The sequence below is a fragment of the Micromonospora sp. NPDC052213 genome (assembly GCF_040679695.1).
Classification (GTDB): Bacteria; Actinomycetota; Actinomycetes; order Mycobacteriales; family Micromonosporaceae; genus Micromonospora.
Genome location: NZ_JBFAVI010000018.1, coordinates 1 through 42,815 on the forward strand (window position 1 = coordinate 1; position 42,815 = coordinate 42,815).

39 protein-coding genes and 1 riboswitch are annotated in these 42,815 nt (G+C 73.5%); of the genes, 11 read left to right on the forward strand and 28 right to left on the reverse strand.

Going from position 1 to position 42,815, the window contains the following annotated elements:
- The 8 genes from AB0L34_RS07215 to AB0L34_RS07250 all read right to left on the reverse strand — a co-directional run.
- Positions 1-207, reverse strand: a 207-nt coding sequence (locus AB0L34_RS07215; protein WP_363702669.1) for a 3-keto-5-aminohexanoate cleavage protein, incomplete at its 3' end; no start/stop codon positions are given.
- Positions 208-255: 48 nt separating this feature from the next.
- Complete coding sequence (locus AB0L34_RS07220) at positions 256-954, reverse strand: regulatory protein RecX (protein ID WP_363702671.1); 699 nt, start codon at positions 952-954, stop codon at positions 256-258.
- A gap of 14 nt (positions 955-968) precedes the next feature.
- Positions 969-2,015 (reverse strand): recombinase RecA, encoded by a 1,047-nt coding sequence (gene recA / locus AB0L34_RS07225; RefSeq protein ID WP_088995380.1) that lies wholly within the window; start codon positions 2,013-2,015, stop codon positions 969-971.
- Positions 2,016-2,199: 184 nt separating this feature from the next.
- Positions 2,200-2,400, reverse strand: a complete 201-nt coding sequence (locus AB0L34_RS07230) for a DUF3046 domain-containing protein (RefSeq protein ID WP_350705093.1) — start codon at positions 2,398-2,400, stop codon at positions 2,200-2,202.
- 4 nt (positions 2,401-2,404) lie between these two features.
- Entirely contained in the window at positions 2,405-3,787 is a 1,383-nt protein-coding gene (locus AB0L34_RS07235) for an MFS transporter (RefSeq protein ID WP_363702674.1), read from the reverse strand.
- Positions 3,788-3,894: 107 nt separating this feature from the next.
- A complete protein-coding gene (locus AB0L34_RS07240; protein ID WP_363702676.1) occupies positions 3,895-5,037 on the reverse strand; it encodes an acyl-CoA dehydrogenase family protein in 1,143 nt (380 codons plus the stop codon).
- A 63-nt stretch (positions 5,038-5,100) separates the two neighbouring features.
- Entirely contained in the window at positions 5,101-5,805 is a 705-nt protein-coding gene (locus tag AB0L34_RS07245) for a UdgX family uracil-DNA binding protein (protein WP_363702678.1), read from the reverse strand.
- 286 nt (positions 5,806-6,091) lie between these two features.
- The gene (locus tag AB0L34_RS07250; protein WP_363702680.1) at positions 6,092-7,432 is read right to left on the reverse strand and encodes an aminotransferase class I/II-fold pyridoxal phosphate-dependent enzyme; all 1,341 of its coding nucleotides are present in this window, start codon (positions 7,430-7,432) and stop codon (positions 6,092-6,094) included.
- A gap of 34 nt (positions 7,433-7,466) precedes the next feature.
- Between AB0L34_RS07250 and AB0L34_RS07255 the strand changes: the two genes are divergently transcribed.
- Positions 7,467-8,708: a bifunctional pyridoxamine 5'-phosphate oxidase family protein/GNAT family N-acetyltransferase gene (locus AB0L34_RS07255; RefSeq protein WP_363702682.1), complete on the forward strand. Its 1,242-nt coding sequence runs from the start codon at positions 7,467-7,469 to the stop codon at positions 8,706-8,708.
- On the forward strand, positions 8,708-9,376 hold the full coding sequence (gene leuE / locus AB0L34_RS07260; RefSeq protein ID WP_350705081.1) for a leucine efflux protein LeuE: 669 nt from the start codon (positions 8,708-8,710) through the stop codon (positions 9,374-9,376). The genes AB0L34_RS07255 and leuE overlap by 1 nt, the downstream gene beginning before the upstream one ends.
- Positions 9,377-9,526: 150 nt before the next feature.
- On the opposite strand, the gene AB0L34_RS07265 is transcribed toward leuE, so the two are convergent.
- From AB0L34_RS07265 to AB0L34_RS07275, 3 genes are all read right to left on the reverse strand, one after another.
- The gene (locus AB0L34_RS07265) at positions 9,527-10,447 is read right to left on the reverse strand and encodes a sporulation protein (protein ID WP_363702684.1); all 921 of its coding nucleotides are present in this window, start codon (positions 10,445-10,447) and stop codon (positions 9,527-9,529) included.
- 326 nt (positions 10,448-10,773) lie between these two features.
- Positions 10,774-11,709: an ABC transporter substrate-binding protein gene (locus AB0L34_RS07270; RefSeq protein ID WP_363702686.1), complete on the reverse strand. Its 936-nt coding sequence runs from the start codon at positions 11,707-11,709 to the stop codon at positions 10,774-10,776.
- Between the two features lie 111 nt (positions 11,710-11,820).
- Positions 11,821-11,903, reverse strand: a riboswitch (cobalamin riboswitch).
- 166 nt (positions 11,904-12,069) lie between these two features.
- The gene (locus AB0L34_RS07275; protein WP_363702688.1) at positions 12,070-13,947 is read right to left on the reverse strand and encodes a M14 family zinc carboxypeptidase; all 1,878 of its coding nucleotides are present in this window, start codon (positions 13,945-13,947) and stop codon (positions 12,070-12,072) included.
- Between the two features lie 212 nt (positions 13,948-14,159).
- Between AB0L34_RS07275 and AB0L34_RS07280 the strand changes: the two genes are divergently transcribed.
- Positions 14,160-15,491: a peptidase C39 family protein gene (locus tag AB0L34_RS07280; protein ID WP_363702690.1), complete on the forward strand. Its 1,332-nt coding sequence runs from the start codon at positions 14,160-14,162 to the stop codon at positions 15,489-15,491.
- A gap of 70 nt (positions 15,492-15,561) precedes the next feature.
- Here the strand turns inward: AB0L34_RS07280 and AB0L34_RS07285 are convergent, their stop codons facing one another.
- Genes AB0L34_RS07285 through mqnE form a run of 3 tightly spaced genes read right to left on the reverse strand, consistent with a single transcriptional unit; the run spans position 15,562 to position 17,499 of the window.
- Positions 15,562-15,837, reverse strand: coding sequence for a DUF4229 domain-containing protein (locus AB0L34_RS07285; protein ID WP_363702692.1), 276 nt, complete (start codon positions 15,835-15,837; stop codon positions 15,562-15,564).
- A 46-nt stretch (positions 15,838-15,883) separates the two neighbouring features.
- Positions 15,884-16,306, reverse strand: a complete 423-nt coding sequence (locus AB0L34_RS07290; RefSeq protein WP_363702694.1) for a hypothetical protein — start codon at positions 16,304-16,306, stop codon at positions 15,884-15,886.
- Between the two features lie 23 nt (positions 16,307-16,329).
- The gene (gene mqnE, locus AB0L34_RS07295; protein WP_357464494.1) at positions 16,330-17,499 is read right to left on the reverse strand and encodes an aminofutalosine synthase MqnE; all 1,170 of its coding nucleotides are present in this window, start codon (positions 17,497-17,499) and stop codon (positions 16,330-16,332) included.
- A 243-nt stretch (positions 17,500-17,742) separates the two neighbouring features.
- Between mqnE and AB0L34_RS07300 the strand changes: the two genes are divergently transcribed.
- The 4 genes from AB0L34_RS07300 to AB0L34_RS07315 all read left to right on the forward strand — a co-directional run bounded on the left by AB0L34_RS07300 (position 17,743) and on the right by AB0L34_RS07315 (position 23,756).
- Positions 17,743-19,302, forward strand: a complete 1,560-nt coding sequence (locus AB0L34_RS07300) for an NlpC/P60 family protein (RefSeq protein WP_363702696.1) — start codon at positions 17,743-17,745, stop codon at positions 19,300-19,302.
- A 166-nt stretch (positions 19,303-19,468) separates the two neighbouring features.
- A complete protein-coding gene (locus tag AB0L34_RS07305) occupies positions 19,469-20,911 on the forward strand; it encodes a hypothetical protein (protein WP_363702698.1) in 1,443 nt (480 codons plus the stop codon).
- Positions 20,912-21,029: 118 nt separating this feature from the next.
- Positions 21,030-23,027: a DEAD/DEAH box helicase gene (locus AB0L34_RS07310; protein ID WP_363702700.1), complete on the forward strand. Its 1,998-nt coding sequence runs from the start codon at positions 21,030-21,032 to the stop codon at positions 23,025-23,027.
- A gap of 108 nt (positions 23,028-23,135) precedes the next feature.
- Positions 23,136-23,756 carry a putative glycolipid-binding domain-containing protein gene (locus AB0L34_RS07315; RefSeq protein WP_363702766.1) on the forward strand — a complete coding sequence of 207 codons (621 nt, stop codon included), beginning with the start codon at positions 23,136-23,138 and terminating at the stop codon, positions 23,754-23,756.
- A 48-nt stretch (positions 23,757-23,804) separates the two neighbouring features.
- Here AB0L34_RS07315 and AB0L34_RS07320 read toward each other — a convergent pair whose 3' ends face one another.
- The 3 genes from AB0L34_RS07320 to AB0L34_RS07330 form a co-directional block, all read right to left on the reverse strand.
- Positions 23,805-24,896 (reverse strand): PLP-dependent cysteine synthase family protein, encoded by a 1,092-nt coding sequence (locus AB0L34_RS07320; protein WP_357464486.1) that lies wholly within the window; start codon positions 24,894-24,896, stop codon positions 23,805-23,807.
- Between the two features lie 22 nt (positions 24,897-24,918).
- Positions 24,919-25,746, reverse strand: coding sequence for an SDR family oxidoreductase (locus tag AB0L34_RS07325; RefSeq protein ID WP_363702702.1), 828 nt, complete (start codon positions 25,744-25,746; stop codon positions 24,919-24,921).
- A gap of 84 nt (positions 25,747-25,830) precedes the next feature.
- A complete protein-coding gene (locus tag AB0L34_RS07330) occupies positions 25,831-26,289 on the reverse strand; it encodes an Lrp/AsnC family transcriptional regulator (protein ID WP_363702704.1) in 459 nt (152 codons plus the stop codon).
- 269 nt (positions 26,290-26,558) lie between these two features.
- Between AB0L34_RS07330 and AB0L34_RS07335 the strand changes: the two genes are divergently transcribed.
- A complete protein-coding gene (locus AB0L34_RS07335; RefSeq protein ID WP_357464480.1) occupies positions 26,559-26,825 on the forward strand; it encodes a BldC family transcriptional regulator in 267 nt (88 codons plus the stop codon).
- Positions 26,826-26,891: 66 nt separating this feature from the next.
- On the opposite strand, the gene AB0L34_RS07340 is transcribed toward AB0L34_RS07335, so the two are convergent.
- The gene (locus AB0L34_RS07340) at positions 26,892-27,521 is read right to left on the reverse strand and encodes a UbiX family flavin prenyltransferase (protein ID WP_363702706.1); all 630 of its coding nucleotides are present in this window, start codon (positions 27,519-27,521) and stop codon (positions 26,892-26,894) included.
- A 192-nt stretch (positions 27,522-27,713) separates the two neighbouring features.
- On the opposite strand from AB0L34_RS07340, the gene AB0L34_RS07345 reads away from it, so the two are divergent.
- On the forward strand, positions 27,714-28,697 hold the full coding sequence (locus AB0L34_RS07345; RefSeq protein ID WP_363702708.1) for a terpene synthase: 984 nt from the start codon (positions 27,714-27,716) through the stop codon (positions 28,695-28,697).
- 68 nt (positions 28,698-28,765) lie between these two features.
- On the opposite strand, the gene mqnP is transcribed toward AB0L34_RS07345, so the two are convergent.
- Positions 28,766-29,680, reverse strand: coding sequence for a menaquinone biosynthesis prenyltransferase MqnP (gene mqnP / locus AB0L34_RS07350; RefSeq protein ID WP_363702710.1), 915 nt, complete (start codon positions 29,678-29,680; stop codon positions 28,766-28,768).
- On the reverse strand, positions 29,680-31,140 hold the full coding sequence (locus tag AB0L34_RS07355; protein WP_363702712.1) for a menaquinone biosynthesis decarboxylase: 1,461 nt from the start codon (positions 31,138-31,140) through the stop codon (positions 29,680-29,682). Before AB0L34_RS07355 ends, mqnP begins: the two co-directional genes overlap by 1 nt.
- A gap of 247 nt (positions 31,141-31,387) precedes the next feature.
- On the opposite strand from AB0L34_RS07355, the gene AB0L34_RS07360 reads away from it, so the two are divergent.
- Complete coding sequence (locus tag AB0L34_RS07360) at positions 31,388-32,737, forward strand: hypothetical protein (RefSeq protein WP_363702714.1); 1,350 nt, start codon at positions 31,388-31,390, stop codon at positions 32,735-32,737.
- Between the two features lie 361 nt (positions 32,738-33,098).
- Here the strand turns inward: AB0L34_RS07360 and ccsB are convergent, their stop codons facing one another.
- From ccsB to hemL, 6 genes are all read right to left on the reverse strand, one after another.
- Positions 33,099-34,073 carry a c-type cytochrome biogenesis protein CcsB gene (ccsB, locus tag AB0L34_RS07365; RefSeq protein ID WP_363702716.1) on the reverse strand — a complete coding sequence of 325 codons (975 nt, stop codon included), beginning with the start codon at positions 34,071-34,073 and terminating at the stop codon, positions 33,099-33,101.
- Entirely contained in the window at positions 34,073-35,728 is a 1,656-nt protein-coding gene (locus AB0L34_RS07370) for a cytochrome c biogenesis protein ResB (RefSeq protein ID WP_363702718.1), read from the reverse strand. Before AB0L34_RS07370 ends, ccsB begins: the two co-directional genes overlap by 1 nt.
- The gene (locus AB0L34_RS07375) at positions 35,728-36,552 is read right to left on the reverse strand and encodes a cytochrome c biogenesis protein CcdA (protein WP_363702720.1); all 825 of its coding nucleotides are present in this window, start codon (positions 36,550-36,552) and stop codon (positions 35,728-35,730) included. The genes AB0L34_RS07370 and AB0L34_RS07375 overlap by 1 nt, the downstream gene beginning before the upstream one ends.
- On the reverse strand, positions 36,552-37,130 hold the full coding sequence (locus tag AB0L34_RS07380; RefSeq protein ID WP_363702722.1) for a TlpA disulfide reductase family protein: 579 nt from the start codon (positions 37,128-37,130) through the stop codon (positions 36,552-36,554). The genes AB0L34_RS07375 and AB0L34_RS07380 overlap by 1 nt, the downstream gene beginning before the upstream one ends.
- Positions 37,130-37,777, reverse strand: a complete 648-nt coding sequence (locus tag AB0L34_RS07385) for a histidine phosphatase family protein (RefSeq protein WP_357449452.1) — start codon at positions 37,775-37,777, stop codon at positions 37,130-37,132. Before AB0L34_RS07385 ends, AB0L34_RS07380 begins: the two co-directional genes overlap by 1 nt.
- Positions 37,778-37,961: 184 nt before the next feature.
- The gene (hemL, locus tag AB0L34_RS07390; protein WP_363702724.1) at positions 37,962-39,299 is read right to left on the reverse strand and encodes a glutamate-1-semialdehyde 2,1-aminomutase; all 1,338 of its coding nucleotides are present in this window, start codon (positions 39,297-39,299) and stop codon (positions 37,962-37,964) included.
- Between the two features lie 195 nt (positions 39,300-39,494).
- Between hemL and AB0L34_RS07395 the strand changes: the two genes are divergently transcribed.
- Positions 39,495-39,830: an STAS domain-containing protein gene (locus AB0L34_RS07395; RefSeq protein WP_350679152.1), complete on the forward strand. Its 336-nt coding sequence runs from the start codon at positions 39,495-39,497 to the stop codon at positions 39,828-39,830.
- 119 nt (positions 39,831-39,949) lie between these two features.
- On the opposite strand, the gene AB0L34_RS07400 is transcribed toward AB0L34_RS07395, so the two are convergent.
- Both AB0L34_RS07400 and AB0L34_RS07405 read right to left on the reverse strand, forming a co-directional pair.
- Entirely contained in the window at positions 39,950-40,504 is a 555-nt protein-coding gene (locus AB0L34_RS07400; protein WP_363702726.1) for a response regulator, read from the reverse strand.
- Positions 40,501-42,815: ATP-binding protein (locus tag AB0L34_RS07405; RefSeq protein WP_363702728.1), on the reverse strand; the 2,315-nt coding region annotated here is incomplete at its 5' end. The genes AB0L34_RS07405 and AB0L34_RS07400, both read right to left, overlap by 4 nt.

Genomic DNA, 42,815 nt, shown 5'->3' on the forward strand with positions numbered 1-42,815 from the left:
GCTGCCCGCCCGGAACGCGACCCGCGCGGCGGAGAACACCGCCGGGAGCAGGCACACCCGCCCGTCGGCGCCGGGGGGGTGCTCGTGCACCCCCCCGGCGCCGAGCCGGGCGCAGCGGGCCGCGTCGGCGGCCAGGTCGGCCGGGGTGACCGGCACCGACGGATGCTCGTCGCGCCCACGGGCGCCGTTGAGGCACGCCTTGAGCACGGCCCCTCCCCTCCGGCCGCCACTCCGCTCACTCGACGGAGCGGCTGTTCAGTCGACTGGGCGGCTGTCGCGGTCGAGCTCGCCCTCGGCGTCGGCGAGCGCGTCGGCGTCGATCTGCTCGGCGAACTCGGCCGCCTCGGCGCTCTGCGCGGCGAGCGCGTCCTTCACCGCCCGGATCGCCACGCGGGGCGGGTAGCCCTTGCGGGCCAGCATCGCCACCAGCCGCCGGAAGACCGCGTCCGGCTCGCCGCGGGCGGACCGCAGCTTCCGCTCCACCAGGGCGCGGGCGGTCTCGGCCTCGGTCTCCTCGTCCAGCTCGCCGAGGGCTTCGCTGGCGACCTCGCCGTCGACACCGCGCTGACGCAGCTCGTTGGCGAGCGCCCGGCGGGCCAGGCCCCGGCCGGCGTGCCGGCTGGACACCCAGGCCCGCGCGAAGGCGGCGTCGTCGATGATGCCGACCTCGTCGTAGCGGTCGAGCACCGCCGCGGAGACCTCCTCGGAGATCCCCCGCTTCGCCAGTGCCCCGGCCAGCTCGGCCCGGGTGCGCGGCCGGACGGCGAGCTGGCGCAGGCAGATCTCCCGCGCCACCTCCGACTCGTCGCGCGGCGGGGCGGGGGGCGCCTCGGGGTCGGTCTCCTCGGCACGGCCACGGCGACCCCGCCGGGGTCGGGGCGTCGTGATGCCGTCACCCGCGCGGGGCGGACTGGCATCCCAGCCCCGCCCCGTGCGGGCGCGTCGTCCTGCCACGGGTCAGCGACCGGTCAGAAGTCGACCGGCGGCAGCTCCGGGCCACCGGCGGCGTCGCCCGCGCCGACCCCGACGCCGAGCTTCTCCAGGATCTTCTTCTCGATCTCGGCGGCCACGTCCGGGTTCTCCCGGAGGAACTCGCGGGCCTTCTCCTTGCCCTGGCCCAGCTGGTCGCCGTCGTAGGTGTACCAGGCGCCGGACTTGCGGATGATCGCCTGCTCGACGCCGACGTCGATCAGCGAGCCCTCGCGGGAGATGCCCTTGCCGTACATGATGTCGAACTCGGCCTGCTTGAACGGCGCGGCGACCTTGTTCTTCACGACCTTGACCCGGGTGCGGTTACCGACCACGTCGGTGCCGTCCTTGAGGCTCTCGATGCGGCGCACGTCGAGCCGGACCGAGGCGTAGAACTTCAGCGCCCGGCCACCCGTGGTGGTCTCGGGGCTGCCGAACATCACGCCGATCTTCTCGCGGAGCTGGTTGATGAAGATCGCGGTGGTGCCGGTGTTGTTGAGCACACCGGTGATCTTCCGCAGCGCCTGGCTCATCAGCCGGGCCTGCAGACCCACGTGGCTGTCGCCCATCTCACCCTCGATCTCGGCGCGCGGCACCAGCGCGGCCACCGAGTCGATCACGATGATGTCGAGCGCGCCGGAGCGGACCAGCATGTCCGCGATCTCCAGCGCCTGCTCACCGGTGTCGGGCTGGGAGACCAGCAGGGCGTCGGTGTCGACGCCGAGGGCCTTCGCGTATTCCGGGTCGAGCGCGTGCTCGGCGTCGACGAAGGCGGCGATGCCGCCGGCCCGCTGGGCGTTGGCCACGGCGTGCAGCGCGACGGTGGTCTTACCGCTGGACTCCGGACCGTAGATCTCGACGACCCGGCCGCGGGGCAGGCCGCCCACGCCGAGCGCCACGTCGAGGGCGATCGACCCGGTGGGGATGACCGCGGTCTGGATGACCGGCCGCTCCCCGAGCCGCATCACCGAGCCCTTGCCGAACTGCTTGTCGATCTGAGCGAGAGCAAGGTCGAGTGCCTTCTCCCGGTCAGGCCCTGCTGCCATCGTTGCCACCCCTGCCTTCGCCGGCGTCTTTCCTGAGCTTCGCGTCACGCGGACACGCTAGGCGCTGGGTCCGACAGAAAACCAGCCGACGGGCCGTGAGCTGTGGACGAGCACCCCGCTGTGGACAATAGCCGAACAGGTGTACGAGTCGGCAAGCGACACGCGGAAGCGACGAAATGGCTGCTCAGCGTAGCCGCGCGGGCACCCGGTCGGGATAGGCGGCGCAGACCGCCCGCCACACGACGTGCGCCTGCTCACCCGATGCCAGCGCCTGCTCGACGGTCCGGCCGCCGAGCTGGGAGAGCACCTGGTCGCGGGCGATGCTGGCCGCGTAGGCGGGGCCGAACGCCTCCTCCAACCGCGACCAGAAGTCGGTCAGCCGCACGTGATCAGTCCTCCTCGTCCGGTGCGCCCGCCGGCACCGGACGCAACGCTAGCGCCACCAGGGGCACCGCCGCGACCGCCGCGAGCAGGGCGAGCACCGGATAACCCGCCACCTCCATGACAAACCCGCTGACCGCCCCGGCGGCGGCGCCGGCCAGTCCCATGGTCAGGTCGGAGAGCCCCTGGACGCTCGGCCGGATCCCCACCGGCACCGACTCCGACAGCAGGGTGGAACCGGCCACCATGGTCCCCGACCAGCCCAGGCCGAGCAGGAACAGCCCGATCGAGAGCCGGGCCGTGTGGTGCCCGGCGGTGCCGGCGACCGCGCACGCCACGAGCAGCAGCCCGACGCCGCCGAGGATCACCGCCCGGCGGCCGAGGCGGTCCGTGAGCCAGCCGGCCACCGGGGCGAGGGCGTACATGCCGGCGATGTGCAGACTCAGCACGAGACCGACCACCCGCAGCACGTCGGCGTCGGCGTGCCACTCGTGCAGGCGCACCGGGGTCATCACCATCACCGCGACCATGACCAGGTGCCCGACCGCCACTGCGGCGATGCCGAGCCGGGCGGCCGGACGCGCGCGTACGACCGACCAGGCGGCCCGCATGCCCACGCCGCGCCGGCCGGTCGGTGCCGGCGCGACGACGGCGTCCGGCGGCGGGGTCACGGCGGGAACGGCGTCCGGCGACGGGGCGGCCGGGACGACGGCGTCCGGCGGCGGGGTGACCGGCGGGACGGCGACCGCCGCCAGCCGGCGCGCGGTCAGCAGCGGGTCGGGGCGCAGCAGCGCCAGGATCACGCCGGCGGCCAGCGCCAGCGCGACGGCGCTGAACGCGAACGGACCGGCCAGCGCCGGCAGCCCCCAGCCGCTGGTGGTGCGGTCCGCGAACGCGGCGAAGTTCGGCGCGGCGACCGCGCCGATGGTGGTGGCCCAGACGATCAGGGCGAGCTGGCGGCCCCGCCGCGCCGGCTCGGCCAGGTCCACCGCGGCGTAGCGGGCCTGGAGGTTGGCCGCGCTGCCGCCGCCGAAGAGGAGCATGCCGAGGAAGAGCAGCGGGACCCAGCGGGTGACGGCGGCGAACACCACCAGGGTGCCGCCGGCCGCGCCGGCGAGATAGGCCACGACCAGGCCGGGCCGCCGGCCGTGGCCGTTCATGATCCGGGTGACCGGCACCGCGAGCAGGGCCCCGCCCACCACGGCGGCGCTGCTCACCAGCCCGGCGACGGCGGTGCCGGCGATGTCCGCGGCGAGCAGCGCCCCGACGGCGACGCCGACCGTCACCCCGATCCCGCCGACGATCTGCGTGACGAAGAGCAGCCGCAGGGTACGCCGCTGGATCGGCGTGACGTCGGGCGCGGCGAGTGGCGCGGCGAGGTCGGTGGCCATCGGCGGCTCCTTCGACGGTAAGGGGCGGGATGCCCGTCTCATCCTTGCGCAACCGGCACGCCGCCCCGCAGCCGGTCCGCCCCGGCCGCGCCCCTCCTCCGCCTGTTCTACAGGCCCAGGCCGCGGCCGATGATCTCCTTCATGATCTCGGTGGTGCCGCCGTAGATCGTCTGCACCCGCCCGTCCAGCCACGCCTTCGCCACCGGGTACTCCAGCATGTAGCCGTAGCCGCCGTGCAGTTGCACGCAGCGGTCGGCGACCTTGTTCTGCAGCTCGGTGGTCCACCACTTCGCCTTGGCCGCGTCGGTGACCGAGAGCCGGCCGGCGTTGTACTCCGCGACGCAGTGGTTGACGAAGGTGCGCGCGATGGTGACCTCGGTGTCCAGCTCGGCCAGGAGGAAGCGGTTGTGCTGGAACGCGCCGATCGGCCGGCCGAACGCCTGCCGGGAGCGGGCGTAGTCGAGGGTGACGGCGAGCAGCCGCTCGGCGGCGGCCACCGCGGCGACCGCGATGCTGAGCCGCTCCCGGGGCAGGTTGGCCATCAGGTGGTAGAAGCCGTGGTTCTCGGTGCCGATCAGGTTCTCCGCCGGCACCCGGCAGTCCGCGAAGAACAGCTCGGCGGTGTCGTTGGCCTTCAGCCCGACCTTGGCCAGCCGTCGGCCGCGGGAGAAGCCGGGGGTGCCGTCCTCCACGGCGACCAGGCTCACCCCGTGCGCGCCCTGGTCCGGCGCAGTGCGGACGACCACGACCACCAGGTCGGCCGTCTCCCCGTTGGTGATGAAGGTCTTCTGGCCGTCGAGCACCCAACTGTCGCCGTCGCGGACCGCGCTCGTGCGGATTCCGGCGAGGTCGGAGCCGGCGCCGGGCTCGCTCATCGCGATCGCCGTGACGAGGTCGCCGGAGCAGAACCCGGGCAGCCAGCGCTTGCGCTGGTCCTCCGTGGTCAGCTCGGTCAGGTACGGCGCCACCACGTCGTTGTGCAGGCCGAAGCCGAGGCCGGTGCAGCCGGCGGCGACGATCTCCTCGGCCAGCACCGCGTTGAACCGGAAGTCCCGCTGCCCGCCGCCGCCGTACTCCGGGTCGACGTCCGTGCCCAGCAGACCGGCCGCCCCGGCCCGACGCCACACCTCGCGGTCGACGATCCCGGCGGCCTCCCAACGCTCGTGGTGGGGCACGGCCTCCCGGTCCAGGAACTCGCGGCACAGCTCGCGGAAGTCCTCGTGGTCGCGCTCGTAGAGATGCTGCTCCATGGCCGCCAGTGTGGCACCGCGCACCCGCCCTGCCCAGGGGCCGACGGGTGGCTCGGTGACGGCTCAGCCGGCGAGGGCGCGGGCGGCCACGGCGAGGTCGGCGACCAGCCCCTCGTACGCCACATCCTGGTTGTCGGCGCGGAGCACGGCGGACGGGTGGATGGTGGCCAGCAGCCGGGCCGGCGGGGCGTCGGCGACGGTGCCCTTCGCGTCCACCGGCACCCGCTGGAAGTCCTCCGGGTGCTGGGCCGACGCCGGCCAGGGCAGCAGCTCGCCGCGCTGCCGGGTGACCCGGAACGTGGGGCCGAGCAGCGCCTTGGCCGCGGTCGCGCCGAGCACCACCACGATCTCCGGGCGCAACTGGGCGAACTCGGCCACCAGCCAGGGCCGGCAGGCCGTGACGTGGACCCGGTCCGGGGTCTGGTGGATGCGCCGTTTGCCGCGCAGCTCGAACCGGAAGTGCTTCACGGCGTTCGTCAGGTAGATGTGCCCGGGATCGAGCCCGGCGTCGTCGACCGCCTTGCGGAGCAGCCGACCGGCGGGGCCGACGAACGGCAGCCCCTTCTGGTCCTCCATGTCACCGGGCTGCTCGCCGACGAAGACCACCCGCGCGCCGGCGTCGCCGCGACCGAACACGGTCTGCGACGCGTCCCGGTACAGCTCGCAGCCCCGGCAGCCGGCGGCGGCGGCGCGCAGGTCGTCGAGGGTGTCGGCCTGCGGCGGGATGAAATTCTGCGCGCCCGGCGCGGTCTCGGTCTGCTCGGCCATGTCGACTGTTATATACCCGTTCGGGCCGCGATGCCGGTCCGCCCTGCCTCCGCACGACGTCCCACCGCGGCCACCCGTCAGTATCCGCCGCCGCCGTCGCCGCCGGACGCCAGCGCGATCACCACGATCACGAGCACGATCACCGCCACCACGACGGCGATCCAGACGCCCCTCCTCGATCCCGACGAAGCCATGGTCGTCCACCTCCGGCACCGCGCTTACCCACCCGGCGTCCGGTCACGCCCGCGCCCGGCACACCGACACGTCGCCGGCCCGGGCGCGGGGGTCATGCGGTGAAACCGGATGACCTGGCGGGCCGGACGGCGCGGGCGACGGCGTCGGCGAGCGGTGCCACCTCGCCGTCGTCCAGCGAGCTGACGGTGATCCGCAGCCCCGGCGGGCCGGCGATCCGGTAGAGCGCGCCGGGCGCGACCGCCCAACCGGCGTCGCGCAGTGCGGTCAGCGCGCTGGTCTCGTCCGCCACCGGCAGCCACACGTTGATGCCGCTGCGCCCGTGGGCGGCGAGGCCGTGCCCGGCGAGCGCGTCGACCAGCGCCCCGCGCCGCCGCTCGTAGCTGGCGGCTGCCCGGTCCACCAGCCCGGCCACCGCCGGGTCGCGCCACAGGGACAGGACCAGCCGTTGCAGCACGGTGGAGACCCAGCCGGCGCCGACCCGGGCCCGGCCGGCCACCCGGGCCACCGTGGTCTCGTCCCCCACCAGCACGGCCAGCCGCAGGTCGGGACCGAACGGCTTGCTCACCGAGCGGACGAAGGCCCACGTCGGGGTCGCCCCGGCGAGCGGGTGCAGCGGTACGCGGGCCAGCTCGGCGGCGTGGTCGTCCTCGATCAGCAGCAGGTCGGACCGGCCGGCGAGCAGCGTACGCAGCTCCGCGGCCCGCCCGGCGGAGACCGCCGCGCCGGTGGGGTTCTGCGCCCGGCTGGTCACGATCAGCGCCCGGGCCCCGGCGGCGAGCGCTGCCCGGACGCCCTCGGCGAGCGGACCGTCGTCGTCGACCGGCACCCCGATCGGCCGCAGCCCGAGCGCGGCGACCAGGTCGAGCAGGTTGGCCCAGCCCGGGTCCTCGACGGCGACCGCGTCGCCGGGGCGCAGGTGCGCGCCGAGCAGCCGCTCGATGCCGTCCAGGGCGCCGCCGGTGAGGGTCAGCTCCGCCGCCGGCACGCCGTCGGCGGCCAGCCGCTCGCGGGCCGCCTCGGCCAGTTCGGGCAGCACCCCGGCGGCCGAGTAACCGACGGGCGGCCCGGCGTCGGCCGCTAGCCCGGCCAGGTGCGCTCCCAGCGGCGGCAGTAGCCGCGGGTCGGGCTCGCCCAGGGAGAGGTCGCGCAGGCCGGGGGCGGGCGGCGGGCGCAGCGCGGAGCGTCGGGCCGCCACCGGCGGGCGGGGCCGGACCCGGGTGCCGTGCCGGCCGGCGGTGACCACCAGGCCCCGCTGGCGCAGCTCCTGATAGGCCCGGGCCACGGTGGCCGGGCTGACCGCGAGCTGGGCGGCGAGCGCGCGCACCGCCGGGAGGGCGGCGCCGGGGGCGAGGGCGGCGGAACGGATGCCCGACTCGATGCTGGCCGAAATCTCGACGGCCGTCGCGCCGGTGACCTGATAGCGTGCTGACACAAAACGGAGACTGTACTAGAACAAAGGCGGGAGCATGTACGCACGCACCGACCGGACCACCGCCAGCCGCTCCCGGGACCGGATGAGCTACGACGCCGCCGCCGCGCACGCGATCCTCGACGAGGCGTACCACTGCGCGCTCGGGTTCACCGTCGACGGCGAGCCCCGGGTGCTGCCCACCCTGCACGTCCGCGTCGACGACACCCTCTACCTGCACGGCTCCACCGGCAGCCGGCCGCTGCTCGCCGCCCGGAGCGACGGGCTGCCGGTCTGCGTCACGGTGACCCTGCTCGACGGCCTGGTCTACGGGCGCTCCCAGTTCCACCACAGCGCCAACTACCGGTCGGTCGTCGCGCACGGCACCGCGCACCTGGTCACCGACGAGCGGGAGAAGGCGCGGGTGCTCACCGCGCTGGTGGAGAAGGTCGGCACCGGGCGCAGCGCCGACAGCCGACCGCCGTCGCGCCGGGAGCTTGCCGAGACCGCCGTGCTGGCCCTGCCGCTGCGGGAGGTCTCCGTCCGCGCCCGCACCGGCGGGGTACGCGACGACGAGGCCGACCTCGCCCTGCCGCACTGGGCCGGGGTGGTGCCGCTGCGGCTCGCCGCCGGGCTGCCCGAGCCGGACGCCGGGGTGACCGCGCCGGTGCCGGCGTACCTGCGGCCGGCCCCCACGCCGTGGCGGGAACCGGCGGTGCTGCGCGGGGAGCACGTGGTGCTGGAGCCCCTCGACCTCGCGCACGCCGACGAGCTGCACGCGGCGACCGCCGATCCGGAGGTCTGGCAGCACCTGGGCAGCCCGCTGCCGGCCGACCCCGCCGGCACCGCCGAGGTGGTCGCCGCCGCGCTGGCCGCCCACCACCGGGGCGAGCGGGTGCCGTGGGTGCAGCGCTGCGCCGTCACCGGCGCGGTGGTCGGCACCACCTCCTACTACGAGGTGGACCCGGAGCGCCGGTCGGTGGCGATCGGCTACACCTTCCTGGGCCGGCCGTGGTGGCGTACGGGGATCAACACCGAGGCGAAGCTGCTGCTGCTCACCCGCGCCTTCGAGGAGCTGGGCGCGGTGCGGGTGGTCTGGCACACCGACATCCGCAACGAGCGCTCCCAGCGGGCGATCGAGCGCCTCGGCGCGTCCCGCGAGGGGGTGCTGCGGATGCACAAGCTCCGCCCGGACGGCTCGTGGCGGGACACCGTGCAGTATTCGATGACCGTCGACGAGTGGCCAAACGCACAGGTCGCGCTGCGGGAAAGGCTTCGCCGGACGGCACCCGTGGCCTGATGATGTCGGGCGTGCTGGGCATCACCGACATCTGGACGTACGTGCTGGGCACCGTGGCGATCGTTCTGCTGCCCGGGCCCAACTCCCTCTTCGTGCTCTCCACCGCCGCGCAGCGCGGTGTGGCCGCCGGCTACCGGGCCGCCGGCGGGGTCTTCGTCGGCGACGGGGTGCTGATGTTCCTCTCCGCCGCCGGGGTGGCCTCGCTGCTCAAGGCGTACCCGCCGCTCTTCCTGGTGATCAAGTACGCCGGCGCCGCGTACCTCGGCTACGTGGGGTTGACGATGCTGCGCGGCGCGTGGCGGCGCTGGCGCGACCGCAACGACCCGGCCACGCCGCGGCTGATCGACGCCGCGGAGCCGGTGGCGATGCGCAGCCCGTTCCGCAAGGCGCTCGTGGTCAGCCTGCTCAACCCGAAGGCGATCCTGTTCTTCGTCTCGTTCTTCATCCAGTTCGTCGACCCGGGCTACGCGTGGCCGGCGCTGTCGTTCCTCCTGCTCGGGCTGATCGCCCAGGTCACCAGCGCGCTCTACCTGACCGCGCTGATCTTCGCCGGGACGTTCCTGGCGGCCCAATTCCGCCAGCGCCGCCGCCTCGCCGCCGGCGCCACCACCGGCGTCGCCGCTCTCTTCCTCGGCTTCAGCCTCAAACTCGCCACCGCCACCGTCTGACCTTCCGACCCTCCCCCCCTCCCCGCCCGGCCCGGCCCGGCCCCCGCGATCTTGCACTTTCGGCCCCCGTTATGGGCGGTAAGTCCGATGTGTCGGGGCACCGAGCGCAAGATCGTTGGGAGCGAGGGTGGGGTGTGGGTGGGTGGGTGGTCAGGTGCCGTCGCCGGAGCCGCCGATGCCGGCTCCGCCGGCGGTGCCGCCCAGGCCGAAGCCGGGGCGGGTGGGCTCGTCCGGCGGGCGGCTGACGTGCGCCGACTCCGCGATGGTCGCGGACCAGTCGGCGTGCGCGGCGGTCGCGGCGTGCCGGTTGATCGCCGCGCGCAGCCAGCCGTCCACCGTCGCCACCCAGTCCCGCCGGTCGGCGCCGACGTGCCAGATCCGGAAGCGACTGATGCTCTGGTGGGTGATCCCGGCCAGGGCCAGCCGCCGGTCCAGCCAGAAGATGACCTCCAGGCCGGCCGGGTTGGCGATGAAGATCAGCTCCAGCTCGGTGATCGGCCCGGCGTAGAGCGGCGCCACCCAGAACCCCAGCCGCTGGTGCAGCGGCAGGGTCTGTTCCACCCCCGGCAGCCGGGCGTCGACCAGACCGGCCTGGCGCATGCTGAAGCCCAGCGTGTCGAGGGCGGCCAGGATGTGCGCCTGGGTGGGCAGCGGGTGCACGAAAACCGGCACCATCGCGCCCTGGTCGAGCTGCGGCTCGACCGCCACCTCGGTGCGCAGCCCCATCCGCAGGCTGAGCAGGGGCACCCCGCCGAAGATGGTCACCGGGGTCTCCCAGGGCAGCGGGAACGCGAACGGGATCGTGCGGCCCCGCCCGGCCCGCAGCACGAAGCCGTCGGCGAGGGTCGCCTGGTGGAACTGCACCAGACGGCGGGGCGCCTCCGGGTCGTCCGGCTCCGCCGTGGTGACCAGGCCGAGCCGGACGTGCAGCACCGGCACGTCGGTCGAACCGGCGATGACCGTGACCCGCCCGGGCAGCCGCAGCCCCGGGCGGGTGCTCGGGTTGGCCAGGGCGGTGCGGACGGAGAGCCCGGTCCACCCGGACTCCGGCGACACCCCGGTCAACCGCACCCGCACTCCCCCGTCCGCATCCCGCACCCCGGCGGGCCTGCCGGGACCGGCCTCGCCGCGGTCGGGCGCGCGGGTCAGCCCGCACAGTCCGAACGCCGCCGGGCCGGGGCCCGTGCGCCACCCGTTACCGGCCCGTGCCCCACCCGGTATCGGTCGGTGCGCCAACCCGGCCCGGTCCCTCCAGCCTCGCGGACCTGGCGGGCGTGGCGGGCGGGGTGCCCCCAGACCCCCCGGGCCCCCCGGGGCCGGCCCCCCCCCGGGGCCCCCCCCCCCCCCCCCGGGTGGGTCGTGCCGTGTCGAGGGCCTTGGTCATCGACGGGCGCGGCTCACGCGGGCACCTTGGCGACCGCGTCGATGATGGCCCGGAGCAGGTCCACGACGCGGGGGCCCCAGCGCGAGGCGACGTCGTCGTCGAGCGCGACGACCTGGTTGGACTTGACCGCGGTGATGCCCGCCCAGCCGGCGCGCGCCTTGACCGTCTCCGCGCTCTGCTGGCAGCACTTGGTGTCGGCGAGGAAGACGAAGTCCGGGTCCGCCTTGACGATGACCTCCTGCGACAGCTGCGGGTAGCCGCCGTTCTTGCCGTCGGCGTCGGCCGGGTCGGCGATGTTCTCCAGGCCGGCCATCGTGTAGAGCGAGCCGATGAAGGTCTTGCTGGTGGCGGTGTACAGCTCCGGGCCGAGCTCGTGGTAGTAGGTCAGCTTCTCGGCGCGCTGCGGCAGGCCGGCGACCAGCTTGGCGATGTCGTCCTTCATCCGCTTGGTCACGTCGGCCGCCTCGTCCGCGTGGCCGGTGAGCGCGCCCAGCTCGGTGATCTGCCGGTACGAGTCGTCCAGGGTGGTCGCGGCCGGGGTGAGGTAGACCGGGATCTTCAGCGTCGTGAGCTGCTCGACGATCTTGTTGCGGTCGTCCGAGAGCACCACCAGGTCGGGGCTCTTGCCGGCGATCGCCTCGGCGTTCGGGGAGAAGCCGGAGAGGTCGGTCTTCGGCGCGCCCGGCGGGTAGTTCGAGTTGTCGTCGACGGCCGTCACCTGCGGGCCGGCCCCGATCGCGAAGAGCATCTCGGTGGCCGACGCCGACAGCGACACGATCTTCTCGGGCCGCTTGTCGAGGGTGAGCTTGCCGACGGTGACCGGGTAGGCGGCCGCCGCGGAACTGCCGCCGGCGGCGGGCGTGTCGGTGGTCTTCTCGGCGCAGGCCCCGAGGGCCAGCGCGGCCACCGCGAGGGTCGCGGCGAAGAGCCGGGGGGTACGTCTGAGCATCTGTCCTCCTGTCGGTCGAGGAGCGTGGTGCTTCGCCGACAGGGACCCAGTGCGCCCGTCCGCGAGGCGCCCTTCCTCGAGAGCGCGAGTCGCGACCACTGACGCAGGCGACCTGGCTCGTCCCCGCCGCGCCCGGCCTCGGCCGGGAGTGGTGGGGCATCACAGTTGCGGGACAGCGCCGGTTTCGCACCGGCTTCGCTGCTAGCGGTCGGTAGAACCGTAGCGCACGCCCCGGACGTGCCTCGTCGATCCAGGCCGCATCGGCGCTTGTTGATCTACAACAGCAGCGATATGCCCTGGATCGACGCGTGCTGGGGGGTGGTGGGACCCCGCCGGGGGCGGGACGGGGCCCCACCGGGCTCAGGAGCTCGTGATGGTGACGTTGTCCACAGCCGCCTCGACCAGGCTCGCGCCCGAGGCGTCCGCCGCCTCGACCAGGATCCGCACCGACTGGCCGGCGTACGGGGTGAGGTTGGCGTTCGCCACCGCCCAGGCGCCGTTGCGGTTGGTGGCCGCCCCGGACTGCGTGAACAGGGCCGTGGTGCCGCCGTCGTGCACCACGCTGACCCGGAAGTAGTCGGCCGACGAGGCGTTCGACCCGTGCGCCAGGTACCAGGCCAGCGAGAGCGTCAGCGTGCCGGAGGACGGCAGGGTCACCGCCGGCGACCGGGCGCTGGTCACGCCGCCGTCGATGTCGTAGTCGCCCGCCCCGGTGCCGGCCAGCCGGCCGGTGACCAGGTCGTTGCTCCCGCCGTACGGGGTGAGCTGCTTGGCGCCGCTGGAGGTGGTCGCCTGGGCGGCGCCCCGCTCCCACGCCCCGACGGTCGCGGTGTCGGTGCCGTTCGGGTTGGTGGTCCACCCGGTGGCCGTCTCGAAGGTGTCCGACCAGACCGTGGTGCCGCCGCCACCGCCGCAGTACTGCGCCTCCTTGCCGATGACCCGGTACGGGCAGTCGGCGTACTCGCTGAGCAGCAGCACCGCCTCCCGGTTGCGCGAGGTCTGGGCGGGGATCACCTCGTCGGGCGGGTAGAAGCCGCCGCCGAGGGACGAGCCCGGGTACATCTCGAAGGTGTACGCCCAGATGCCGTGCTGCCCCCACATCCAGTCGATGCTGTCGCCGTCGGTGATGTAGAGGTCGCTGGACTGCTGCGGGGTGTAGCCGTTGGTGTTCGCCATCTGCTGACCGAGGGTGGCGAAGGTGCTGTACTGGTCGGCGCTCATGCCGGGAGCGGTGTTGTTGTACGTGTAACCGAACGGCCAGAGCACCAGCTCCGAGTACGTGTGGAAGTCGATGTTGGCCTTGATCTGCTGCGTGCCGCCGACCACCCGGCTGTTGACGAAGTTGCGCAGCGCCTGGGTCTCCGGGGCGGAGAACGCCGACGGGCCCCGGTAGGTCTCCGACGAGGTCGAGCCGGACGAGCCGCCGCAGCAGCCCCACTGGTAGGACCAGTTGCGGTTCAGGTCGGTGCCCACGTACGACGAGCCGCTGTTCGGCTGCCGGTTCTTGCGCCAGGAGCGGTAGGAGCCGGTGGCGATGTCGTACTCGCTGCCGTCCGGGTTGACCGTCGGCACGATCCAGATCTCCCGGCCGTTCACGATGTTGGTGATCCGGGAGTCGGTGCCGTAGCTGTCGGTGAAGAGGTTGAGCAGGTAGATCGCCATCTCGACGGTCAGGTGCTCGCGGGCGTGCTGCTGCGAGTTGAACAGGATCTCCGGCTCGGCCTCGTCGGTGCCGACGTTGTCGGAGATCTTCACCGCCATCAGGTCACGGCCCTCGTACGAGGAACCGATGCTGATCTTCCGGGCGATCGAGGGATGGTCCGCGACCACCTGGTTGACCACGGCGGTCAGTTCCGCGTAGTCGTGGTAGTTGGAGTCGGCGGGCGGGAAGGCGGTCGTGCCGACGTCCCCCTCGGCGTGGCTGTGGCCGTCGGCCGACGGGGCCGGGACCGCCTCCAGCCGGAAGCCGAGCCGGGTGATCGCCGCCGCCTCGGCGGGGGTGGCCGAGACGTTCAGCACGCCGTGCTCGACGTAGTCGATGGCGGCGCCGGTGCCGGCGACCGCGGTGCGGTCGGCCACCGTACGCGGACCGAGCACCCGGTAGGACGACGCCGGGGAGTCGGCGGCGCGCTCGGGTTCGGGCCGGGCGGTGGCCGGCGCGGCGGCGACGGTGAGCAGGCCGAACCCGGCGGCGACAGCGAGCGCCAGGCGGCGGAGGACGGGCTTGCGGAAGGCCATGGACAACCTCCTCGGGGGGCGGGAGAAGATCCCGCTCGGTGGAGGACACTCCACCACCGCTCACATGGTCATATCAACATTCATCGCTGTCTTGTTGCATGCCATCCTGATCCTCACACCGGCAAGGATTTTCCAACCGTCGACCTCTGGCGAAAGTTCCTTCCGAGCGAGACACTGACCGGCAACGATCCGCCCGTCTCTGCGGAGGACCCATGTCCAGACCACGCCTGCGCGCGGCCACCCTCGCGGCCGCCACCGCGCTCACCCTTCTCGGCACCGCGGCACCCGCCGTCGCCACGCCCCTCGCCGCGACCGTCGTCCACGACGAGCAGATCACCTACCACGACTGGTCCGGCGAGACCGACTGGCGCACCGGCACCGCCGCCGGCACTGTCGTCACCCCCGCCGGCCTCACCCTCGGCACGCCGGTCGGCACCACCGCCTACAAGGACCCGCACGACAAGACGAAGCGGACCTGGGCGTACGGGACGTGGACGTCCCCGGTCACCGACGTCGGCTTCGACGCCACCGAGCTGATCGCCTCCTGGAACGCGGACACCCCGGCCGGCACCTGGATCCAGGTCGAGCTGCAGGGCACCTACAGCACCGGCGACCAGACCCCCTGGTACGTGCTGGGCCGCTGGGCGTCCGGCGACGCCGACATCAAGCGGACCAGCGTGGACAAGCAGGGCGACAAGTGGTCCAGCATCTGGACCGACACGTTCTCGATCAACGACGAAGCCGCCGGCGTGCTGCTCGATGCGTACCAGCTGCGGCTGACCCTCCACCGCGACCCGGCCGCCACCGTCTCGCCGGTGGTCCGCATGCTCGGCGCGATGAGCTCGAACGTGCCCGACCGGTTCACCGTCGAGCCCAGCGCCGGCGGGATCGCCTGGGGCCGGGAACTCGCCGTCCCGCGCTACTCGCAGAACATCCACACCGGCCACTACCCCGAGTACGACGGCGGCGGCCAGGCCTGGTGCTCCCCCACCTCCACCACGATGGTGATCGAGTACTGGGGCCGGAAGGCATCGGCCGAGGACACCGCCTGGGTCGACCCGACCTACCCGGACCCGACGGTCAACCACGCCGCCCGGATGGTCTACGACTACCAGTACGACGGCGCCGGCAACTGGCCGTTCAACACCGCGTACGCCGCCAGCTTCCCCGGCATGGAGGGGCGGGTGACCCGGCTGCACTCGCTGGACGACGTCGAGCGCTTCATCGCCGCGGGCATCCCGGTGGTGACCAGCCAGTCCTTCCTGGCCAGCGAGCTGGACGGCGCGGGTTACGGCACCTCGGGGCACCTGTTCGTGATCGTCGGCTTCACCGCCGACGGCGACGTGATCGTGAACGACCCCGCCTCGTCCAGCAACGAGGCGGTGCGCAACGTCTACCCGCGGGAGCAGTTCGAGCAGATCTGGCTGCGGACCAAGCGGATCACCGCCAGCGGCGGCACGGCCGGCGGCCCCGGCGGCGTGGTCTACCTGATCAAGCCCACCGACGTGCCGTGGCCCTCGGCGCCCGGCTCGACCACCTGGTGAGCTGACGCCCCGGCGTCACCGTTCGAGGGGTTCGCGTCACCCGGGTCCGCCCGGTAACGCGGGCCCCTCGTCACTTCTTGTCGACGGGGCCGTCCGGGTCCTGGTCGTCGCCGGCGAGGGCGGAGCGGAGGCGCTCCTTCTCGGTGCGGCGCCGCTCGGCGGCCTCGGCCATCTCCACCGCCATCTCGTCCCGCCAGCCCTTGAGCAGGAAGAACGAGGCGGCGGCCGAGAAGGCCAGCGCCAGCATCAGCTTGACGAAGAGGTTCATGTCGACCAGCCAGAGGGCCGCCAGCACGGCGACGAACAGCCCGATCCGGCCCAGCGTGTACTTGACCGCCGCGCTCACGTTCCGCACTCCGTTCTCCGCCGCCGGGGTGGCCCCGGCGGAAGGTTCAGCCCGTCCGGCGGGCCAGCCAGTGGACGCCGTGGAACCAGACCACCGCGTACCCGAGGGTGAACGCCGCCGCGCCCAGCCCGCCGGAGACCAGCGGGGCGAGCCCGGCGGCCAGGCCGGCCACCACCAGCCCGGCGACCAGCCCCACCGCGCCCGCCACGAGCGCCGCCACCACCCGGGCCGCCCCGAACTCCCAGGCCCGGAAGTCGTCCCAGAACAGCCAGGCCGGCAGGATGACCGCCAGCCAGCCGTTGGCCCGGCCGAAGTCGCCGCTGCCGATCAGCGTGAACGCCCAGTCGAACAGCGCCACCGCCAGCACGCCGATGACCAGCCCGGCCAGGCTCACCCCGAGCAGGTCGCCCAGCGTGAGGATGCGCCCCTCGGCGTCGCGCCGGGGGAACCCGCTCTGCTGCTCGGTCATGGCCTACGAGATTACGTGCCGGCTCAGGCCCAGACCTGCTGCGGCTCGGCGCGGCGCTCGGCCAGGGACGGGGCGGCATCGTACTCGCGGACCACCTCGTAGCGGGTGTTCCGCTCGACGGGGCGGAAGCCGGCGTCCCAGATCAGGTGCAGCAGGTCGTCCCGGTGCATCGTGTTCGGGGTGCCGTACGAGTCGGCGTCGTGGGTGATCTTGTATTCGACGACCGAGCCGTCCAGGTCGTCCACGCCGAAGTTGAGCGAGAGCTGGGCCACCGAGAGGCCGTGCATCACCCAGAAGCACTTCACGTGCGGGACGTTGTCGAAGAGCAGCCGGGAGACCGCGAAGGTCTTCAGCGACTCGGCCGGCGAGGCCATCGTCGTGCGCTCCTGGATCCGGTTACGGATCTTGCCGTCCGCCGAGTCGACGAAGTCGTGCTGGTAGCGCAGCGGGATGAAGACCATGAAGCCGCCGGTCTCGTCCTGCAACTCGCGCAGCCGCAGCACGTGGTCGACCCGGTGCCGGGGCTCCTCGATGTGCCCGTAGAGCATGGTCGACGGCGTCTTCATGCCCTTGCTGTGCGCCAGGCGGTGGATCCGCGACCAGTCCTCCCAGTGGCAGGCGTGGTCGACGATGTGCTGGCGGATCTCCCAGTCGAAGATCTCCGCTCCGCCGCCGGTCAGCGACTCCAGGCCGGCGGCCATCAGCTCGTCGAGGATCTCGTCGGCGCTCAGGCCGCTGATCTTCTCGAACCACTGCACCTCGGTCGCGGTGAACGCCTTGAGCTTGACGTTCGGCAGCGCCGCCTTCAGCTCGCTGAGCACCTTCGGGTAGTAGCGCCACGGCAGCGTCGGGTGCAGGCCGTTGACGATGTGCAGCTCGGTGAGCTGCTCGTCCTCCATCTCCTTGGCCTTGCGGACCGCCTCGTCGATACGCATCGTGTAGGCGTCCTTCTCGCCCGGCTTGCGCTGGAACGAGCAGTACGCGCACGAGGCGGAGCAGACGTTGGTCAGGTTGAGGTGCCGGTTGACGTTGAACATCACCCGGTCGCCGTTGAGCTCCGTACGCCTGTGGTGGGCCAGCCGCCCCAGCCACGTCAGGTCGTCGCTGTCGTAGAGGGCGATGCCGTCCTCGCGGGTCAGCCGCTCGCCGGCGTACACCTTCGCTTCGAGCTCACGCTTGAGTCCGGCGTCCATCGAAAGCCACGTCCCTTCCACCTGCGGTCGGAATCGAGCCTACGTCCACCTGCCGACGCCGCCGCAGCACGGTCGGCCCCCGTGGGCCGATTCACCGAACTCTCAGCCTCCCGTTACCTCTCGACGCATCGACATGGCTGCGTGGGTGAGGTAAGACAGGATGGGACGTTCGCCACACACTGGTAGCGTCCTCACGGCCGCGTCCACCCTGGCGCGGCGACAGCACGCCGGACGGGGAGCGGAATGGTCGACAGCGGGCGCGGGCGACGGCAGCGACGACGGAGCCCGGTGATCTCGCCGGTGCTGCGTCCGGCGCTCTGGTCCGCCCTGCTCGGAGCCGTCGCCGCCACGGTCCTCGCCAACCCGGTCCAGGCCGACCCGGCGCTGCCCACCAGCGTCCCCGACACCGGCCTCCGGCCGGCCGTCACCGGTCAGCTCCAGCTCCCCGGCGGCGCGCCCGTCACCGGGGCGCCGGGCCTCGGCGGGGTGCCGGGCGCACCGGCCGGCAACCTGATCAACGGCCCGCTCGCCACCCAGATCTACGCCGCCGAGGCCCAGGTCGGGCAGCTCCGCGACCAACTGCTCGTGCTGCTGCAGAAGCGCACCGAGGCCGAGGGCCAGCGGACCACGGCCGAACGCGACCTCGCACTCGCCCGGGACGCGCTGGCCCGCGCCCAGGAGGGCGCCGACGCCGCCGCCGCGGGCGCGTTCAAGGCCGCCGCCGCCCTCCCGCCCGGCGAGTTCGCCAACGACCTGCACGAGCTCAGCCGGCTCTCGCGGATCATCCGCGGCGAGAAGGCCGAGGGCGGCACCACCGCCGCCGAGGGCGAGCTGTCCCGGGCCCGCACCGGCGAGCAGGTGGCCGGCCAGGCACTGATCTCGGCCGAGTCCCGGCTCAAGGGCGCCCAGACGGAATACGCCGCCGGCGAGAAGGCCCTGCGCGACGCCGAGGCGAAGCTGGCCAAGCTGCGCCGGGACAACGCCGCGCAGCTCATCGAGCTCGAGCGCCAGCAGGAGGCCCTCGACCAGCAGCTCGGCGCCGGCTACCTCGGCAACGAGACGGCCAACGGTCTGGCCGCCCACCCCAGGGCCCTGAAGGCCGTGGCGTACGCCAAGGCGCAGCTCGGCGACCCCTACCTGTGGGCCGCCGAGGGGCCGGACCGGTTCGACTGCTCCGGCCTGATCTACGCCGCCTACCGGTCGGCGGGCTACTACGGGCTGCCCCGGGTCTCCCGGGACCAGTACTACGCCACCCGCTCCCGCACCGTGTCCCGCAGTGCGCTGCTCCCCGGTGACCTGCTCTTCTTCGCCTCCGGCACGAGCTGGACGACGATCCACCACATGGGCATGTACGTCGGCGGCGGCAAGATGATCCACGCGCCGACCACCGGCGACGTCGTCAAGATCTCCACGGTGCGCTGGTCCCGGCTCTACGCCGCCACCCGGGTGATCGGGGCGGTGCCCGCGCCGACGAGCACCCCGTCGCCGACGCCGACGCAGAGCAAGCCGCCCTCGCCGAAGCCGACGCAGAGCCCCAAGCCGACCCCGAAGCCCACCTCCCCGTCGCCGTCCCCGTCGACCTCGCCCTCGGCGACCCCCACCGGTTCGCCGTCACCCACGACGTCGCCCAGCGCGTCGACCTCGCCGTCGCCGTCCCCCACCGGGACGTCGCCGGCGGCGAGCCGCTCGGCATCGTCGGAGCCGAGCGCCACGTCCGGCAGCGTGGCGCCGACCACGGCGGCGAGCAGCACCGACCCGGAGAGCAGCACGTCGGCCACCGCCTCGGCCAGCACGGGTAGCTGACCGGGAAGCGCCGGCTCCGCCCGACGCTCCGATACCGGTCGGCACGGGCCACGGCCCCGGAACGCACTCCGGCTGTGCCGCCGGGCCGGAATGTGGCACGGTGACAGTCAGGCACGCCCGGTCCGACGTCGCGGATCCGGGCGCGAGCGCGGCGCGGAGGGCGAGCATGGCCGAGCAAGAGGTTCCGGCGGAGCCGGTCGACCACGGATCCACGCCCGACCGGAGCCGCGCCGAGTCCCCGGCGCCCACCGGCGGGTCCATCGCGACCTCGGCCGACGGCAGCCCCGCGTCGGGCACCGGCTCCGCGGGCGCGTCGGGGCCGTCGACGGAGCCGCCCGCCGACGACGTACGCCGACAGCCCGCCCGGGGCCGGGTGAGCGTGGCCACCGCGGCCGCGCCCGGCGAGGGCGACGCGGCACCGTCGGCCCGCCCGGCCGCCGGCACCACCTACCGGGCCACCGGTGCGGCCGCTCCGGCCGGCGCGTCGGTGCCCGAGCAGCGGGCCGCGGCGGCCCGGGCCAGCGCCGCCGTGCCCGGGATGCGACGGGTCTCCGCCGACGAGGCCTCGGCCATCCGGTCGCGCACGGGCGAGGCGAGGGTCTACCGGGCGGCGCCGGTCAACCCGGAGCCGCCGGAGCCCGCCCAGCCGCCGGAACCGGCGCAGCCGCCCAAGCCGCCGGTGCCGGAGCCCGAGCCGGCGCCGGCCCCCGTGCCGCCGGTGCCCGGCCCGACCCCGCCGTCCCCGGCCCCGCCGGTCCCGGTCCCGACCCCGCCGGTCCCGACCCCGCCGATCCCCGTCCCGGCGCCGCCCCGGCCGGGGCCCACCCCACCGGGCCCGGTGCCGCCCGTGCCGGGTCCGCCGACGCCGCCGCCCGGGCCGCCGGTGCCCGCCCCGCCGCCACCGCCCGGCCCGATGCCGGCGCCGCCGTTCCCGCCGCCGCCCGCCACGGCCACCGCGCCCGCCCCGGCCCCGCCGGCAGCGCCCGCGAGCCCGCCGGCGTCCCCCGTCCCGTCTGTCTACGCGCCGCCGTTCGCCGCGCCGCAGGTCTCCGCCCCGCCGGCGTCCGCGCCACCGTTCGCCGCGCCGCAGGTCTCCGCCCCGCCGGCGTCCGCTCCGCCGGTCTCCACGGTGCCCGTGCCCGCTCCCGCGATGCCGGCCTGGCCGCCGCCGACCAGCCCCGGTGACCGTCGGCCGGGCGGCACCGAGCCGGCCACGGCCCCCGGGGAGGCGCGCCGGCTGGGCGATCGCCCCGCCGACGCGGGTCGTGGCGGGGGCCCGGCGGCACCGGGCGGGCGGCCCGACGCCGCCTCCGCCGGGCGCTTCGACGGCCGGACCGACCTGGGCACGATCTACGGCGCCGGCTCGGAAGGCCCGGGCTTCGCCACCGTCTCCTTCCCGACCAACCCGCTGGAGAACTCCGGCTCGTTGACCGGGCACATCCTGGCCCAGGGCTGGACGGAGACCCCCACCGAGGAGCGGTCCAGCACGGCCAGGGTCATGATCGTCCTGGCCGCTTCGCTGGGTCTGCTCGTGGCGATCAGCGTGCTGGTCGTCCTGCTGGCCACCGACACGGTGGGCGGGCTGGTGGGCGGCGTCCTGACCAAGTGAGCCGCCCGGCGACGACCATGGTGAGCCCGCCCACTACCGATCCGTGGTGCGGTGGCGGGCTCGCCGCTGCGCCGTACACTGGTGGAGATCACTGACCCGGCGCGCGCCGTGCGCGCCCATGGGCGATCTTGCGGGCGATTCGGCGGCGTTCAGCTGCGGCAGGCCAACGCGAAGATGCGCCCCGCTCGAAAGGCATTTCTTGACCGCGTTTGCTGAACCCAGCACGTTTCCGCCCGCCCTCGACACCGCCGACGCGCAGTCCGTCGTCGAACGGGACGCCACCCCGCAGGACTCCGCCGCACCGGTGACGGCCGAGGCCACCGACTTCGCCGCGCTGGGGCTGCCCCAGCCGCTGGTCCGCGCGCTCGCCCGACAGGGCATCACCGCCCCGTTCGAGATCCAGCGCGCCACCATGCCGGACGCGCTCGCCGGCCGGGACGTCCTCGGTCGGGGCCAGACCGGCTCCGGCAAGACCCTGGCCTTCGGCCTGCCGCTGCTGGCCCGGGTGGCCGACGGCGAGCGGGCCCGGCCGCTGCACCCGCGGGCCCTGGTCCTGGTGCCGACCCGCGAGCTCGCCATGCAGGTCAACGACGCGCTGCTGCCGCTCGGCAAGGCCGTCGGCGTGTTCCTGAAGACCGCCGTCGGCGGCGTGCCGTACGACCGGCAGATCGACGCCCTGCGGCGCGGCGTGGAGATCGTCGTGGCCACCCCGGGCCGGCTGGGCGACCTGATCGCCCGGGGCGTGTGCCACCTGGACGACGTGGAGATCACCGTCCTCGACGAGGCCGACCAGATGGCCGACATGGGCTTCCTGCCCGAGGTCACCGAGCTGCTGGCGAAGACGCCGGCGGGCACCCAGCGGCTGCTCTTCTCGGCCACTCTGGACGGTGACGTCGACGCGCTGGTCAAGCGGTTCATGACCGACCCGGTGACCCACTCGACCGCCCCGTCCACCGCATCGGTGTCCACCATGGACCACCACATGCTGCTGATCCCGCCGCACGACAAGTTCCCGGTGGCGGCGTCCATCGCGGCCCGGGACGGGCGGACCATGGTCTTCGCCCGCACCCAGCTCGGCGTGGACCGGCTGGTCGAGCAGCTCGCCGCCGTGGGCGTACGCGCGGGTGGCCTGCACGGCGGCAAGACGCAGCGGATGCGTACCCGCACGCTGGCCGAGTTCCGTGAGGGTCGGATGAACGTCCTGGTCGCCACGGACGTGGCCGCCCGGGGCATCCACGTGGACGGCGTCTCGCTGGTGCTGCACGTCGACCCGCCGAAGGACCCGAAGGACTACCTGCACCGCGCGGGGCGTACCGCTCGGGCCGGGGAGTCTGGCGCGGTCGCCACGCTGGTGCTGCCGAAGCAGCGCCGGACGACCCTCGCCATGCTGGAGAAGGCCGGCGTGGCACCGGCCGAGACCCGGGTGCGCGCCGGCGACCCGGCGCTCGCCGAGCTGACCGGCGCCCGCGAGCCGAGCGGCGTCCCGGTCCGCAACGAGCCCGAGGAGCCGCGCCGGCACGGCGACCGGCCGGGCGGCCCGCGCCGCTTCGGCGACCGCGACGCCCGGGGCGAGCGCCGCTACGGCGACCGGCCGCACGGCGAGCGCCGCTACGGCGACCGACCCCAGGGCGAGCGCCGGTACGGCGACCGGCCCACCGAGGGACGCGGCTACGGCGAGCGGGGCTTCGCGGACCGGGGCGAGCGGCGCTACGGCGACCGGCCGCACGGCGAGCGCGGCTACGGCGACCGCGACGGGCGCGGCGAGCGGCGCTACGGCGACCGGCCGCAGGGCGAGCGCCGCGGCTACGGCGACCGGCCGCAGGGCGAGCGGCGCGGCTACGGCGACCGGCCGCAGGGCGAGCGGCGCTACGGCGACCGGCCCACGGAGGGGCGCGGCTACGGCGACCGGCCGACCGACAGCCGGGGCTACGGCGACCGGCCCCAGGGCGAGCGCCGCTACGGCGACCGGCCCACCGAGGGACGCGGCTACGGCGAGCGCGGCGAGCGGCGCTTCGGCGACCGGGGCGGCTTCCGGCCCGAGGGCCGGGGTCGCGACGACCGGCCGCGCGACGAGCGGCGGGGCTTCGGCGGGCGGCCGCCGGCGCGTACCCACTGATCACGAGCACCGACCGGAACGCCGTCGCGGAGCCCACGCTCCACGGCGGCGTTTCCGCATCCGCTGCCGGTGTCGGTCGCGTCGCGTAACGTCCGGCTCATGCCGACCATGCCGAAGTCGCTCTTCTGGACCCGGACGGACACCGCCGGCACGGAGCACGCGCTGTTCGACGACGGCCGGGGGCTGACCGCTCGGGGCACGCTCACGGCCGTCGACCCGGTCCCCTACACCTGCCGCTATCAGCTGACCACCGACCCGCAGTGGGTGACCGCCCGGGCCGAGGTCGAGGTGGAGGGCAGCGGGTGGCTGCGGAGCGTACGCCTGGAACGGGCCGGCGACCGGTGGCGGGTGACCACCGGCGAGCAGGGCGACCTGGACGCGGCGCTGCGGGCCGCCGGCCATCCGCCCGCCGGGCTGCCCGGCACGGACGACCCGGACCGGCTGGCCGAGGCGCTGGACGTCGACCTCGGCGGTTCGCCGCTGTTCAACGCCCTGCCGGTGCACCGTCTCGGGTTGCCCCGCGCGCCGGCCGACACACCGCACCGGGTCGCCGTCGCCTGGGTGCTGGTGCCCAGCCTGATGGTGGTGCCCGCCGAGCAGGTCTACACGCCGCTCGGCCCCGGCCGGGTCCGCTTCACCAGCGACACGTTCACCGCCGAGATCGACCTCGACGCCGACGGCTACGTGGTGCGCTACCCGGGGTTGGCCGAGCGCGTCGACCCGCGCTGACCGCCCGGCCCGGTGCCGGAGTCGACCAGCCTGGCGTGCCGCCGCGGGTCAGGCCGGCCAGGCGCCGTCGGCGAGGAAGCGCTCGATCGTCGCCAGGTGCGGGCCCAGGTCGAGCCCCTGGGCGGCCACCCAGTCGTCGGCGTAGTAGGTGTCGGCGTAGCGGTCGCCGGCGTCGCAGATCAGGGTGACCACCGAGCCGGTGCGGCCCTCGGCGAGCATCTCCGCGATCAGCCCGAAGGCGCCCCACAGGTTCGTGCCGGTCGAGCCGCCCACCCGGCGGCCGAGCACGGCCGAGCCGGCCCGCATGGCGGCCAGCGAGGCGGCATCGGGCACCTGGACCATCCGGTCCACCACCGAGGGCAGGAACGACGCCTCCACGGTCGGCCGGCCGATCCCCTCGATCCGCGAGCCGCGCCCGGTGCGGACCGACCAGTCGGCCGCCTGCCAGGCGGGATAGAACGCGGAGTTCTCCGGGTCGACCACGCAGAGCTTGGTGGGCAGCCGCCGGTAGCGGGCGTACCGGCCGATGGTGGCGCTGGTGCCGCCGGTGCCGGCGCCCACCACGATCCACGTCGGCACGGGGTGCCGCTCCAGGGCGAGCTGCGCGTAGATCGACTCGGCGATGTTGTTGTTGCCCCGCCAGTCGGTGGCCCGCTCGGCGAACGTGAACTGGTCCATGAAGCGCCCGCCGGAGTCCTCCGCCAGCCAGCGGGCCTCGACGACCACCTTGGCCGGGTCGTCGACGAGGTGGCAGCGGCCGCCCTGGAACTCGATCTGGGCGATCTTCTCCGGCGAGGTGGAGGCCGGCATCACCGCGATGAACGGCAGCCCCAGCATCCGCGCGAAGTACGCCTCCGAGACCGCCGTCGAGCCGGAGGACGCCTCGACGATCGTGGTGCCCGGGCCGATCCAGCCGTTGCACAGCCCGTAGAGGAAGAGCGAGCGGGCCAGCCGGTGCTTGAGGGAGCCGGTGGGGTGCACCGACTCGTCCTTCAGGTAGAGGTCGATCCCCCACGCCCGGGGCAGCGGGAACGGCAGCAGGTGGGTGTCGGCGGACCGGTTGGCGTCCGCCTCGACGGTGGCGATCGCATCGGTCACCCAGCGCCGGCTGGCCTCGTCGCACCGGTCGAGATGAGTCACGTCCGAAACCTAGCAAGCCCGCTCAGGGCGGCTCGGCTCCGGCCCGGCGGCGCTGGCGGCGCTGACCCGCCCGGCCGGCCGCGAGGATCAGCGGGGCGAGCCGTACGGCCGGGCCGGGCAGCGCGTCGAGCAGCCGGACCTGCGCGCCGCGCCAGCGGGGCACGCTGACCACCGGGCGGGGCCGGCGGGCCAGGCGCGCGGCCCGGCGGGCCACCCGCTCGGGGTTCAGCAGCGTCCCGGTGAAGGAGACCGCGGCGCCCGGGTCGTCGAGCCTGTCGTGCAGCATCGGCGTCCAGATCCCGTCCGGGCAGAGGCACGACACGTGTACGCCCCGGTGCCCGGCCAGCCGCAGGTCGGCGAGGGTGCCGACGCTGAAGGCCACCAGGGCGTGCTTGCTGGCCGCGTAGACGGTCTCGCCGGGGGCGGCCACCAGCCCGGCCAGCGAGACGACGTTGACCACGTGCCCGTGCCCCTGCGCCCGCATGACGGCCAGCGCGGCGAGGGTGCCGTTCATCGCCCCGAGGGTGTTCACCTCGACCACCCGGCGGCGGGTCGCCGCGTCGTGCTCCCAGGAGGGGCCGGTGACGAGGATGCCGGCGTTGTTCACCCAGAGGCCGAGCCCGCCCCGGCCGACCGCCTCGGCGGCGACGGCGGCGCAGGCGGCCTCGTCGCGGACGTCCAGCGGGCGGGACCAGCCGCCGAGCGGCGCGGCGGCGTCGGCCGCCGCCCCGGCGTCGAGGTCGGTGAGGAGCACCGGCCAGCCGTCGGCGTGCAGGGCGGCGGCGATGGCCCGGCCGAGGCCACCGGCGGCACCGGTGACCACGGCCGCCCCGGGGACGGGCTTCGTCATCGGCGCACGCTATCGCCGCCGACGGCGGGACGCCAGGGCCGGCGGGACGACCCGGCGGGCCGGGCGTGCCCCGTGCCGCGGCGGTCAGGTGGTGGGCGTCACCGGGGGCTGCGGGCGGTTCTCCCACTTGGTGGAGAGGGCGATGCCGGTCCGGGTGGAGGCGACGCCGGGGGTCCGGTTCAGCCGCACGATCAGCCGCTCCAGCTCCGCGATGGTGCCGACCCTGGCCTTGAGCAGGAACGACTCGACGCCGGCCATGAAGTAGCAGGACTCGATCTCGGGCATCTGCCGGAACGCCTCGAGCACGTCGTCGGTGTCGGCGCCCGAGTCCTCGATGATCCCGATGAGCGCGGTGACGGCGAGGCCGATCGACTCGGGCTCCACCTCCGCCCGGTACGCCCGGATCACGCCGCCGGACTCCAGCTTGCCGACCCGTTCGTGCACGGCCGGCGCGGAGAGGCCCACCTGGCGGGCCAGCTCGGCGTAGGACAGGCGGGCGTTGCCGCGCAGCAGTTCCACGAGGCTCAGGTCGATGGCGTCCACGGACTGTAGACCCTAGCGGTCCGGGCGTAACGTCGGGCATTCGGAGCGCGTTGAACATGACAGGGTGTAGTCGTTCGCAAACTCACAGTCAAGGGGGCCGTCCGCAGGTAATATTTCCTAACTTCCCACTCAGTGCGTTTTTCGCGTTTGGCGGACAGGCCAGGTCGCTGGTGCTGTAATTGCCATACGTCCCTCATGACGGCTCTGGGCTCGCACCGGCCGGGGGCAGTGTGTTCAGCCGGGGGCTTCGTCGACGCGAGGAGGGGGCTGTGGACACTGGAGATCGCCTGCTGACACCGGGTGAAGTTGCCGCACTGTTTCGGGTTGACCCGAAGACTGTGACGCGATGGGCGGCGGCGGGCCGGATAGGCAGCATCCGGACTCCAGGCGGGCACCGCCGGTTTCGGGAATCCGAGGTGCGGGCCCTGCTTGAGGGTGAGGGCATGTTGGACGAGGCGGAGGACGTCGGCAAGCCGCGCAACACGGGCCCGGCCGCCTCGACCGGCCCGGGCCCGGCCAACGCGGGAATGTACTGACCGGTGCGGATCGGCGCGCGGACCGGACACCGACTCCGGTCCGCGGCCCTGTGAACCCGGCCGGGCTCAGTCCCGCGCCGCGCCCAACTCACCAGACCAGCGGCGGAACAGGTCGTGCGGTACGCCGAGGGCGTCCAGCACCTTGCCGGCGACGAAGTCGACGAGCTGCTGGGCGGAGGCCGCCGCCCCCGCACCGTAGAAGCCGGGGCTGGCCGGCAGCACCACCGCCCCGGCGTCGTGCAGGGCGATCAGGTGCTCCAGGTGGCTGCGGGTCACCGGCGTCTCCCGGGGCACCACCACCACCGGCCGGCGCTCCTTGAGGTTCACCTCGGCGGCGCGCTGGAGCAGGTCCTTGGAGAGCCCGATGGCGATGCCGGCGCAGGCCGCCGTACTCGCCGGGACCACCGCCATCCCGCGTACCCGGTAGGAGCCGCTGCTCGGGCCGGCCGCCAGGTCGCCGGCGGGCCAGTGCCGCACGTCGGCGCCCGCGAGGTCCCGGCCCAGCCAGGTGGCCAGGTCCTCCGCCCAGTGCGCGTCCCGGAACGGACGGCCGGTCTCGTCCAAGACCGTCAGCCGGGCGGCCCGGGAGACGATCAGGTCCACCGACTCCCCGGCGTCGAGCAGCGCCCGCACGACGGCCGCCGCGTACGGCGTTCCGGACGCCCCGGAGACCCCGACCACCCATGGTTCCCGCATGCCACCAGCCTGCCTGGTCGCTGGCCGGCGCCGTCAGGCACCCCCGGACCGGCGCCCGCCCGGGATACCCGCCTGCGGGGTGGTTTGTCCCCGACGAGCGCGATGTCGGCCGGGATCGCGGGCATCCCGGCGACCTGACATGCTGCCGGGGCGATTCGCACGGACGCAGATCGCACGCGGGAGGAATCGGTGATGACCGACGAGATCCTCTGGTCGCTACGGTCGGAGTGCCCCATCCCGCCCCGGCTCTCGCCGCACGCCGACCGGGTGCAGGGCTGGCTGACCGACGACCTGCTGCCGGGCCTCGGCCTGCCGCCCGACGACGGGACGCCGCAACGGCTGGCCCGCGCCGCCGTCGCCCGGTACGCCGGCCGCCTCTACCCGAGTGCCACGGAGCCCGACCTGCGCGTGCTGGCCGCGCTGTTCACCTGGTTCTTCCTGGTCGACGACGCGTGCGACGGGCCGGGCCGGCTCGGCACGGACGAGATCCGGGCGCTGCGCGCCGGCGCGCTGACCCTGCTGCGTGAGGGGCCCCGGATCCGGCACGCCGGACTCACCGGGCCGCTGCGGCGGCTGCTGGTGCGCGCGTGGCGGGAGCCGCGCCGGCGGATGCCGGCCCGCTGGCGGCTGCGCTTCGCCGAGGCGGTCGCCGACCACCTCGACGGCACGTGGCGGGAGGCGGTCAACAAGTCGGCCGGACGCCACCCCGGCGTCGCCGAGTACGTCGAGCTGCGCCGCGCCACCTCCGCCACGTACGTGTCGTACCCGCTGGTGGAGTTCGTCACCGGGCGTCCGCTGCCCGACGCGGTGCACCACCACCCGCTGCTGCGCCGGGTCGCCGCCACCGGGAACGACCTGGTCTCCTGGTACAACGACCTGGCCTCGCTGGAGCGCGACCGGACCACCTCGGGCGGGCACAACCTGGTGCTGGCGACCGCCGCCGAGCACGGGGTGGCGGTGGAGACCGCTGTCGCGCTGACCGCCGAGCGCTGGCGGGCGTCGATGCGGCGCTTCGTCGAGCTGCGGGCGGCGGTGCCGTCGTTCGGGCCGGCGCTGGACGAGGCGGTCACCGACCACCTCGACGGGGTGGCGAACGCCGTCCGGGCGACCGTCGACTGGACGCTGGAGAGCGATCGCTACCCGGGCTCCCACCCCGAGCCCGCCGCCCTCCGCTGACCCTCGCCCGCCCACACTCCGGCCCTCCGGCGAGCCCGCCCACCGAGCGGGCGCTGCGGCCGGCGCGGTCAGGGGCGCAGGTCGAGGCGGATCACCAGGTCGAGCAGGGCGAAGACGAACAGCGCGATGCCGACGAAGCCGTTGGCGGTGAAGAAGGCCCGGTTGACCTTGCTCAGGTCGGTCGGGGTGACCACCACGTGCTGGTAGCCGAACGCGAGCGCGGTCAGCGCCAGCCCGATCCACCAGGGCCAGCCGAAGCCGACCAGCGCGCCGAACCAGATGAAGAGCGCGAAGGTCACCACGTGCGCCACGGTCGAGGCGTGCAGGGCGAAGCGCCGGCCGTACCGGGCGGGCACGCTGTGCACCCCGATCTCCCGGTCGATCTCGGAGTCCTGGCAGGCGTAGATGAGGTCGAAGCCGCCGATCCAGAGCCCGACGGCCGCGCCGAGCAGCCAGGCGGGCCACGAGCCGTCGAGGGTGCCGGTGACCCCCAGCCACGCGCCGACCGGGCCCACCGCCTGGGCGACCCCCAGGATGGCGTGCGGCCAGTTGGTGAACCGCTTGCCGTACGGGTAGACCACCAGCGGCACCACGGCGAGCGGCGCGAGCACCAGGCAGAGCGGGTTGAGCAGGGCGGCGGCGGCGAGGAAGACCACGAGCGCGACCGCCGCGCCGGTCCAGGCCGTCCGCACGCTGACCGCCCCGGTGACCAGTTCCCGGGAGGCGGTACGCGGGTTCCGCGCGTCGATCCGCCGGTCCAGGATCCGGTTGGCCGCCATCGCGAACGTCCGCGCGCCCACCATCGCCACGGTGATCAGCAGCAGGTCCCCCCACCGCACCCGCCCCCCGTGAACCTGCATGGCGGTCAACGCCGACAGGTACGCGAACGGCAACGCGAACACGGAGTGCTCGATCGCCACGAGCTTGAGGAAGGACTTGACCCGGCCGGGACGCTCCACCGGCTCGGCGACGGCGGTGGCCATCAGATGCCGTACTCCTTCCAGCGCTTGTCCACCAGGGAGACGACCTCGGGGGCCATCGTCATCTCCTCCGGCCAGCCCCGGGTGTAGCCCTCGCCGGGCAGCTTGCGGGTCGCGTCGACGCCCGCCTTGCCGCCCCAGAACTGCTGGTACGACGCGTGGTCCAGGTGGTCCACCGGGCCCTCGGTGAGCAGCAGGTCGCGGGCGTAGTCGACGTTGCCGAAGGCGCGGAAGGCGACCTCGTTGTAGTCGTGCACGTCGCAGTCCTCGTCGACGATCACGATCAGCTTGGTCAGCGACATCATGTGCGCACCCCAGATCGCGTTCATGACCTTCTGGGCGTGCTTCGGGTAGCGCTTGCGGATCGACACGATCGCGCAGTTGTGGAAGACCCCGGCGGCCGGCAGGTCGTAGTCGACGATGTCCGGGATCAGGAAACGCAGCAACGGCGCGAAGATCCGCTCGGTGGCCTTGCCGAGGCCGTGGTCCTCCTGCGGCGGTTGCGACGTGACGATCGAGTGGTAGACCGGGTCGCGCTGCATGGTCATGCACTCGATGTGCATCACCGGGAAGGGCTCCACCGGCGTGTAGAAGCCGGTGTGGTCGCCGAACGGCCCCTCCGGGAGCCGCTCGCCCGGCTCGATGTAGCCCTCCAGGACGACCTGCGCGTGCGCCGGCACCTGCAACGGGACCGTCAGGCAGTCCGTCATCTCGACCCGCTCGCCGCGCAGGTACCCGGCGAACAGGTACTCGTCGATGTCGGCGGGGAGTGGCGCGCTGGCCGAGTAGGCGACCACGGGATCGGCGCCGATGGCGATCGCCACCGGCAGCCGCTGCCCGAGCCGCTCGGCGACCGCGTGGTGCGCCGTGGAGTTCTTGTGGATCTGCCAGTGCATACCGATGGTGTTCCGCGAGTGCTGCTGCAACCGGTACAACCCCAGGTTGCGCTTGCCGGTCTCCGGGTGCTTGGTGTGGGTCAGCCCGAAGTTGTGGAAGATCCCGCCGTCACCCGGCCAGACCTGCAGCCCTGGCAGCCGGTTCAGGTCGACGTCGTCGCCACGGTAGACCACCTGCTGGCAGGGGGCGGTCTTGACCTTCTTCGGCGGCATCGACTTGAGCTGCATGACCTTGCCGAGGCCGTCCATCATCCCGGAGAGGCCCATCGGCAACTCCGGCTTGAGCATGTCGCCGATCCGCTCGCCGATCTCGTCGAGCCGCTCGACGCCGAGCGCCATCGCCATCCGCTTCTCGGTGCCGAAGAGGTTGATCGCCACCGGCATCTCGCCCCGGGTCGGCCGCTCGAAGAGCAACGCGGGGCCGCCCGCGCGGACCGTCCGGGTGACGACCTCGCTGATCTCCAGGGTGGGATCGACGGGGACGCTCACCCGCCGCAGCTCGCCCGCGCGCTCCAGCGCCGCGAGGAAGTCCTTCAGATCGTTGTACGGGAAGCCACGAGCCGCCATGCCTGCCAGTCTCCCGCACCGGTCGGAGCGGCCACCACGCCGGGTGGTGTGACACCGGCGATCCCGGCGGCACGGCGACGCGGGACCGGTCCGGCCGTCTCGACCGGACCGCGGCCCGCGCGATCGAGATCGATCTTCGACACACCGGACCGGGCGGCCGGCGATCACTAGGATCATGGATCGCCGATCGAGTCGGCGGTGATGTCCCACCGCGGCTCTGGACCGGCTCACCCCATGAAGGAGATCGATGCATTCTGTGCGCGTCTCGCGCGGCAGCGTTCTGCGCGTCCTGACCGTGCTGGCCGTGGTCACGGCGGGAGCCGGCGCGGCGGCCGCTCCGGCTGCGGCGCGAAACGACCCCGGCTGGGTCAGCGGCTGGCTCGGCGACGTCACCGTCGGCGCGGCCGGTGCACCCGGCCGGACGGCGCCGCTGGCCCTGACCAGCACCGGCGCGACCGACCCCCGGGTCACCGTCGACCTGACCGGTCTCGCTGGCGTCGCCGCGGCCAGCTTCCCCGACTGGTGCGTCGCCGAGGGCACCTCGGTGACCTGCCCGATGCCGCCGGGGGCGACCCCAGACGAGTTCGGCACTGTCGACGGCACGGTGCCGGTGGCGTTCCGCGCCGCGCCCGGTGCCGTCGACGGCGCGACCGGCACGCTGGACTACACGGTGCGGGCCGAGGGGCTGGAGCCGTACACCCAACAGGCGACCGTCAGCGTGCGGTCCGGTCCCGACCTGCTCGATCTGGTCAACGAGTACGTCTCGGGCACCGAGGTCGGCGACGTCCGTGACGTCCCGGTGACCGTGGTCAACGCCGGTGACCAGCCGGCCGAGGACCTCAGGGTGACCCTCCGCTTTCCGGTGGGTCTGCATCCCGCCAGCTATCGGAACTGCCGGTACGGCACCGACCCCGTGCTCGCCACGGTGGTGGTCTGCACCGTGCGGGGCACCTTCACGCCGGGGGTCCGGCACGAACTGCGGGACGGCTTCACCACCACGGTCGGTCCGGCCGCCCTCGGCGACAAGCGCATCACCCAGTTCGTGGAGCCTCTGGCCGCCGCAGGACCGCTGCCCGACAACGTGCGGCTGACCCGTCGGGAGGCCGACCGCGCGCTCCGACTGCGGCCGGTCGGCGAGCCACTCGATCTCATCACCGCCGACACCGCTTACGGCGGGACCTACCTGCGCGACATCCACGGTGCCTTCGACATCGTCGCCGAGGGCGCTGCCGTCACCGGTGCCGTCGGCGACACCGTCCGGGTGACCGTGGGGATCCGCAACGACGGTCCGGGTGTGCCGGACGGCACCAACTCCGGCGGCGACGCCGGCGCGTTGCTCTTCACCCCACCGGCCGGAGTGACCGTGCTGGCCAACCCGCCCGGCTGCGGGCCGACCAACCACGATGAGGGCGGCGCTCCGACGGCCTGGGTCTGCTGGCTGGGGGCAGTGTTCCCAGCCGGGGAGAGCTTCACGGTTCCGTTCGACCTACGGATCGACGGACCTCCGGGTGCCCCCGGCGAGGTCCGGCTGCACTACAGCTACCCGCGTCCGGACGACAATCCGGCCAACGACACCGCCCCGGTCACCCTCGGCTGACCCGGGCCCGCACCACCCCTCGGCCCAACCGGGCCGGACGAGGAAAGCCGGCCACGGGCGTCCCGTGGCCGGCTACCTCGACCAGTTCGCGCTGCTGCCGCACTATCCGCGGGCGACGTCAGCGTTGCTCGACGTCGCCGGCCACAACCTTTAGATCGAGCAGCCCAGCCTGTTCGAGGCGCTGGTGGGCGAATGGCTGGACCGGGTCGCTGTCGAACGCTGACGTCGCGCTCGGCTACCTTGAACGCCCCGATTACCGCAGAGAGACCGTCAGTTCGCGGCCCCGTTCCAGTCGGTCCAGGTCAGGCCGGCCCAGCGCACGACCCCACTTGTGGTTCTACATTTTGCTGCCGGGCGGTGATCAGTCGAGGCCGCCGTACGAGTGCAGGCCCTCGAAGAAGATGTTCACCCCGAACAGGTTCATCAGCATGGTGAGGAAGCCGGCGACGGCGAGCCAGGCCACCACGTTGCGCTTCACGCTCGGCGTGGCCCGGGCGTGCAGGTAGCCGGCGTAGATCACCCAGGAGATGAACGACCAGGTCTCCTTCGGGTCCCAGCCCCACGGCCGGCCCCAGGCCGCCTCGGCCCAGATCGCCCCGCCGATCACCCCGAAGGTGAAGATCGGGAACGCGAAGGCGTGCAGCACGAAGGTCAGGCGCTCCAGGCTGGCCGCCGACGGAATCCGCTTCGCCAGCGTGTACGGGAAGCTCCGCTTGCCCTGCTCGTAGCCGAACCGCATCAGGAACGTCACCGCCGGCACCGCGCCGAGCAGGAAGATGCCGGAGGCGAAGACGACGGTCGAGACGTGGATGACGAACCAGTACGAGTTGAGCGCCGGCACCAGCGGCACGATCGGCACGTAGAGCACCAGTTCGGCGGTCGCCAGCAGCAGCACCATCACCAGCGACAGGAACAGCCCCAGGCGGCGCAGCGCCGGCAGCTTCCAGAGCACCACCAGCCAGGCGGCGGCACCGATCCACGAGACCGTGAGCACGAACTCGTACATGTTGCCCCAGGGCATCCGGTCGGCGGCGATGCCGTGGGTGACCAGCGCCCCGAGGTGCAGCAGCGTCGCGATCGCGGTGGCGACGACGGCGATCACGCCGCCCAGCCGGGCCCGCCGGGCGGTACGCTCGGCCGCCGCCCGGTCGGCGTCGACGCCTGCCTCCAGGGTGACGCCCCCGGCCGCGCCGACGCCGGCCCCGACCAGTTCGCGGGCGGGTGCCGCGACGTGGGCGCGGGCGTTGCCGAGCGCGTACTCGACGGCGTGGCTGATCATCGCGACCAGGTACGCCAGGATCGCGAACGACACCAGCTGGTCGGAGAGTGCGGACATCACTCGGCTCCTTCTCGCGATCCGGCCCGCTCGTCGCCGGCGCGATCGACACCGGCCCGCCCGTCCGGCCCCCCGTCACCGCTGACCGCGGCGACGAGCTGCGCGAACTCGTCGGCGAACCCTGGATGGTCGGTGCGCGGCAGGCCACCGGCCTCGACCAAACTACTACCGCCCGTCGGAGATCCACCCGCGGGGTCGGTCGGCAGCACCCGGAAGAAGACCCGACGGCGCCGGCCGAACAGCGAGCCCAACAGCCCGACCAGCAGCACCCCGGAGCTGACCAGCAGCAGCGTGGAGCCCGGGTCGTACCGGACCGACAGGGTGATGTACGGCAGGCTGTCCAGGAACTCGACCTTGCTGCCGTCGTCCAGCGTCCAGGTCTCGCCCTTGCGGAGCAGCTTCGTGCCGACCTCCTTCACCTTGCCGGCCCGCACCTGCCGCTGGTCCAACTCGTAGATCGAGCCGGGGATGCCCGCGTCCAGCCCCAGGTTGCCCCGGTAGGCGACGAGGTTCAGCGCCGGGTTGCGCTCGGTCGGGTACTCGGAGCGCGCGAACGGCGCCGAATCCGGCGCGGTCGGCAGGTAGAGGCCCGAGAAGGCCATCTGGAGGTCCGGGTCCCGGCTGCCGGTGTCGGGGTCGACGTTGGCGTCCGGGAAGGCCGCCAGCCCCTCGCTGGTCAGCCCGATGTCGCCGGTGGTCAGGAACGGCACGGCGCTGGTCTGGCTGCGGCCGAACCGGTCGGTGTAGCGGATCACCGGGGCGTAGCCGTGGCCGAGCAGGTAGACGTTCGCGCCGTCGAGGCGTAGTGGGGAGTTGACCGAGAACTCCGCAGGCCGCGGCGCACCGCCGGCCTCGTCCACGGTCACCCTGGCCGAGTAGAACTCCGGCTGGCCGGACTCCAGGAACCGGGCCTCGAAGTCGTCGAGCTGGATGCAGAAGTCCGGCAGGTCCTCGCTGCCGACCCGGGGGCCGAGCTTGCTCTCGGCGTACTGCTGCTGGGTGTTGCAGAACGCGTTGTCCTTGCCGGCGACCAGCAGCTTGTTGCCGTTCCAGCCGTACCAGGAGCCGAGCGCGACGCCGACCAGCACGACCACCATCGAGGTGTGGAAGAGCAGGTTGCCGGTCTCCTTGAGGTAGCCCTTCTCGGCGGAGACCTCGTCGCCGCGGACCGCCACGCGCCAGCGCCGTCGGCGCAGCGCCTCGGCGATCGCCGCCGCACCGCCCTCGGGGGCGGGCAGCACCGCGTGCTGCGGCAGCCGGTCCATCCGCTTCGGGGCGGCCGGCGGCTTCGACCGCAGCGCCCGGACGTGGTCGCGCAGCCGGGGGGTGATGCAGCCGATCAGCGAGGTGAACAGCAGCAGGTAGATCGCGGAGAACCAGACCGAGCCGAACGCCTCGAAGGCGCCGATCCGGTCCAGCACTCGGGCCATGTCGGGGTGCTCGGTGAAGTAGTCCCGCACGTCCTCCGGATTGACCCCGCGCTGCGGCAGCACCGAGCCGGGGATGGCGGCGACCGCGAGCAGGAACAGCAGCACCAGCGCCGTACGCATGCTGGTGAGCTGCCGCCACGAGTTGCGCAGCAGGGCCAGCAGCCGGTTGGGCCGACGCCGGGGCGCCTCGGCCGGCGTCGCCGGCCGCTCGTCCACGACGGTCATCAGATGCTCACCTCGCCCACCCCGACGGTGGTCTGCAGCCAGATCACGAAGTTCGTCCACCCGCCGGTGATCAGCGCGAGGCCGATCAGGATCAGCAGGGCCCCGCCGACCCGGGTGATCCAGCGGCTGTTGCGCCGGATGGCGCGGAAGACCCCGAGCAGGCGCTGGAAGCCCAGCCCGAAGACGACGAACGGTATCCCCAGCCCGAGGCAGTACGCCACAGCGAGCACCACGGCCCGGTCGGTCTGCCCCTCGACGGCGGCCATGCCCAGCACCGCGCCGAGCGTCGGGCCGACGCAGGGCACCCAGCTGAGCGCGAAGACCGCGCCGAACACCGGGGCGCCGAGCAGCCCGGCGGCGGGCAGCCGGTGGATCCGGAACTCCCGTTGCAGCCCGGGTACCACCCCGACGTAGCCCAGGCCGAGCACGACGATCAGCGCGCCGATGACGATCTCCAGCGTGCGCTCGTACTCGAAGAAGACCCGGCCGACGCCGGCGAAGAGGATCGCGGTGGCGGTGAAGACGACGGTGAAGCCGGCGATGAACAGCAGCGTGCCGGCCAGCACCCGGCCCTTCACGGCGGCGGCCGGCGCGGTGCGCTCCCGCACCGCCACCCCGCCACCACCCGCGGGCTCCGTGGGCGACGGCGCGGGCCGCCGGCCCTCCAGGTCCGCCCCGGCGAGGCCGGTGACGTACGACAGGTAGCCCGGCACCAGCGGGAGCACGCACGGGGAGAGGAAGCTGACCAGGCCGGCGAGCGCGGCCGCGCCGATGGCGAGCAGCAGCGGACCGGACTGGGCGAGTTCCCGGAACGTCTCGCCCATCAGCGGGAACCGTTGGGAGCGGGCTTCTCGGCCGCGATCCGCTCGACGATGGGCTGGAGGCCCTCCTGCTTCACCGCCGCGCGGATGACGGCGGCGATCCGGCCGTCCCGGTCGAGCACGATGGTGGCCGGGATGGTGTTCGGCGGGATGTCCAGGGCGAGCGCGACCCGGCTGGGCGGATCGAACAGGCTCGGGTAGGTCACCCCGAACCGCTCCTCGAAGGCGATGGCCTTGTCCCGGCTGTCCTGGATGTTGACGCCCAGAAAGGTGACCCCGGAGCCCTTGGTGGCCTGGTAGGTCTTCTCCAGGTCGTCCGCCTCGGCCCGGCACGGGTTGCACCACGAGCCCCAGAAGTTGACCACGACGACCTGGCCGCGGTCCTTCGCCACGTCGTGGCTGCCGCCGGTGAGCAGCTCGCCGGAGATCTTCGGGGCCGCGGAGCGCTCGTCGGGCGCGCACTCGATGACGCCCTCGGAGTTGGTGCCGCAGGCGTCCTCCCGGCTCTCCGAGGAGCAGCCGACCAGTGCCACCGTCGTGACGGCGGCGAGCAGACCAGCGGTCCACCTCCGGGCGTTCATCAGGCCCCCTTGGCTGTCCGGGCGGTCGCCGACATCGCGATCAGGTGCGCGGCCGGCTCGGAGTAACCGATGCCGACCACCTTGGCGCCGTCGAAGTGGAAGGAGGTGAGGCTGGCCAGCCCGCACTGACGCCGGCGCGGGTCGTGCCAGAGCCGCTTGCGCTCGACGTGGCGGCGCAGCGTCCAGATGGGGAGCTGGTGCGAGACGAGCACGGCCTCGCGCCCCTCGGCGGCCACCCGGGCGGCGTGCAGGGCGGCGAACATCCGCTCCGCGATCGCGCGGTAGGCCTCGCCCCAGGACGGGGTGACCGGGTCCCGCAACACCCACCAGTTGCGCGGGTCGCGGAACGAGCCGTCGCCGGGCGAGACCTTCTTGCCCTCGAACCAGTTGGCGCTCTCGATGAGCCGCTCGTCCACGCCGACCGGCAGCCCGAACTGCGCGGCGATCGGCTCCGCCGTCTGCTGGGCGCGCTCCAGCGGGCTGGCCACCACGTGCACGACCTCCCGCTCGGCGAGCCCCTGCGCGGCGGCCTTGGCCATCTGCACGCCGAGCTCGGAGAGCCGGAAGCCGGGCAGCCGGCCGTAGAGGATGCCGTCCGGGTTGTGCACCTCGCCGTGCCGCAGCACGTGGACCACCGTCTTGCTCACCGCTACGCCCCCTTCGTTCGCGACTGCGGGGCTCGCAAACCCGGCTCACTCCTCGCGCTCACCGCTACGCCCTTCGTTCGCGACTGCGGGGCTCGCAAACCCGGCTCACTCCTCGCGCTCACCGCTACGCCCTTCGTTCGCGACTGCGGGGCTCGCAAACCCGGCTCACTCCTCGCGCTCACCGCTACCCCCCGTGACCGGCCGCTGCCGCCGCGTTGGCCGCCACCGGCAGGGCGGCGGCGATCTGCTCCAGAGCGGCGTCGTCCAGCGCCGCCGACACGAACCACGCCTCGAACGCGCTCGGCGGCAGGTAGACGCCGCCGGCGAGCATCGCGTGGAAGAACGCCTTGAAGGCCGGCACCTGCTGGGTGCGGGCGCTGTCGTAGTCGACCACGTCGGCGTCGGTGAAGAAGATCGAGAACATGTTGCCCGCGTACGACAGCCGGTGCGGCACCCCGGCGGCGGCGAGCGCGTCGGCGGCGAGCTTGCTCACGACGGCGGCCGTCTCGTCAAGCCGGCGGTAGAGCGCGTCGTCGGCCAGCCGCAGGGTGGCCAGGCCGGCGGCGCAGGCGAGGGGGTTACCGGAGAGCGTGCCGGCCTGGTAGACGGGCCCGGCGGGGGCCAGTCGCTCCATGATCTCCGCGCGCCCGCCGAACGCCGCGGCCGGCAGCCCACCCCCCATGACCTTGCCGTACGTCCACAGGTCGGCGTCGGAGGCGTCGAGGCCGTGCCACCCGGCGCGGGAGACCCGGAACCCGGTCATCACCTCGTCGACGATGAGCAGCGCGCCGTGCGCGTGCGCGATCCGGGCGAGCTGCTGGTTGAAGCCGTCGCGCGGGGCGACCACGCCCATGTTGCCGGCGGCGGCCTCGGTGATGATCGCGGCGATGTGCTGGCCCTCGGCGGCGAACGCCTGCTCCACGGCGGCGACGTCGTTGTACGGCAGCACGATCGTGTCGCCCGCCGCCGCGCCGGTCACGCCGGGCGAGTCGGGCAGGCCGAGGGTGGCCACGCCCGAACCGGCGGCGGCCAGCAGCGCGTCGGAGTGACCGTGGTAGCAGCCGGAGAACTTGACGATCCGGGGGCGGCCCGTGAAGCCCCGGGCCAGCCGGATCGCCGACATGGTGGCCTCGGTGCCGGAGTTGACCAGCCGGACCTGCTCGACCGGGGTGCGGTCGACGATCTCGGCGGCCAGCTCGACCTCGCCCGGGGTGGGGGTGCCGAAGCTGGTGCCCCGGGCGGCGGCGACCCGGATCGCGTCCACCACCTCGGGGTGCGCGTGGCCGAGGATCAGCGGGCCCCAGGAGGAGACCAGGTCGACGTAGCGCCGGTCGTCGGCGTCGTAGAGCCAGGGCCCCTCCCCCCGGACCATGAAGCGCGGTGTGCCGCCGACGGCACGGAAGGCGCGCACGGGGGAGTTCACCCCGCCGGGCACGATGGCCTTGGCGCGGTCGAACAGGGCCTCGGAGGCCGGCGCGTCGGCCGGGTAACGGCCGGATCCGGCGGGAAACATATCGGTCACGATGCCGCCATTGTGTCAGCGCCGGGCGGCGAATCGGCAGGCACCCCGGACCGGGGTTACCAGGCTCACCCGCCCCGGCCTCCCGTGCGGTCTCGCCGCGCCCTCCGGGGCTCAGGGTCGGCGGTGCTCCCGCTCGATGGCTGCGGCACCCCGGCTCGACAGGCCGGGTCGCCGGGATCGCGCTAGGCTGACCCGGTGGATCGTGCCGAACTGTCCATCACGCTACACCGGACGGGCGACGAAGCTGTGCTGCGCCTGGCCGGTGAGATCGACATGCTCACGGCCGCCCAGCTGTCGACCGTCGTCAACGAGGTGCTCGCCGATCCGCCGCCGCGGATCGTGCTCGACCTCGGCGGCGTCACCTTCTGCGACTCGCAGGGACTGGGCACCCTTGTCGTGCTCAGCCGGAAGGCCAGCCACGCGCAGAGCCTCCTGGTCCTGACGAACGTCGGCGACTTCCTGCTCCGCGTCCTGGACATCACCGGCCTCCGCAGCGCCCTGATGATCCGCAACGACCAGACCACGGCCTGACCCGCTCCCCCGGCCGGCCCTCGCGATCTTGCGCTTTCCGTCCTGATTCGTTCGCCTTTGCGCTCTTTGTCGGGGGCGAGAAAATGCAGGATCGAGGCGGGGCCAGGGGCCGGAGCGGGTCAGGGGGTGTTGCCCCAGCGGGCCTGTTCGAGAAGGTCGACGGCGCGGTCGCGGGCGTCCGGGTCGTCCGTCCGCAGCATCACGGTGGCCTCGTCGACCGCGTCGGTGAGCACCCGCCACTGCGCATCGCGCTCCCGCACCAGATCCGACTGGGCCGCGAGCTGCCGGGTCTTCACCCACAGCTCCACGAAGACCGACACCTTGGCCCGCAACACCCACGGGTCGAACGGCTTCGTGAGGTAGTCGACCGCGCCGACCGCGTAGCCGCGCAGCGCGAGCTGGGCGTCCCGGTCCGCGGCGGTGAGGAAGATGATCGGCACGTGCCGCGTACGCTCACGCCGCTTGATGTGGCTCGCCGTCTCGAAGCCGTCCATGTCCGGCATCTGGGCGTCGAGCAGGATCACCGCGAAGTCGTCGACCAGCAGCTGCTTCAGTGCCGCCTCGCCGCTCTCCACGGCGACGGACTGGACCGGCAGCCCCTGGAGGATCGCCTCCAGCGCCATCAGGTTCTCCCGGCGGTCGTCCACCAGGAGCGCTTTGGCCATCTGGGTCACGAACTCTCCTCGGCTCGGCTGCCGCTGATCCAGGACGACATGAGTTCGATCAACTCGTCCAGGTCGACGGGCTTGGTGATGTAGTCGGTTCCCCCGGCCGCCAGCGCCGACTCGCGGTCGCCGGGCATGGCCTTCGCGGTCAGGAAGACGATCGGGAGGTCGGCGAACCGATGGTTGCGCCGGATCTGCCGGGTCGTCTCGTAACCGTCCTGATCGGGCATCATCGCATCCATCAGGACGATGTCCACTTCCGGATGCTCGGCCAGGAGGCGGACGCCGTCCGCCCCGTTGTCCGAGTACAACACGGTGAGCCCGTGCAGTTCCAACGCGCTGGTCAGCGCGAAGACGTTCCGGACGTCGTCGTCGACGATCAGCACGGTGGCCCCCTCGAGTCGCCGGGTGGCCGGCGTGGAGGCCGGCTCGGGCAGCTCCGGCGGCGGCATCAGCAGCGACGACGGCAGCCCCGCCCGGGCCGGCGACGGCGGCAGCGGAGCCACCACCGCGTCCGGCGCGAGCACGTCCGGCACGAAGAGGGTGAACGTCGAGCCCTGCCCGGGCGCCGACGACACGACGATGCTGCCGCCCAACAGCCGGGCCAGGTCCCGGCTGATCGACAGGCCCAGCCCCGTACCGCCGTAGCGGCGGCTGGTGGTGCCGTCGGCCTGCTGGAACGCCTCGAAGATCAACGACAGCTTGTCGTCGGAGATGCCGATCCCGGTGTCGACCACCGTGAACGCGATGACCTGCCGCGCGTTGGTCAACGCCGGCACGTCGAAGGCCGTGTTCTCGGGCGCCGGCGCGATCCGCAGCGTCACCGCGCCGTTGTCGGTGAACTTGACCGCGTTGGAGAGCAGGTTGCGCAGGATCTGCTGGAGCCGCTGGGCGTCGGTGACCAGGGCCGGCGGCAGGTCCTTGCTGATCCGCACCTGGAAGTCCAGGCCCTTCTCGTCGGCCTGCGGCGCAAACGCCTGCTCCACGTAGCTGCGGATCTCGTCGAACCGCACCTCGGTGGGCTCGACGTCCATCCGCCCCGCCTCGATCTTGGACAGGTCCAGGATGTCGTCGATCAGCGACAGCAGGTCGGAGCCGGCGCCGTGGATGGTCCGGGCGAACTCGATCTGCTTCGGGGTGAGGTTCTGCTCCGAGTTCTCGACCAACAGCCGGGCCAGCAGCAGCAGGGAGTTCAGCGGCGTACGCAGCTCGTGGCTCATGTTGGCCAGGAACTCCGACTTGTACGCCGACGCCCGGGTGAGCTGCTGGGCCTTCTCCTCCAGGCCGAGCCGGGCCAGCTCGATCTCGCGGTTCTTGGTCTCGATGTTGCCCTTCTGCTCGGAGAGCAGCTGCGCCTTGTCCTCCAGCTCGGCGTTGGTGCGCTGGAGTTCGGCCGACTGCTCCTGCAACTCGTGGGCGAGCCGCTGGGACTGCGCGAGCAGTTCCTCCGTACGCCGGTTGGCCTGGATGGTGTTGACGGCGATGCCGGTGGTGAGCACCAGCCGCTCCAGGAAGGACAGGTGCAGCTCGGAGAAGGGCGTCACGCTCGCAAACTCGATCACCCCGAGCAGCTCGCCCTCGAAGAGCACGGGCAGCACGACCAGGTCGGCCGGCGGGGTCTCGGCGAGCCCGGAGCGGAGCATCAGCCTGCCGTCCGGCGTCCCGCCCATCCGGATCGTCCGGCGGGAGAGGGCGGTCTGGCCGACCAGTCCCTCGCCGGGCCCGAAGGTGACGTCGTGCCCCCGGGCGACGTAGCCGTACGAGGCGGTCAGCCGCAGCCGCATCACGCCCTCGGAGGTGTCCGCCAGGAAGAACGCGCCGAGCTGCGCGTCGACCAGCGGGGTCACCTCCATCATGATCATGCGGCAGACCTCGCCGAGGTCGCGTTGGCCCTGGAGCAGTCCGCCGATGCGGGCCAGGTTCGAGTCGAGCCAGCCCTGTTCGGCGTTCTTCTTGGTCGTCTCCCGGAGGGTGACGATCATCTGGTTGATGTTGTCCTTCAGCTCGGCGACCTCGCCCTGCGCCTTGACCGCGATCCGCTGGGTCAGGTCGCCCCGGGTCACCGAGGTGGAGACCTGCGCGATGGCGCGCAGCTGGGTGGTGAGGGTCGAGGCGAGCTGGTTGACGTTCTCGGTGAGGTCCCGCCAGGTGCCGGAGACGCCCTTCACCTGCGCCTGGCCGCCCAGCTTGCCCTCGATGCCCACCTCGCGGGCGACGCGGGTGACCTCGTCGGCGAACGACGAGAGCTGGTCCACCATCGTGTTGACGGTGTTCTTCAGCTCCAGGATCTCGCCCTGCGCGTCGACCGTGATCTTCTGCG

What these genes read in the sequence shown, in the direction of transcription:
- AB0L34_RS07370 (WP_363702718.1), bottom strand. Translation starts at nt 35,728, where the DNA reads ATGACCGTCGTGGACGAGCGGCCGGCGACGCCGGCCGAGGCGCCCCGG.
- AB0L34_RS07360 (WP_363702714.1), top strand. Translation starts at nt 31,388, where the DNA reads ATGCATTCTGTGCGCGTCTCGCGCGGCAGCGTTCTGCGCGTCCTGACC.
- AB0L34_RS07340 (WP_363702706.1), bottom strand. Translation starts at nt 27,521, where the DNA reads ATGCGGGAACCATGGGTGGTCGGGGTCTCCGGGGCGTCCGGAACGCCG.
- leuE (WP_350705081.1), top strand. Translation starts at nt 8,708, where the DNA reads ATGATGTCGGGCGTGCTGGGCATCACCGACATCTGGACGTACGTGCTG.
- ccsB (WP_363702716.1), bottom strand. Translation starts at nt 34,073, where the DNA reads ATGTCCGCACTCTCCGACCAGCTGGTGTCGTTCGCGATCCTGGCGTAC.
- AB0L34_RS07325 (WP_363702702.1), bottom strand. Translation starts at nt 25,746, where the DNA reads ATGACGAAGCCCGTCCCCGGGGCGGCCGTGGTCACCGGTGCCGCCGGT.
- AB0L34_RS07270 (WP_363702686.1), bottom strand. Translation starts at nt 11,709, where the DNA reads ATGCTCAGACGTACCCCCCGGCTCTTCGCCGCGACCCTCGCGGTGGCC.
- AB0L34_RS07300 (WP_363702696.1), top strand. Translation starts at nt 17,743, where the DNA reads ATGGTCGACAGCGGGCGCGGGCGACGGCAGCGACGACGGAGCCCGGTG.
- AB0L34_RS07245 (WP_363702678.1), bottom strand. Translation starts at nt 5,805, where the DNA reads ATGGCCGAGCAGACCGAGACCGCGCCGGGCGCGCAGAATTTCATCCCG.
- AB0L34_RS07305 (WP_363702698.1), top strand. Translation starts at nt 19,469, where the DNA reads ATGGCCGAGCAAGAGGTTCCGGCGGAGCCGGTCGACCACGGATCCACG.
- AB0L34_RS07275 (WP_363702688.1), bottom strand. Translation starts at nt 13,947, where the DNA reads ATGGCCTTCCGCAAGCCCGTCCTCCGCCGCCTGGCGCTCGCTGTCGCC.
- AB0L34_RS07375 (WP_363702720.1), bottom strand. Translation starts at nt 36,552, where the DNA reads ATGGGCGAGACGTTCCGGGAACTCGCCCAGTCCGGTCCGCTGCTGCTC.
- mqnP (WP_363702710.1), bottom strand. Translation starts at nt 29,680, where the DNA reads ATGGCCACCGCCGTCGCCGAGCCGGTGGAGCGTCCCGGCCGGGTCAAG.
- AB0L34_RS07315 (WP_363702766.1), top strand. Translation starts at nt 23,136, where the DNA reads ATGCCGAAGTCGCTCTTCTGGACCCGGACGGACACCGCCGGCACGGAG.
- AB0L34_RS07355 (WP_363702712.1), bottom strand. Translation starts at nt 31,140, where the DNA reads ATGGCGGCTCGTGGCTTCCCGTACAACGATCTGAAGGACTTCCTCGCG.
- AB0L34_RS07240 (WP_363702676.1), bottom strand. Translation starts at nt 5,037, where the DNA reads ATGGAGCAGCATCTCTACGAGCGCGACCACGAGGACTTCCGCGAGCTG.
- AB0L34_RS07290 (WP_363702694.1), bottom strand. Translation starts at nt 16,306, where the DNA reads ATGACCGAGCAGCAGAGCGGGTTCCCCCGGCGCGACGCCGAGGGGCGC.
- mqnE (WP_357464494.1), bottom strand. Translation starts at nt 17,499, where the DNA reads ATGGACGCCGGACTCAAGCGTGAGCTCGAAGCGAAGGTGTACGCCGGC.
- AB0L34_RS07345 (WP_363702708.1), top strand. Translation starts at nt 27,714, where the DNA reads ATGACCGACGAGATCCTCTGGTCGCTACGGTCGGAGTGCCCCATCCCG.
- AB0L34_RS07255 (WP_363702682.1), top strand. Translation starts at nt 7,467, where the DNA reads ATGTACGCACGCACCGACCGGACCACCGCCAGCCGCTCCCGGGACCGG.
- AB0L34_RS07310 (WP_363702700.1), top strand. Translation starts at nt 21,030, where the DNA reads ATGGGCGATCTTGCGGGCGATTCGGCGGCGTTCAGCTGCGGCAGGCCA.
- recA (WP_088995380.1), bottom strand. Translation starts at nt 2,015, where the DNA reads ATGGCAGCAGGGCCTGACCGGGAGAAGGCACTCGACCTTGCTCTCGCT.
- AB0L34_RS07235 (WP_363702674.1), bottom strand. Translation starts at nt 3,787, where the DNA reads ATGGCCACCGACCTCGCCGCGCCACTCGCCGCGCCCGACGTCACGCCG.
- AB0L34_RS07380 (WP_363702722.1), bottom strand. Translation starts at nt 37,130, where the DNA reads ATGAACGCCCGGAGGTGGACCGCTGGTCTGCTCGCCGCCGTCACGACG.
- AB0L34_RS07280 (WP_363702690.1), top strand. Translation starts at nt 14,160, where the DNA reads ATGTCCAGACCACGCCTGCGCGCGGCCACCCTCGCGGCCGCCACCGCG.